Origin of the sequence: Mesorhizobium sp. J428 (assembly GCF_024699925.1) — a bacterium.
Lineage (GTDB): Bacteria > Pseudomonadota > Alphaproteobacteria > Rhizobiales > Rhizobiaceae > Mesorhizobium_A.
The window spans coordinates 2,567,161-2,623,811 of sequence record NZ_JAJOMX010000001.1; the positions used below are offsets into that span (position 1 = coordinate 2,567,161).

General features: G+C 65.6%; 47 protein-coding genes, 1 tRNA gene and 7 pseudogenes (2 of these 55 only partly in view). 21 read left to right on the plus strand and 34 right to left on the minus strand.

All coding sequences use genetic code 11. The features are described from left to right. Positions 1–636, minus strand: the 5' portion of a protein-coding gene (locus tag LRS09_RS12965) for an ABC transporter substrate-binding protein (protein ID WP_257807182.1). It extends 507 nt beyond the left edge of the window; 636 of the gene's 1,143 nt are visible here — the first part of the coding sequence; the start codon lies at positions 634–636; its stop codon lies off the left edge, out of view. A gap of 168 nt (positions 637–804) precedes the next feature. Then, on the minus strand, positions 805–1,569 hold the full coding sequence (locus LRS09_RS12970) for a class II aldolase and adducin N-terminal domain-containing protein (RefSeq protein ID WP_257807183.1): 765 nt from the start codon (positions 1,567–1,569) through the stop codon (positions 805–807). A 404-nt stretch (positions 1,570–1,973) separates the two neighbouring features. Between LRS09_RS12970 and polA the strand changes: the two are divergent. After that, positions 1,974–4,975, plus strand: a pseudogene (gene polA / locus LRS09_RS12975) (DNA polymerase I). A gap of 30 nt (positions 4,976–5,005) precedes the next feature. Here polA and LRS09_RS12980 read toward each other — a convergent pair. From LRS09_RS12980 to rpe, 3 genes are all read right to left on the minus strand, one after another. Next, positions 5,006–5,404, minus strand: a complete 399-nt coding sequence (locus tag LRS09_RS12980; protein WP_257807184.1) for a Fur family transcriptional regulator — start codon at positions 5,402–5,404, stop codon at positions 5,006–5,008. 81 nt (positions 5,405–5,485) lie between these two features. Continuing rightward, the gene (gene gph, locus LRS09_RS12985) at positions 5,486–6,166 is read right to left on the minus strand and encodes a phosphoglycolate phosphatase (RefSeq protein ID WP_257807185.1); all 681 of its coding nucleotides are present in this window, start codon (positions 6,164–6,166) and stop codon (positions 5,486–5,488) included. Between the two features lie 59 nt (positions 6,167–6,225). Next, complete coding sequence (gene rpe / locus LRS09_RS12990; RefSeq protein ID WP_257807186.1) at positions 6,226–6,909, minus strand: ribulose-phosphate 3-epimerase; 684 nt, start codon at positions 6,907–6,909, stop codon at positions 6,226–6,228. Positions 6,910–7,077: 168 nt separating this feature from the next. Here rpe and LRS09_RS12995 point away from each other — a divergent pair, with 168 nt between their 5' ends. From LRS09_RS12995 to LRS09_RS13015, 5 genes are all read left to right on the plus strand, one after another. Continuing rightward, positions 7,078–7,716: a caspase family protein gene (locus LRS09_RS12995; protein ID WP_257807187.1), complete on the plus strand. Its 639-nt coding sequence runs from the start codon at positions 7,078–7,080 to the stop codon at positions 7,714–7,716. Then, positions 7,664–9,253: a hypothetical protein gene (locus tag LRS09_RS13000; RefSeq protein WP_257807188.1), complete on the plus strand. Its 1,590-nt coding sequence runs from the start codon at positions 7,664–7,666 to the stop codon at positions 9,251–9,253. The genes LRS09_RS12995 and LRS09_RS13000 overlap by 53 nt, the downstream gene beginning before the upstream one ends. A 70-nt stretch (positions 9,254–9,323) precedes the next feature. After that, positions 9,324–9,692: a hypothetical protein gene (locus LRS09_RS13005; RefSeq protein ID WP_257807189.1), complete on the plus strand. Its 369-nt coding sequence runs from the start codon at positions 9,324–9,326 to the stop codon at positions 9,690–9,692. Continuing rightward, the gene (locus LRS09_RS13010; RefSeq protein ID WP_257807190.1) at positions 9,689–10,321 is read left to right on the plus strand and encodes a hypothetical protein; all 633 of its coding nucleotides are present in this window, start codon (positions 9,689–9,691) and stop codon (positions 10,319–10,321) included. Before LRS09_RS13005 ends, LRS09_RS13010 begins: the two co-directional genes overlap by 4 nt. After that, positions 10,318–10,539: a hypothetical protein gene (locus tag LRS09_RS13015; RefSeq protein ID WP_085463388.1), complete on the plus strand. Its 222-nt coding sequence runs from the start codon at positions 10,318–10,320 to the stop codon at positions 10,537–10,539. The genes LRS09_RS13010 and LRS09_RS13015 overlap by 4 nt, the downstream gene beginning before the upstream one ends. Positions 10,540–10,542: 3 nt before the next feature. Here LRS09_RS13015 and LRS09_RS13020 read toward each other — a convergent pair whose 3' ends face one another. The 3 genes from LRS09_RS13020 to LRS09_RS13030 form a co-directional block, all read right to left on the minus strand. Further along, positions 10,543–11,781: an NAD(P)/FAD-dependent oxidoreductase gene (locus LRS09_RS13020; RefSeq protein WP_257807193.1), complete on the minus strand. Its 1,239-nt coding sequence runs from the start codon at positions 11,779–11,781 to the stop codon at positions 10,543–10,545. Between the two features lie 180 nt (positions 11,782–11,961). Next, positions 11,962–12,807: a serine protease gene (locus LRS09_RS13025; protein WP_257807195.1), complete on the minus strand. Its 846-nt coding sequence runs from the start codon at positions 12,805–12,807 to the stop codon at positions 11,962–11,964. 909 nt (positions 12,808–13,716) lie between these two features. Beyond that, positions 13,717–14,166 carry a hypothetical protein gene (locus LRS09_RS13030; RefSeq protein ID WP_257807196.1) on the minus strand — a complete coding sequence of 150 codons (450 nt, stop codon included), beginning with the start codon at positions 14,164–14,166 and terminating at the stop codon, positions 13,717–13,719. A 764-nt stretch (positions 14,167–14,930) separates the two neighbouring features. Between LRS09_RS13030 and kdpF the strand changes: the two genes are divergently transcribed. From kdpF to LRS09_RS13060, 7 genes and pseudogenes are all read left to right on the plus strand, one after another. After that, positions 14,931–15,020, plus strand: a complete 90-nt coding sequence (gene kdpF, locus LRS09_RS30290; RefSeq protein WP_085463392.1) for a K(+)-transporting ATPase subunit F — start codon at positions 14,931–14,933, stop codon at positions 15,018–15,020. Positions 15,021–15,045: 25 nt separating this feature from the next. After that, a complete protein-coding gene (locus tag LRS09_RS13035) occupies positions 15,046–15,213 on the plus strand; it encodes a hypothetical protein (RefSeq protein ID WP_257807197.1) in 168 nt (55 codons plus the stop codon). 42 nt (positions 15,214–15,255) lie between these two features. Then, the gene (gene kdpB / locus LRS09_RS13040; protein ID WP_257807199.1) at positions 15,256–17,316 is read left to right on the plus strand and encodes a potassium-transporting ATPase subunit KdpB; all 2,061 of its coding nucleotides are present in this window, start codon (positions 15,256–15,258) and stop codon (positions 17,314–17,316) included. A 111-nt stretch (positions 17,317–17,427) separates the two neighbouring features. Beyond that, positions 17,428–19,104 carry a potassium-transporting ATPase subunit KdpA gene (kdpA, locus tag LRS09_RS13045; protein WP_257807201.1) on the plus strand — a complete coding sequence of 559 codons (1,677 nt, stop codon included), beginning with the start codon at positions 17,428–17,430 and terminating at the stop codon, positions 19,102–19,104. A 57-nt stretch (positions 19,105–19,161) separates the two neighbouring features. Continuing rightward, positions 19,162–19,682: pseudogene (locus LRS09_RS13050) on the plus strand (potassium-transporting ATPase subunit C). Positions 19,683–19,724: 42 nt separating this feature from the next. Further along, a pseudogene (locus LRS09_RS13055) lies at positions 19,725–22,429 on the plus strand (DUF4118 domain-containing protein). Continuing rightward, a complete protein-coding gene (locus LRS09_RS13060; protein WP_257807203.1) occupies positions 22,426–23,145 on the plus strand; it encodes a response regulator transcription factor in 720 nt (239 codons plus the stop codon). The pseudogene LRS09_RS13055 and the gene LRS09_RS13060 overlap by 4 nt, the downstream one beginning before the upstream one ends. Before the next feature lie 42 nt (positions 23,146–23,187). Here the strand turns inward: LRS09_RS13060 and LRS09_RS13065 are convergent, their stop codons facing one another. After that, positions 23,188–23,544, minus strand: coding sequence for a lysozyme inhibitor LprI family protein (locus LRS09_RS13065; protein ID WP_257807205.1), 357 nt, complete (start codon positions 23,542–23,544; stop codon positions 23,188–23,190). A 413-nt stretch (positions 23,545–23,957) separates the two neighbouring features. On the opposite strand from LRS09_RS13065, the gene LRS09_RS13070 reads away from it, so the two are divergent. Further along, positions 23,958–24,167, plus strand: a complete 210-nt coding sequence (locus LRS09_RS13070; protein ID WP_257807207.1) for a cold-shock protein — start codon at positions 23,958–23,960, stop codon at positions 24,165–24,167. A gap of 420 nt (positions 24,168–24,587) precedes the next feature. Then, positions 24,588–25,493 carry a S9 family peptidase gene (locus tag LRS09_RS13075; protein WP_257807209.1) on the plus strand — a complete coding sequence of 302 codons (906 nt, stop codon included), beginning with the start codon at positions 24,588–24,590 and terminating at the stop codon, positions 25,491–25,493. On the opposite strand, the gene LRS09_RS13080 is transcribed toward LRS09_RS13075, so the two are convergent. The 7 genes and pseudogenes from LRS09_RS13080 to LRS09_RS13110 form a co-directional block, all read right to left on the minus strand. Then, positions 25,472–26,572 carry an ABC transporter ATP-binding protein gene (locus LRS09_RS13080; RefSeq protein WP_257807210.1) on the minus strand — a complete coding sequence of 367 codons (1,101 nt, stop codon included), beginning with the start codon at positions 26,570–26,572 and terminating at the stop codon, positions 25,472–25,474. The two genes, LRS09_RS13075 and LRS09_RS13080, sit on opposite strands and share 22 nt — an antisense overlap. A gap of 8 nt (positions 26,573–26,580) precedes the next feature. Next, a complete protein-coding gene (locus LRS09_RS13085; RefSeq protein WP_257807211.1) occupies positions 26,581–27,633 on the minus strand; it encodes a carbohydrate ABC transporter permease in 1,053 nt (350 codons plus the stop codon). Further along, positions 27,630–28,646: a carbohydrate ABC transporter permease gene (locus LRS09_RS13090; RefSeq protein WP_257807212.1), complete on the minus strand. Its 1,017-nt coding sequence runs from the start codon at positions 28,644–28,646 to the stop codon at positions 27,630–27,632. Before LRS09_RS13090 ends, LRS09_RS13085 begins: the two co-directional genes overlap by 4 nt. A 2-nt stretch (positions 28,647–28,648) precedes the next feature. Continuing rightward, the gene (locus tag LRS09_RS13095; protein ID WP_257807213.1) at positions 28,649–29,914 is read right to left on the minus strand and encodes an ABC transporter substrate-binding protein; all 1,266 of its coding nucleotides are present in this window, start codon (positions 29,912–29,914) and stop codon (positions 28,649–28,651) included. Positions 29,915–30,008: 94 nt separating this feature from the next. Next, positions 30,009–32,511: pseudogene (locus tag LRS09_RS13100) on the minus strand (hypothetical protein). Between the two features lie 2 nt (positions 32,512–32,513). Continuing rightward, positions 32,514–33,344 carry a 5-dehydro-4-deoxy-D-glucuronate isomerase gene (kduI, locus tag LRS09_RS13105; protein WP_257807214.1) on the minus strand — a complete coding sequence of 277 codons (831 nt, stop codon included), beginning with the start codon at positions 33,342–33,344 and terminating at the stop codon, positions 32,514–32,516. After that, positions 33,344–34,444, minus strand: coding sequence for a glycoside hydrolase family 105 protein (locus LRS09_RS13110; RefSeq protein WP_257807215.1), 1,101 nt, complete (start codon positions 34,442–34,444; stop codon positions 33,344–33,346). Before LRS09_RS13110 ends, kduI begins: the two co-directional genes overlap by 1 nt. 102 nt (positions 34,445–34,546) lie before the next feature. Between LRS09_RS13110 and LRS09_RS13115 the strand changes: the two genes are divergently transcribed. Then, positions 34,547–35,635, plus strand: a complete 1,089-nt coding sequence (locus LRS09_RS13115) for a LacI family DNA-binding transcriptional regulator (protein WP_257807216.1) — start codon at positions 34,547–34,549, stop codon at positions 35,633–35,635. Between the two features lie 53 nt (positions 35,636–35,688). Here the strand turns inward: LRS09_RS13115 and LRS09_RS13120 are convergent, their stop codons facing one another. Together LRS09_RS13120 and LRS09_RS13125 are read right to left on the minus strand one after the other, a co-directional pair. Further along, positions 35,689–36,171 (minus strand): flavin reductase family protein, encoded by a 483-nt coding sequence (locus LRS09_RS13120; protein WP_257807217.1) that lies wholly within the window; start codon positions 36,169–36,171, stop codon positions 35,689–35,691. Continuing rightward, a complete protein-coding gene (locus LRS09_RS13125) occupies positions 36,171–37,328 on the minus strand; it encodes an LLM class flavin-dependent oxidoreductase (protein WP_257807218.1) in 1,158 nt (385 codons plus the stop codon). Before LRS09_RS13125 ends, LRS09_RS13120 begins: the two co-directional genes overlap by 1 nt. A 157-nt stretch (positions 37,329–37,485) precedes the next feature. On the opposite strand from LRS09_RS13125, the gene LRS09_RS13130 reads away from it, so the two are divergent. Continuing rightward, positions 37,486–38,181, plus strand: coding sequence for a GntR family transcriptional regulator (locus tag LRS09_RS13130; RefSeq protein ID WP_257807219.1), 696 nt, complete (start codon positions 37,486–37,488; stop codon positions 38,179–38,181). 16 nt (positions 38,182–38,197) lie between these two features. After that, on the plus strand, positions 38,198–39,298 hold the full coding sequence (locus LRS09_RS13135) for a Gfo/Idh/MocA family protein (protein ID WP_257807220.1): 1,101 nt from the start codon (positions 38,198–38,200) through the stop codon (positions 39,296–39,298). 890 nt (positions 39,299–40,188) lie between these two features. Here LRS09_RS13135 and LRS09_RS13140 read toward each other — a convergent pair. From LRS09_RS13140 to mepA, 8 genes are all read right to left on the minus strand, one after another. After that, a tRNA-Leu gene (locus LRS09_RS13140) sits at positions 40,189–40,273 on the minus strand. Positions 40,274–40,357: 84 nt separating this feature from the next. Beyond that, positions 40,358–40,978: a 2,3-bisphosphoglycerate-dependent phosphoglycerate mutase gene (locus LRS09_RS13145; RefSeq protein WP_085463459.1), complete on the minus strand. Its 621-nt coding sequence runs from the start codon at positions 40,976–40,978 to the stop codon at positions 40,358–40,360. Between the two features lie 3 nt (positions 40,979–40,981). Continuing rightward, positions 40,982–41,437, minus strand: coding sequence for an EVE domain-containing protein (locus LRS09_RS13150; protein ID WP_257807221.1), 456 nt, complete (start codon positions 41,435–41,437; stop codon positions 40,982–40,984). Next, positions 41,434–42,249: a 4-hydroxy-tetrahydrodipicolinate reductase gene (gene dapB, locus LRS09_RS13155; RefSeq protein ID WP_257807222.1), complete on the minus strand. Its 816-nt coding sequence runs from the start codon at positions 42,247–42,249 to the stop codon at positions 41,434–41,436. Before dapB ends, LRS09_RS13150 begins: the two co-directional genes overlap by 4 nt. Further along, positions 42,246–44,015: an ABC transporter ATP-binding protein gene (locus LRS09_RS13160; RefSeq protein ID WP_257810184.1), complete on the minus strand. Its 1,770-nt coding sequence runs from the start codon at positions 44,013–44,015 to the stop codon at positions 42,246–42,248. Before LRS09_RS13160 ends, dapB begins: the two co-directional genes overlap by 4 nt. 172 nt (positions 44,016–44,187) lie before the next feature. Further along, complete coding sequence (locus tag LRS09_RS13165; protein ID WP_257807223.1) at positions 44,188–45,213, minus strand: glucokinase; 1,026 nt, start codon at positions 45,211–45,213, stop codon at positions 44,188–44,190. A gap of 23 nt (positions 45,214–45,236) precedes the next feature. Beyond that, the gene (locus tag LRS09_RS13170; RefSeq protein ID WP_257807224.1) at positions 45,237–45,617 is read right to left on the minus strand and encodes a methylglyoxal synthase; all 381 of its coding nucleotides are present in this window, start codon (positions 45,615–45,617) and stop codon (positions 45,237–45,239) included. Between the two features lie 85 nt (positions 45,618–45,702). Then, the gene (gene mepA, locus LRS09_RS13175; RefSeq protein ID WP_257807225.1) at positions 45,703–46,755 is read right to left on the minus strand and encodes a penicillin-insensitive murein endopeptidase; all 1,053 of its coding nucleotides are present in this window, start codon (positions 46,753–46,755) and stop codon (positions 45,703–45,705) included. A gap of 179 nt (positions 46,756–46,934) precedes the next feature. On the opposite strand from mepA, the gene LRS09_RS13180 reads away from it, so the two are divergent. Then, complete coding sequence (locus tag LRS09_RS13180) at positions 46,935–47,183, plus strand: type II toxin-antitoxin system Phd/YefM family antitoxin (protein ID WP_257807226.1); 249 nt, start codon at positions 46,935–46,937, stop codon at positions 47,181–47,183. A gap of 12 nt (positions 47,184–47,195) precedes the next feature. Here LRS09_RS13180 and LRS09_RS13185 read toward each other — a convergent pair whose 3' ends face one another. The 3 genes and pseudogenes from LRS09_RS13185 to LRS09_RS13195 all read right to left on the minus strand — a co-directional run bounded on the left by LRS09_RS13185 (position 47,196) and on the right by LRS09_RS13195 (position 49,932). Beyond that, positions 47,196–48,065, minus strand: coding sequence for an SDR family oxidoreductase (locus LRS09_RS13185; RefSeq protein WP_374684912.1), 870 nt, complete (start codon positions 48,063–48,065; stop codon positions 47,196–47,198). Between the two features lie 2 nt (positions 48,066–48,067). Beyond that, entirely contained in the window at positions 48,068–49,234 is a 1,167-nt protein-coding gene (queG, locus tag LRS09_RS13190) for a tRNA epoxyqueuosine(34) reductase QueG (RefSeq protein WP_257807228.1), read from the minus strand. Between the two features lie 4 nt (positions 49,235–49,238). After that, positions 49,239–49,932 (minus strand): annotated as a pseudogene (locus LRS09_RS13195) (glutathione S-transferase family protein). Positions 49,933–50,099: 167 nt separating this feature from the next. On the opposite strand from LRS09_RS13195, the gene LRS09_RS13200 reads away from it, so the two are divergent. Next, a complete protein-coding gene (locus tag LRS09_RS13200) occupies positions 50,100–50,906 on the plus strand; it encodes an undecaprenyl-diphosphate phosphatase (protein ID WP_257807229.1) in 807 nt (268 codons plus the stop codon). A gap of 57 nt (positions 50,907–50,963) precedes the next feature. Here LRS09_RS13200 and LRS09_RS13205 read toward each other — a convergent pair whose 3' ends face one another. From LRS09_RS13205 to LRS09_RS13225, 5 genes and pseudogenes are all read right to left on the minus strand, one after another. Continuing rightward, entirely contained in the window at positions 50,964–51,311 is a 348-nt protein-coding gene (locus LRS09_RS13205) for a septal ring lytic transglycosylase RlpA family protein (protein WP_257807230.1), read from the minus strand. 151 nt (positions 51,312–51,462) lie between these two features. Next, positions 51,463–52,450 (minus strand): annotated as a pseudogene (locus LRS09_RS13210) (NAD(P)-dependent oxidoreductase). After that, entirely contained in the window at positions 52,443–53,156 is a 714-nt protein-coding gene (locus tag LRS09_RS13215) for a FadR/GntR family transcriptional regulator (RefSeq protein ID WP_257807231.1), read from the minus strand. The pseudogene LRS09_RS13210 and the gene LRS09_RS13215 overlap by 8 nt, the downstream one beginning before the upstream one ends. A 4-nt stretch (positions 53,157–53,160) precedes the next feature. Continuing rightward, entirely contained in the window at positions 53,161–54,330 is a 1,170-nt protein-coding gene (locus LRS09_RS13220) for a mandelate racemase/muconate lactonizing enzyme family protein (RefSeq protein ID WP_257807232.1), read from the minus strand. Positions 54,331–54,393: 63 nt separating this feature from the next. Then, a pseudogene (locus LRS09_RS13225) lies at positions 54,394–55,279 on the minus strand (sugar phosphate isomerase/epimerase family protein). Between the two features lie 375 nt (positions 55,280–55,654). Between LRS09_RS13225 and LRS09_RS13230 the strand changes: the two are divergent. After that, positions 55,655–56,651, plus strand: partial view of a sugar phosphate isomerase/epimerase gene (locus tag LRS09_RS13230; protein ID WP_257807233.1) — the 5' portion only. Its footprint extends 59 nt past the window's final position; 997 of the gene's 1,056 nt are visible here — the first part of the coding sequence; the start codon lies at positions 55,655–55,657; the stop codon falls past the right edge of the window.

Below are 56,651 nucleotides of genomic sequence, written 5' to 3' on the forward strand. Positions count from 1 at the left end.
GAACACGGAATCGGCGCCCGAGGCGCGGATCTGCGCGATCTCGGCGGCGTAGTCGGTCTGGCCGAGTTGCGTGTAAACCTCGCCCGCCAGTTCGCCCTTGTAGTAGCGCTTGAAGCCGTTGAGCGAATCCGTGCCCGCCGGATAGTTCGGCGCCAGGATGAACATCTTCTTGATGCCCTGCTGCTGGGCATAGTTGCCGGCGGCCTCGTGGAAGTTGTCGTTCTGGTAGGCGACGTTGAAATAGTTCTGGTTGCACTTGTCGCCGGCCAACGGCGACGGGCCGGCATTGACCGAGAGGTAGAACTTGCCCTGCGCGACCGCGTTCGGAACCACTGCCATGGCGAGGTTCGACCAGATGATACCGGTCAGAACGTCGACCTGCTCGGCCTGGATCATCTTGTCGGCGATCTGCACCGCGATCTCCGGCTTCATCGCGTCATCCTCTGTGACGACGGTAATCTCGGCGTCATTTGCCTTCTTGATTGCCAGCATGAAGCCGTCGCGCGCGTCGACGCCGAGGCCGGCGCCGCCGCCCGACAGCGTGGTGATCATGCCGATCTTCAGCGGCTCGGCCATAGCCAGGCCGGACACGCCGACCGCCAGGCCGAAGGCGATCGCTGCAAGAAGCTTACCCATCTCGATACTCCCGTTGTTTCATTGTCCCGCGGCGGGGCCCCCGCTCGGTTTTTTGGTTCCACGACAGCACTTTCCACAGTTCTGCGAAAACTTCCACCTCGACATGCGGATCGGCCAACGCGTTTCCTGAAAGGGGCTGCGATGTTCGTTGCTCGCAGACTGACCGCGTCAGTCGCGGTAGGTCGAGCCTTCCTCATCGAGGATGAGCTTGAGCTGTTCGAGGTGGCGCGCGGCGGTGGCGACCGGGTAGGCGTCCATCTGGCTGGCGACTGTCTCGGCCACCTCGTCGGACAGGAAGCGCAGCGGTCGACCCGTCCACAACGCCTTGACGTAGTTTTCGCAGGCGCGCTCGAAATAGTAGAGTCGGTCGAATGTGTCGGCGACGGTCTCGCCGATGATGAGCAGGCCGTGATTGCCCATCACCATGATCTTGACCTTCGGATCGGTGAAGAGCTTCGCGCAACGCGTACCTTCCTCTTCGAAGGCAAGGCCGCCATATCCTTCATCGATCACGACGCGATTGTGGAACATGGCGGAGTTCTGGTCGACCGCCGGCAGGCGCGAATCCGCCAGCGAGGCGAGCACTGTGGCGTACCGCGAATGGACGTGCATGGCGCATCGCGCATGTGGCACGAGCCGATGCAGCGATCCGTGCAGGCCCCAGGCGGTCGGGTCCGGCGCGTCGGGGCGCTCCATGGTGCGCGGATCGTTGGCGTCGACCAGAACGAGGTCGCTGGCGCGCACCCGGCTGAAATGCACCATGTTGGGATTGATGAGGAACTGCGTGCCGTCGTCGTTGACGGCGAGCGAGAAATGATTGGCAACCGCCTCGTGCATGTCGAGACGCGCCGTCCAGCGGAGCGCCGCGGCAAGATCGACGCGCTGGTCGACATGGGTGATGTTGGAACCGATACGGCGCGCGGCGACATTCATGGGCTGGGCTCCTGCGAGGCCGCAGCATGCACCGGCGCGGGATCCGGGACAACAGCAACGATCTTCCGGGCCGTACCCCTGAAACGAAAATGGCCGCCACGGTGGAGGGGGGTTCCGTGGCGGCCTTACTCGAAACGATGCGGCAGCCCGGAGAGGGGGGATGAGGCTGCCGCAGTGTCCGGTATAGGCGGGGGACGGGCCTTCAACCGAACTCGGCGTTAATTGCCGATGACCGTGATTTGGGTCCCTGAACGTGGCGATTCAAGGGCGTCAAGATTACATCTTTGTAACGAAGGCGTGAGGAACAAAGGCATCTGCCGCACCCTGTCAGGTCCTGACAGCTACACGCGTTTCGCGCGGCTTTCCGATAGACCCTGCGAGCCCGCCGCGCTATCCCTTCCGGCATGAAAAAAGGCGATCACCTCTTCCTCGTTGACGGCTCGGGCTACATCTTCCGCGCCTATCACGCGCTGCCGCCGCTTACCCGCAAGTCGGACGGGCTGCCGGTTGGGGCGGTCTCCGGCTTTTGCAACATGCTGTGGAAGCTGATGCAGGACGCGCGCAACACCGACGTCGGCGTCACGCCCACCCATCTCGCCGTCATCTTTGACTATTCGTCGAAGACGTTCCGCAACGAGCTCTATTCCGACTACAAGGCCAACCGCTCCGCGCCGCCGGAGGATCTGGTGCCGCAGTTCGGGCTGATCCGACAGGCGACGAAGGCCTTTGACCTGCCCTGCATCGAGATGGAGGGGTTCGAGGCCGACGACCTGATCGCGACCTACTGCCGGCTGGCGCGGGAGGCAGGCGCAGATGCCACGATCATCTCATCCGACAAGGACCTGATGCAACTCGTCGGTCCGGCGGTTTCGATGTACGACCCGATGAAGGACAAGGAGATCAATGTTCCCGAGGTGATCGAGAAGTGGGGCGTGCCGCCGGAAAAGATGATCGACCTGCAGGCGCTGACGGGCGATTCCATCGACAACGTGCCGGGCGTGCCGGGTATCGGGCCGAAGACGGCCGCACTTCTGCTCGAACAGTTCGGCGATCTCGATACGCTGCTGGCTCGTGCCGGCGAGATCAAGCAGGAGAAGCGGCGCGAGGCAATCATCGCCAATGCCGAGAAGGCGCGCATCTCGCGCCTGCTGGTAACGCTGAAGGACGACGTGCCGAATGTCGAGCCCCTGGACGATTTCGTACTGCAGCCGCCGAACGGGCCGAAGCTGATCGCCTTCCTCAAGGCGCTTGAGTTCACTACCCTCACTCGTCGTGTGGCCGAGGCGAGCGGGACGGAAGCCGCTGAGGTTGAGCCGGCCGTCGTGAAGGTGGAGTTCGGCGACGCGGCGCACGGACCGGATGTGGGGTCGGGCGGTAGATCCCCCTCTGCCCTGCCGGCCATCTCCCCCTCAGGGGGGGAGATTGGACAATCGCAAACGTCGAAGCTGCCGATCTCCCCCTTGAGGGGGAGATGCCCGGCAGGGCAGAGGGGGGGGCCAAACACCCCGTCCGCCCTCGCCGCCTCGCGCGCACAGATCGCCACCTCCACAGCGTTCGACGTCAAGTCCTATACGTGCATCCGCGACATCGCCGAGCTCTACCGCTGGATGGACGAGGCGCGCGAGGCCGGCGTCGTTGCCTTCGACACCGAGACCACTTCGCTCGATCCGATGCAGGCGGAGCTGTGCGGTTTCTCGATCGCCACCGCGCCCGGACGCGCGGCCTATGTGCCGGTCGGCCACAAGAGCGGTGTCGGCGATCTGCTCGGCGGCGGGCTGGTGGAGAACCAGATCCCGATCCGCGACGCTCTCGCCGCGCTGAAGCCGCTGCTGGAAGATCCGTCGGTCCTGAAGGTCGCGCAGAACCTGAAATACGACCTGGTGGTGATGAACCGCCACGGCATCGACGTGCGCCCCTACGACGACACGATGCTGCTGTCCTACGTGGTCGATGGCGGCGCATCGACCAGCCACGGCATGGACGCGCTGTCGGAGAAGTGGCTCGGCCACAAGCCGATTGCCTTCAAGGACGTCAGCGGCTCCGGCAAGTCTTTCGTCACCTTCGACATGGTCGACCTCGATCGGGCCACCTGCTACGCGGCCGAGGACGCGGATGTGACGCTGAGGCTCTGGTTGGTCCTGAAGCCGCGGCTGGTCGCGAAAGGCTTGGTCTCGGTCTACGAGCGGCTGGAGCGTCCGCTGGTGCCGGTGCTGTCGAACATGGAACAGCGCGGCATTTCGATCGACCGGCAGATCCTGTCGCGCCTTTCCGGCGAACTAGCGCAGAACGCCGCCCGCATCGAGGACGAGATCTACGCACTGGTCGGCGAGCGCATCAACATCGGCTCGCCCAAGCAGCTCGGCGACATCCTGTTCGGCCGGATGGGCCTGCCGGGAGGCTCGAAGACCAAGACCGGCCAGTGGTCGACCTCGGCGCAGCTTCTCGAAGACCTTGCGGCCGAGGGCCACGAACTGCCGCGCAAGATTGTCGACTGGCGCCAGCTCACCAAGCTGAAGTCGACCTATACCGACGCGCTGCCGGGCTTCGTGAACCCGGAGACCGGCCGCGTGCACACCTCCTACGCGCTCGCGTCGACGACGACAGGGCGGTTGTCATCGTCCGACCCCAACCTGCAGAACATCCCGGTCCGCACCGCCGAAGGCCGGAAGATCCGCACCGCCTTCGTCGCCGAGCCTGGCCACAGACTGATCTCGGCCGATTACAGCCAGATCGAGCTGCGCGTGCTGGCGCATGTCGCCGACATTCCGCAATTGAAGAAGGCCTTTTCCGAAGGCGCCGACATCCATGCGATCACGGCCTCGGAGATGTTCAACGTGCCTGTGGCGGGCATGCCGTCAGAAATCCGTCGCCGCGCCAAGGCGATCAATTTCGGCATCATCTACGGCATTTCGGCCTTCGGGCTGGCCAACCAGCTGTCGATCCCGCGCGAGGAGGCGTCGGACTACATCAAGCGCTACTTCGAGCGCTTCCCCGGGATCCGCGACTATATCGAGGAAACCAAGGAGTTCGCGCGCCGCGAGGGCTATGTCGAGACGATCTTCGGCCGACGCATCCACTATCCGGAGATCAGGTCGCCGAATCCGTCGGACGTGCGTTCAACGAGCGCGCCTCTACCAATGCGCGGCTGCAGGGCACGGCGGCCGACATCATACGGCGCGCCATGATCCGCATGGACGCAGCACTCGTTGCCGCCGAACTCGATGCGGTGCGTATGCTTCTGCAGGTGCACGACGAACTGATCTTCGAGGCGCGCGAGGAAGACGTCGAGCAGGCGATCCCGGTGATCCGCGAAGTGATGGAGAATGCAGCGATGCCGGCTGTGTCGATGTCGGTGCCGCTCAGCGTCGACGCACGCGCCGCGCACAACTGGGACGAGGCGCACTGACGGCGCCTCGATCGTGGCCGGCCGGTCCGCTCAGGCGGAGGCGCACTTTCCGCAGGTGCCGCGCAGTTCGATGGCGGCCTTGCTCGCTCTGAAGCCTGTCGCCTGCGCCCAGGCTTCCAGACGTTCGGACACGATCGGATCGGTGAATTCCGTCACCTGGCCGCATGTTTCGCAGATGGCGAAGCCGGTGATGCCGTGGTCGTGGTGATGGTGGCCGTGGCATGCGACGAAGGAATTGATGCTCTCCAGCCGGTGCACCAGCCCGCTCTTCATCAGCGTGTCGAGCGCGCGGTAGACCTGCAGCGGCGCACGGAAGCCGTCGTCGCGAAGCTGGTCGAGCAGGGCATAGGCACTGAGCGGGCCTTCGGACTTTTCGAGCCGGTCGAGCACGAGGGTCTGGTTTCGCGTGAGGTCTGTCCTGGTCGCCATGTTGCCTTCAACCATTCCGCGCGCGGTTTGTGAAGCGCGATGGCGCAAATATGGGGGCTCTGCCCGAGGAAGCCAAGTCGTTCAGGCTGGCCGCATGGCCGCAAGCGTCGCGGGAAGGTCGGCAAGGCGGCCGATGACGATGTCGGCGCCGATCTCGTCGACGGGCACGGAGGTGTAGCCGCCGCGCAATGCGATCACCGGAATGCCCGCCGCGCGCGCGGAGCCGACATCCGCGACGCTGTCTCCAACCAGGATGGCGTCCTCCGGCCTGAGGCCCAGCCGTTCGAGCGCGGCGAAGATCATGTCGGGCGCGGGCTTCTTCTCGACGCCCGAATCGCCGCCGATCACGGCATCGAGGTAGGGAGACAACCCGAAATGATCAAGGATCGCCTCGGTGGGCATCTGCGGCTTGTTGGTGACGACGCCCATAAGCACGCCCTGCGCATGGAGCTCCTCGACGATTTCACGCGCGCCCGGCGTCAGCACGGTGAGCACGGTTAGGTGGTCGGCGTAGATGCCGATCATCGCCTCGTATGCGAGATCGAGCTCGTCGGCGTCGAGCGGATGGCCGACCGCGATGAAGGCGCGCTCGACCAGTTTCTTCACCCCGTTGCCGATCATCGACACAACCTCGAGGAGCGACAGCGGCCCGAGCCCGCGGCGCATCAGCAGGATGTTGATCGATGCGTGCAGGTCGGGCGCCGAATCGATCAGCGTTCCGTCGAGGTCGAACAGGACCGCCCGCGGCCAGGTCTCGCTCAAATCACGTGTCTCCAAGGCTGATCGAATGGTTCGATCTTGACCCGCTTTGCGGCGATTTTCTAGGCCGCGCGCCTCATCGCACCATCCGACGCGGTGCGGATAGCCTCGATATTGGCGCGGTAGGAGGCTTCGGAGCCGCCCTTGAAGACGGCGGAGCCGGCGACCAGCACGTTCGCGCCGGCAGCAGCAACCAGAGGCGCGGTCTCGGGCGTGATGCCGCCGTCGATCTGGATATCGATCGGCCGATCGCCGATCAGCGCCTTCACGCGCTTCACCTTCTCGACCACGGACGGGATGAAGGCCTGGCCGCCGAAGCCGGGATTGACCGTCATTAGTAGAACGAGATCGAGCCGGTCGAGCACGTATTCGATGACGCTCTCGGGCGTGGAGGGATTGAGCGACACGCCGGCCTTTTTGCCAAGATTGCGGATCGCCTGCAGCGAGCGGTCGAGATGCGGCCCGGCCTCGGCATGGACCGTAATGACATCGCAGCCCGCCTCGGCGAAGGCGGCGAGGTACGGATCGGCAGGCGTGATCATCAGGTGGCAGTCGAACACCTTGTCCGTGCGGTTGCGGATCGCCTTGATGACCGGCGGGCCGAAGGTGATATTCGGCACGAAATGGCCGTCCATCACGTCGAGATGGATCCAGTCCGCGCCGGCGCGCACGATCGCCTCGACCTCGTCGCCGAGCTTCGAGAAATCCGCCGAGAGAACCGACGGCGCGATGATGGTACGGCTCATGCGTCCTGCCTCGCTATGGTCATGGTGGGAGACGTTTGCCCATGCGGCGGGCGACGGGTCAAGGCGTTTCTGTCGTCACGAGCAACCTGTACCGGTTCAAAAATCGGCCTCAATCTGCCATGAACCTTCCCTTACGGCCGGTGCGCCGCTTGGGCTTGGGAGAGACGAATGGTTTTGAGACGCGCGGGCAGCCTGCTTGCGGCCGTCGCGTTCGGCGCATTGTGCGTTGGATCGCTGGAGGCCGGAGCGCGGACCAACAGGGCGCTGCTCGTCGGCGTTTCGGAATATCCGAACCTGCCGAAGGGCGACTGGCTGGAAGGACCGAAGAACGATGCCGGGCTGGTGCGCGACTATCTCGTCGGCAATCCGACAGCGCCCTTCGCGGCGGCTGACGTGATCGTACTCGCCAGCAACACCGAGGGCGCGGAAGTGCCGACGCGCGTTGCGATCCTGAAAGGCCTCGCGGACCTGGCGGCGAAGGCTGAGGCCGGCGACTTCGTCTACATCCAGTTCTCCGGGCACGGCTCACAGCAACCGGCGGTCGACCCGTCGACGGAGATCGACGGCAAGGACGAGATCTTCCTCGCGGCGGATGTCGCCAAGATCGATCCGGCGACGAAGCAGGTACCCGAACGCAATCCTCGACGACGAGATCGGTGCAGCGCTCGACGCCATCCGCGACAAGGGCGCCTTCGTCTGGGTCGTATTCGATGCGTGCCACTCCGGCACGGCAACGCGCGCGGCGGGGCTCGGCGTGGAGGAAAAGGAGCGCAAGATCTCGCCGGAATCGCTCGGCTTCACGCCTGAGATGATGGCCGAGGCGCGCGGCGAGGCGACGCGTGGGATGGGAGGCGACGCGGAGCGCGAAAATGCGCTTGGGCTTTCGGGTGAAGACCAGGGCGCGGGCGGCACCGAACGCGGCGGTATGGTCGCCTTCTTCGCCGCACAGACGGTGGAGACAACGCCGGAGTTTCCGCAGCCGGTCACCGATCCGTCAGGCAAGATCTTCGGCCTGTTCACCTATACGCTGATGTCGAAGCTGGCCGAGAATCCGCAGGTCACCTACCGCCAGCTCAGCCAGAGCATCCTGCAGGCCTATTCCGGGCTAAACCGAACCAAGCCGACGCCGCTGTTCGAGGGTGATCTCGACGCGCCGGTGTTCGGTATGGAGCCTGGCGACGCCGTGCTGCAATGGAAGGTGGCGATGAAGGACGGCGTTGTCGCCCTGGCGGCCGGCATGCTGCATCGGGTCGAGCCCGGCACGAAGCTCGCCGTGTTGAAATCGCCGCTCGACTCGATAGACGACGCGATCGGCTACCTGGAGGTGCGCTCGGCGACCAACCTGACGAGCCAGGCCCTGCCGGCGGCCTTTGCCGGCCATTCCGCGCTGCGTATGGAAGAGATCCCTGACGGGGCCTATGCGCGGATCGCCGAGATGGCGGTCAACTTCGAGCTCGCGGTCGCGAAGGCGCCGGATGCGGACGGACTGTCCGAGGATGTCGCGCGCGCCAACGCGGCGCTGGAGGCGATCGCGGCGGACGGCAAGACGCCGCTGAAGCTGCGCGTGGTCGAACCGGGGGCTCCGGCCGACATACGCTTCGCGGTGATGCGCGAGAGCGACTTGCCCGGCGCCGCTGCCGGGGCGTCGACGGAGGCGGCACTCTGGCTGCTGCCGCCCTCGGGAGAGATCAGCCTGGAGACGGGCCGCCGTCCGCCGTCGATGTTCACGTCGGACGCGGAGAAGCTGGGCGCGAAACTTTCCGACGATCTTGTCGTAATCTCGCGGGCAATGAACCTGTCGCGTCTTGCGGGCGCGTCCGACTTCCGCCGCGGCGATGTCAGCGTCACCTTCTCCATCCAGCGTGCGAACGAGGAAGAGCTTACACCGATCGAGGCCGGCAACGTGCCGGTGCTGCATCCGGGCGATTCGATCTTTGTCTCGGCGAAGAACGAGTCCCGCAAGCCGGTCGATCTCAACGTGCTCTATGTCGGCAGCGACTACACGATCAGCTCGGCGGAAGCGCCGATCCGCCTGCATGAGCGGGATGAACTGCCGGACACCGGCCTCTTCACCGTGTCGGAGGGAAGCTTCGGCAACGAGCGGCTGATCGCGGTGCTGAGCGAGGCGGAGCAGCAGTCGTCCACGCTCGACCTCGGCTATCTTGCGCAGAAGGGCGTGCGGCAGGCGACGCGCTCCGCCGCTGCGCCCGAAGGCTTCGCAGGCCTGCTGGACGACATCGCGAAGGCGCCGGCGACGCGCGACGTCAAGCGGTTCCTGGACAAGCGCGGCTCCAAGGGCGCGGTGCTCGTCTTCCCGATGGAGACCAGCCCGGCCGCAAACTAGCCGGCTTCCTCTTGAAGCAAACCGCGTCTATGGGATCATGACCGGGCAACGGCCCGAGGCGAGGCACGACATGACAGGCATCAGGCATCTCGCATTGGCGACAGCGGCCGCGACGGTCGCCTTCGTTCCGGCGGCTCGGGCGGATTGCGTGATCTGCGCCAACTCGATCGTCATGAATGAGGACCTCGCGGACTGCTTCCTGCAGAAATACGCCGATCCGGCGTCGATCAGCGGCGACACGGTGGCGGTCGACCTCAGCCGCTGCGAGAAGAGCCGCAGCGTTGTGCTCGCTTTGCCGGAGCCGAAGGCGGCCATCGAGGAACCGGACATCAAGTTCCTCCTGTCGCGCGGCCAGGTCGAGTGCCTGAAGGACAAGCTGCAGTCGGACGAAATCGACCTCGATCCGTCGGCGCGCATCGATCTGGACACGTGCCGATGAAGAAGCCGGCGAAGCTGCCGGATACCGGCACCGGCATACCGATGCCGAACACGCAGGAGCCCAAGGACGAGCCGAATCCGTTCAAGGCGACAGACTGGCGTCTGTTCCTGTTCGCTTGGAGCGGGTTTGCGCTCCGGGTGCTCTTGTGCGTCGGCGCCGTCTTTTCGGCCGTTCAGTTCCTGCAATCGCGCCAGGACAAGCGGGTCGAGCGAACGCTGGCGCTGGTCGAGCTGTGGGAGAAGCCCGAATACCAGGAAGCACAGAGCGCCCTGAAACGGCGGCTCGGCGAGCTGAACCGGCAATCCGCCAGCCTCGTGACGCCCCAGACCTCGCCGGACCAGATGGACATCATCATGGCGAGCATCGGCACAAAGGCGATGACCGACGAGGGCGGAACAATGCCGCTCGCCGAGTTTCAGGACCGTTTCGACCGGATCGTCTACTTCCTGAGCCGGCTCGCCTCCTGCGTGAACACCAAGCTCTGCGATCGCGCGGTGGCGGACGAGTTCTTCCTCGATTATGCGCGGTCGTTCTGGCGCTTCTTCTCGACCCATATCGAGCGCGAGCGAAAGGCAGGCATCGCCAACCTCGCCGTCGGGATCGAGGCCTATCTCAAGGCGCCGCGATGAGGCTGCTCGACACCGACCACCCGTTTTTCCGGCCGCTGTGGATCCGCATCGCGACCTTCGGCTTCACCGCCGGCTGGGCGCTCTTCGAACTGTGGAGCGGCGCGTTCCTTTGGGCCTGCGTGGTGGGTGCGCTGGCGCTGATGTCGTTCCACGGCTTCTTCATCGACTTCAATCCGGACCGGCACCAGCTCAGCCGGAAGGACGACGAAGCCTCCTGAGGCTTACCCGCGCCCCGCGCCGGCTTTCATCAGGGCGGCGAGGTCGAAGCCGGAGGCCTGCACGGTTTCCAGGGTCAGCGGCGACGGCTGGCTGAGCAGCCGGCGCGCCGCCATGTGGTCGCCGGGCACGTTGACCGTTTCCACGCCGATCAGTTCGCCGCGGCGGAAGCACTGGACGGAAAGCTTGCCGTCGGCGACACCGCCGCGGATTTCGTGATGATCGGCGCCTGCCGTCAGTCCGGCGATCTGGAGCTTGTGCGGTCCCTGGTCGCTCCAGAACCAGGGCAGTTTGTCGTAGCGCTCGGGGTGGCCGACGAGGCGCCGCGACAAGCACTTCGCCTGGTCGATGGCGTTCTGGACGGATTCGAGACGGATCTGCAGGCCCTCTTGGCCGAAGGGGAAGGAGGCGCAGTCGCCGATCGCGGAGATGGCGGGGTCTTCGGTGGCGAGCAGGTCGTCGACGCGGACACCGTCATGCACGTAGAGGCCGGCGGCTTCGGCGATTTCCGCATTCGGGATGACACCGGCTGAGACGAGGACGAGGTCCGCCGGGATCCGCTCGCCCTCGGCGGTTTCGACGCCCCCCGCCTTGCCTGTTCCGTCGTCAACAATCGCGCGGGCGAGCGAGTTGAGCCGCACGTCGACGCCGCTTGCTGCATGGACGGCATGGAAATACTCCGAGACCGGCGGCGAGACGACGCGCGACATCAGCCGCGCTGTCGCTTCGAGAACGGTGACATGCAGCCCGGCCGCGCGCGCGGTCGCCGCGACCTCGAGGCCAATGAAGCCGCCGCCGACCACGACCAGGCGTGAGGCCCCGGCGAGCCGTTCGCGCAGGTTCTCGGCATCGGCCAGCGTGCGCAGGCCGACGACATTGTCGAGGTCGATCCCCGGCAGCGGCAGACGGCGATTGCGCGTGCCGGTGGCGAGGACGAGATGGCCATAGGCGACGGTGCGACCGTCCGAGATCGTGACGGTCCGGTCGGCGCGATCGATCGAGGTGACGGTGCGGCCGTCCTCGAGGCCGATCCTGTTCTTCTCGAAGAAATCGGCGTTGCGGAAGAGCAGCCGGTCCGGATTCGGGTCCTTGATGTATCCCTTGGAGAGCGGTGGTCGCTGGTAGGGCAGGCCCGGTTCTTCGCCGATGATGAGGATTTCGCCTTCGAACCCGTCCTGGCGCAGGCTCGCAGCAGTCTGGAAGCCGGCCTGGCCGCTGCCGGCGATGAGAATTCTGTCGATCATGGTTCAGTCCGAGAAAGCGGGACCGGGCGTCCCTGGGCAGACGCGAGATGAACCATAATCGGAAGAGAAAGCCAATCTCTCCGGTGAGATCGGCAGTCCGAAGGTCCGGACTCTCATGTTCCGCAAAACAGACGGCCCCCGGACGAACCGGGGGCCGCAACGATTGACGTGCCGATCAGGTCAGCAATAAGCCGGCGCGCCGGTGCAGGTGTAGTTGACCATGAAGCCGATATTGCCGGCGCCGTAGCTGCCATATGCCGCATTTGGAAACTCAGCGTTTTGGCCGAACCAGGATGCACCCTGGACGTTGATGCCGACCGAGGTATAGCCCCAACTCGTCACGCCGACGACCACGTTGCGAACCGCTGCGTTGCCGAGCGAGGCGCTGCCGGTCACGACAGGAGCCGTGCCGAAGTTCACCAGCCACGGGCCACCCGAGGAACCGCCGGTCATGGCGGAGCCGAGCTGGGTGTTCTTCAGGAGCTTGCCGTTGGAGCCAGTCAGGGCGATGTATTTGCCATAGGAGTCGCCGCGCAACATCTGGTAGCCGTTGTCGATCGCGACCGGATAGCCGATCTGGGTGATCTGGGCGACCGTCGCGTTGCCGAAGACCGGCGTCGCAAGATAGCTGTAGCCGTTCCAGCCGTAGCCATACCAGCCACCCATCGTCGTGCCCGCATAAACGCCACCCTTGGGTGCGAGTCTAACGGTGGCGATGTCATTGTTGCACACGACGCCGGTGGCGCCGGACTGACAAGTATCCGTGCCATTGTAGTAGACGGTTGGGATGTTCCAGTTAACGCCGCTATAATAGCCCCAAGGGCCGCCTGTGGAGGTATAGTTTGCCGGATACCATCGGACTTCGTTAGCCCAGCCTGCGGCGCCTCGCCCATAGTTATGCACGCAATGCGCGGCGGTGATCAGCACACCTTTCTTAATAAGTGAAGCGGTGCAGACATACCAGCTTGAGCCGAATCGCATCCAGAGCTTGCCGGAGAAGCGGTAGGGACGACTTGCGACAGGCACCAGTGCGCCGTTTCCGGTGCTGAACGGAGCGCCCGTCACTGCTACGCGGGCTATGGTATAGGGCCATTTGTATGACGAATTCAGGCCGTATGCGTTGCTGCCGACGCCGGTATCTCCGGTGGCGCTAGCTTTTTCATCGAGCGCGGGTGTGCCGCCCGTCGAAAGATAAGTGCGACGTTGGGCGTGGTTGTTGGCAGGCGGCTCAGACCAGGGCCGACCGGTCCCGATGCCGATGCAGGGCCTGATGGCCCACCGGTGACCGCTGCTGCTCCACGACCAAGCTGGGCGCTGCCCATCTCCACAAGCGCCAGCGTGATGCCAAGTGTGATCGATGTGAGCTTGGCTGCTTTCAGCAAGCTAGACATGATGTCCTCCAAAGGGTTCGACTTGATTCCGGCGCGGAGAATACTCCCGCCAATGGCTTACGCAAGGGAAATTTATGGTAAGAAATCGTCGAAAACTGTGTTTTTTCTCACATAGGAGGAAATAAATAGTCGTCGAACTGTGACATGTTTCACAAAGCGTTTGTATGAAAACTTTCCAGTACCGGGTTAGTTTAAGAGTTGTTTAGGTTTCTAAAAAGGATCAGCATACACGGCTATGCCTTCCCCAGCGTAAAGCAAGCATAAACCAGATCGGTCCGGGTCCGGAGCTTTCTCCACTACGATTCCGAATGATCCGATTCTGAATGATGTATTGGTGGAAATTCGCGTCCTGTTATCCCCTGAAGCCCGAGATACTTAAGACAAAAGGCCGGTCAACACGATCTTGGCTCGAGGCGTCGATATTATTCGCACGAGAACTGATTTACTGCCCACGAGGACGGACAAGCGCGCTTGTCCTCCCCGTTCAAGGGAAGGCCAGGCTTACATCTGATGACACTGCGACAAGGGGAAGAGCAGGCGGTTTTCAGGAGGTGTCACGCAGCTCCACCGGCGCGACGCGCGCGTTAGCCGAGTGCTGAAGGCCGGCGCGGTACAGCCCACCCTCATTGCCAGCCTCGTCGGAGGCCTGCCCTTGGTGCAGGAACGACAGACGGCGCAGGTGCGCGGCCATGGCCTGCATATAGAGCCCGAATGCCCTGAGTGAATCGGCAATATCCTCGGCATCGAAGGGATTGCTGCCGAAACCGGCCGGCATCGGAACGGACGTCCAGGTGCCGCGTGCGGAGCTCCGGAGCGAGCCTTCGACGTAGCCCCTGAGCAGTTCATTGGCCTGCCAGGCGGCCCACAGCACGCACCAGCGGACCCAGAACGAGCGGCCGGCGGCCTGTTCGGCCATGTCGGCGAGCGAGAACAGGCGCATGACGATCCTCGCCTTTAACGCCTGTTCCCTCCCTGCCTTCGCCCTCCAGCCCATCGCCGGCTCCTTTCATCGCAGCCAGTGTCGGGCATGTCTGGAAGGGCGGGGATGAAAAAAGTTGGCAGTTATGAGAATCTCGAAGCTGGGCAAGAGGTTGGAGAGGGAGGGAGTGAAAATCGATCCATCGGATGGACCTCTCAGGACTGACCGATCGGGCTCCCCTAAAGACACCGCACACCGTCCGCGATCGTCATCCCGGCGACCGGAGGTCAGCCGGGATCGATTGACCTTGGCGGGTTGGCGCTGCCCTTTTCTTGCGACCGTGGGATGTTTTCAGCGCGTAACCGGAGAGAGGAATGGATCCCGGGTCGCCTCCGGCGCCCGGGATGACGGTCGCGCAGGAGGAATCGCGCGGAGCGGGCGAGACGGATGGCTCGTCCCTGCAAGGGACCCACACGAAACGTGGCGGAAGGGGTGCGTATTGCAATCGCCCTTTGGGCGACCGCGCTTCACCGTTCGAGCCCTTTCATCGTGCCACCGGCACGATGAATTCGGCTGCGCCGCCCTGGAATGCGAGATTCATATGAGAATCCTATTTCTTTGGCCTGCGGGCGCTCTCGAACGTTTATGGGGTTCGGGGGCATATCCTCGCCAGCTTCAGCGCCTCGCGGCCAGGTTGGTCCGGTAAAGCCGGTCGCCGAGCGGACGCAGGTCGCTCGGCAGGCACCTTGCGACGGCAGCTGAGTAACAAAAGGCCGTATGTCGCCCGCTATCGACGATGGCTCGCGCGCAAAGGGCCAAAATGAGCCGGTAGGTGTCCGATGATACTGGAATATGTCCTGAGCGGAGCCGTGACGATATTTGTCGCGGCATATCTCGCCTATGCCTTGCTGAGGCCGGAGCGGTTCTGACCGCGAACCTGGGGCAGTGCCGAGCATGGCCAGCCGCTTCCGCCGCTCGACCGGCGAGATCAATCCCCGGCGTCCCGTCCGCGAGGACAAAAAGGGTGTTCGCGCATCGGACATCATCTTCGGGATCACGCTGGCAATGCTGATCTCGGCACTGCTGGTCCGGGCTGTGGTGAGCCTGTTCACGCCGGCCTGACCGCGGGCGCGCGTTTCCAAGAATATCCAACTGGAGTCTCCCATGAGCCAGTCGAAGTCCGCCAGCGTCATGGACGCCGGCATCCTCGTCCCCGCGATCGGCGGGGCGTTCCGTAAGCTCGATCCCCGAACGCTTGCCAGGAACCCGGTCATGTTCGTCGTGGCCGTGGTCTCGCTGCTGACGACGGTGCTTTTCCTCAAGGACCTGACGACCGGGGCCGAGGGCCTCGGCTTCTCGTTCCAGATCATCCTCTGGCTGTGGTTCACGGTCCTGTTCGCCAATTTCGCGGAAGCCGTGGCGGAGGGACGGGGCAAGGCCCAGGCGGATTCGCTCAGGCGATCGCGCACCGAGACCCAGGCCAAGCTGCTCACCAATGGCGGTCGGCAGGAATTCACGACGGTGCCAGGCACCAGCCTCAAGGTCGGCGACCTGGTGCTGGTGGAGGCGGGCGACATCATCCCGTCCGACGGCGAGGTGGTGGAGGGCATCGCCTCGGTGAACGAGGCGGCGATCACCGGCGAATCCGCGCCCGTCATCCGCGAGTCCGGCGGCGACCGTTCGGCGGTCACGGGCGGCACGCAGGTTCTTTCCGACTGGATCAAGGTCAGGATCACGGCAGCCGCCGGTTCGACCTTCATTGACCGGATGATCGCGCTGGTGGAGGGCGCCGAGCGCCAGAAGACGCCGAACGAGATCGCCCTCAACATCCTGCTCGCCGCGATGACGCTGATCTTCGTGATGGCGGTGGCGACCATTCCCGCCTTTGCCTCCTATGCCGGCGGCGCCATTCCGATCGTCGTGCTGGTTGCCCTGTTCGTGACGCTGATACCGACCACGATTGGTGCGCTGCTGTCGGCCATCGGCATCGCCGGGATGGACCGGCTGGTGCGCTTCAACGTGCTCGCCATGTCCGGTCGCGCCGTCGAGGCGGCGGGCGACGTCGACACGCTGCTGCTCGACAAGACCGGCACGATCACGCTCGGCAACCGCCAGGCGACCGAGTTCAAGCCGGTGAAGGGCGTGGCCGAGCAGGAACTGGCGGACGCGGCGCAACTGGCGTCGCTGGCGGACGAGACGCCCGAGGGACGCTCGATCGTCGTGCTGGCCAAGGACAAATACGGCATTCGCGCCCGCGACATGCAGAGCCTGCATGCGACCTTCGTGCCGTTCACGGCGCAAAGCCGCATGAGCGGCGTCGACTTTGAGGGCTCGACCATCCGCAAGGGCGCCGTCGACGCTGTGCTGAAATATGTCGGCGAGACCATGGCCGGGCGCCCGGAGGGCGGGGCCGTTCGCGAGATCCAGGCCATCGCCGACGAGATCGCCAAGGCGGGCGGCACGCCGCTCGCCGTCGTTCGCGACGGCCGGCTGCTCGGCGTCGTCCACCTCAAGGACATCGTCAAGGGCGGCATCCGCGAGCGTTTCGCCGAGCTGCGCCGCATGGGCATCCGCACCATCATGATCACCGGCGACAATCCGATGACGGCAGCGGCGATCGCGGCCGAGGCCGGCGTCGACGATTTCCTCGCCCAGGCGACGCCCGAGAACAAGCTGACGCTGATCAGGGAAGAGCAGGCCACGGGCAAGCTCGTCGCCATGTGCGGCGACGGCACCAACGACGCACCGGCCCTGGCGCAGGCCGACGTGGGCGTGGCCATGAACACCGGCACGGTCGCGGCCCGCGAAGCCGGCAACATGGTCGACCTCGACAGCGATCCGACAAAGCTGATCGAGATCGTCGAGATCGGCAAGCAGCTGCTCATGACGCGCGGCTCGCTGACGACGTTCTCGATCGCCAACGACGTCGCGAAATATTTCGCCATCATCCCGGCGATGTTCATGACGCTCTACCCGCAGCTCGCGGCACTCAACATCATGGGGCTCGCCACGCCGCGGAGCGCCATCCTGTCGGCGATCATCTTCAACGCGCTGATCATCATCGCGCTGATCCCGCTCGCCTTGAGGGGCGTCGCCTACAAGGCGATCGGCGCGGGGCCGCTGCTGCGGCGCAACCTGCTGATCTACGGCCTGGGTGGGCTGATCGTGCCGTTCGCCGGCATCAAGCTCATCGACGTCGTCGTCACCGCCCTCAACCTCGCCTGACCGGGGAACGCTTCCATGACCATTCTCTACCTCGTTCTCGGCCTGATCATCTTCGCCCTGCTGTTCGCAATGGCCTCGGCGCTCGATCGCGCCTGATGCGGAGTCATTCCAATGCTGCAAGCCATACTTTTCGTCGTTCTCGTCCTCGGCGCCATCGTGCTGATCTCCTGGCCGCTCGGGCGCTACATGCGCTGGGCGATGGATCCCTCGGAAGCCGCGGGTGAGGCACGGCGTTTCACCTCGCTCTTCCAGTCGATCGGCGGCGCGCTCACGCGGGACGGCCAGGATTGGAAGCGCTATGTCCTGTCCCTGCTGACGTTCAACGTGGTCCTGTTCGTCGTCACCTTCGCGATCCTGGCCCTGCAGCAGTATCTGCCGCTCAATCCGGACGCCAAGGGCGCGCTCGACCCCAGCCTCATCTTCAACACGGCGTCGTCGTTCACGACCAACACCAACCTGCAGCACTATTCCGGCGAGGTCTCGATGAGCTATCTCGCCCAACTCGCCGCGCTGATGTGGCTGCAGTTCGTGTCGGCGGCCGTCGGCATCGCCGCGCTCGCAGCGCTTGCCCGCGGGCTGGCCGGACGCAAGCTCGGCAACTTCTTCGTCGACGTGCAGCGGGCAACGTTCCTCGTCCTCCTGCCGATTGCCTTCGTGGTTGCCCTGCTGCTGGTCGCCACGGGCGTGCCGATGACGTTCAACGGCTCGGTCGTCGCGACCACGCTCGAGGGCGCGCAGCAGACGATCGCCCGCGGGCCGGTCGCGGCCTTCGTGGCGATCAAGCAGATCGGGACCAATGGCGGCGGCTTCTTCGGCCCCAACAGCACGCACCCGCTCGAGAACCCGACCTTCTTGTCGAACGTGATCGAGACCATCGCGATCATCCTCATCCCGATGGCCTGCGTCTGGATGTTCGGCCGGATCATCGGGCGCATGACGCATGCGGGCGTGCTGTTCGCCGTGATGCTTCTGCTCATGGGCGCGCGCATCGTCGGTGCGGTGGGCTTCGAATCCGTGCCGACCCAGGCCTTCGCCTCGCTGCCGATCACGCAGGACGTTGGAAACCTCGAAGGCAAGGAACTGCGCTTCGGAGCCTCTGCCGGCCCGCTTTGGGCGGTGCTGACGACTTCTACCAGCAATGGCTCGGTCAACGCGATGCACGACAGTCTCAATCCGCTCACAGGCCTGATGCCGATGATCGGCATGTGGCTGAACGAGGATTTCGGCGGCGTCGGCGTGGGTATGGTGAACATGTTCCTCTACATCATCGTCGGCGTCTTCATCGCCGGCATGATGATCGGGCGTACGCCGGAATATCTCGGCTGGCGGGTCGAGGCGCGCGAGGTGAAGTTCGCCATGCTGGGCCTCCTGGCGCACGGCTTCTTCATCCTCGTGGGCACCGCGATCTTCGCCGCGACGCCATGGGGTGCGGCGACGCTGAACAATATCGGGCCGCACGGCTTCAGCGAGATTTTCTACGAGTTCTCGTCGGCGACTGCGAACAACGGCTCCGGCTTCGAGGGGCTCGGCGACGCCACGCCGGTGTGGAACATCGCCACCGGCACCGTCATGCTGCTCGCCCGGTTCATCCCGATCATCCTGCCCTTGGCGATCGTCGGGTCGCTCTCCACCAAGCGACGTGCGACGGAATCGAGCGGCACGCTCTCCGTCGAGGACGGCACCTTCGCCGGCATGCTGACCGCGACCGTCGTGATCGTCGGCGCACTGACCTTCTTCCCCGCGGCGACGCTCGGCCCGATCGCCGAACACGTCATCTCCATGAACTGACAGGAGACAGCGATTATGGACTCCTTTCTCGCAAGCATCCGCATCGGCGTGGCGACCATGGCGATCTGCGCCGGCGTCTACACGGTCGCCGTCTGGGGCGTGGCGCAGGCGCTCACGCCGGCCACCGCCGAAGGCTCGCTCGTCACCAAGCCGGACGGCACGGTGATCGGCAGCAGCCAGATCGCCCAGGCGTTCACGCAGCCGGGCTATTTCTGGCCGCGTCCGTCGGCGGTGTCGTCAACGCGGCCGGCGCCGGCGGCTCGAACAAGTCGCCGACCAGCCCCGACCTCGCCGCGCGCGCGGCGGAGACGGTGGCGGCCTATGGCGCGACGCCGGACAATCCGCTGCCGGCCGAGCTCGCAGCCGCGTCGGGCGCCGGGCTCGACCCGCACATCACCGAGCGGGGCGCGCGCTACCAGGTGCCGCGCGTCGCCCAGGCACGCGGCGTTCCGGCGGCACAGATCGAAGCCATGGTGCGCGACCGCGCCTTCGCGCCGGGCGGCTTCGTCACGCCGGACCGGATCGTCAACGTGCTGGAGCTCAACCTGGCCCTCGACGGAATGTCAGGGAAGCAATAGGCGCAATTCCGCAATCGCCCACGAGCGGATAGAAAGCAGGACATGAGCCGCGACGACCTGCGAGACGACGACAAGCGGCCTTCTCCGGACGCGCTTCTGGAGAAGGCGGAGCAGGAGATGCGCGGCCGGCTGAAGATCTTCCTCGGCGCAGCGCCCGGCGTTGGCAAGACCTACGAGATGCTGATGTCCGGCCGGGCCCGCAAGTCGGACGGCGTCGACGTGGTGATCGGGGTCGTGGAGACGCACGGTCGCAAGGAGACGCAGGCCCTGGTCGAAGGTTTCGAGGTGATCCCGCGGGCCGGGATCACCTATAAAGGACAGCAGCTCGAGGAGATGGACCTTGACGCAATTCTGGAGCGGCGGCCGCAGCTCGTGCTCGTCGACGAGCTGGCACATAGCAATGCGCCGGGCAGCCGCCATCCAAAGCGCTATCTCGACGTGCTGGAACTGCTCGACCGGGGCATCGACGTCTACACCACCCTCAACGTGCAGCATGTCGAGAGCCTGAATGACGTCATCGCGCAGATCACGCGGATCAAGGTGCGCGAGACCGTGCCGGATTCGGTGATCGATCGGGCCGACGACGTCGAGATCATCGACCTCACGCCGGACGACCTGATCAAGCGGCTGCACGAGGGCAAGGTCTATCTGCCCAAGACTGCGAAGCGGGCGATCGAAAACTATTTCTCGCCGGGCAACCTGACCGCGCTGCGCGAGCTCGCGCTGCGGCGCACCGCCCAGCGGGTCGACGAGCAACTGCTGTCCCACATGCAGGCCCACGCCATCCATGGTCCGTGGGCAGCCGGGGAGCGGGTGCTCGTCTGCGTGGACGAGAGCGCGCGCGGCGCGGCGTTGGTGCGCTATGCGCGGCGGCAGGCCGATCGGCTGCGCGCGCCCTGGGCGGCACTCTATATCGAATCGCCGCACGCAGCCGCCCTGTCGGAAGCCGACAAGGACCGGGTGGCGGCGAACCTGCGGCTGGCGGAGCAGCTTGGCGGCGACGCGATCACGCTGCCCGGCCAGGACATCGCCGGCGAGATCCTGCGCTACGCAGCGGCCAACAACTACAGCCATGTGATCATCGGCAGGTCGGACAAGTCGCGCTGGCGCGAGATCTTCGAAGGCTCGGTGTCGCATGACCTTATCCGCCATTCAGGCGACATCAGCGTGCACGTCATCTCGGGCAAGGAGCGCGAGGCGCTGCCGGCGCGCGGGGTGGCACCGGTCGAGACGCGGCGGCGGCCGAGTCTCAGGCCCTATGTCTTCAGCCTGGTCTACGTCGGAATCGCGGCGGCCTTCGGCATGCTGCTGTCGAGAACGCTGGACGTGCGCAACATCGCGCTCGTCTTCCTGATGGCGGCATACTGACCTCGGCGGCGACGGCGGGCCTGTGGCCGGCGCTGTTCGCCTCGGTGGCTGGCGCGCTGGCCTTCAATTTCTTCTTCCTCGACCCGCGCTACACATTCACGATCAGCGATCCCGAAAGCGTCATCGCCTTCGGCTTCTTCCTCGGCGCCGCGGTGATCGCGAGCAACCTGACCGCGCGCGTGCACCGGCAGGCGGCCGCGGCGCGGCAACGGGCGCGGACGACGGAGGACCTCTATCTCTTTTCGAAGAAGCTGGCCGGCACCGGCACGCTGGACGATGTGCTGTGGGCCACGGCGCACCAGATCGCGGCGATGCTGAAGGTGCGCGTCGTCATCCTGCTTCCCGAGGGCGACACGATCACGGTCAAGGCAGGCTACCCGCCCGACGACACGCTGGTCGACGCGGACATCGCGGCCGCGCGCTGGGCATGGGAGCACAACCGCCCGGCCGGGCGCGGGGCCGACACGCTGCCGGGCGCCGGGCGTCTCTATCTCCCGCTTCGGACCGGGCGCACCGCCGTCGGCGTGATCGGCCTCGACAACGACCGGCAGGGGCCGCTGCTGACGCCGGAGCAGCAGCGGCTGTTCGACGCGCTCGCCGACCAGGCGGCGGTGGCGATCGAGCGCATTCAGCTCGTCGCCGATGTCGACAAGGCAAGGCTCGCCGCGGAGGCCGACAAGCTGCGCTCGGCGCTGCTCACCTCGATCTCGCACGACCTGAAGACGCCGCTGGCGGCGATCATGGGGGCGGCCGGCACGATGAGGGACTATTCGGCGATCTCGGAAGCCGACCGCGCTGACCTGCTGGGGACAATCGTGGACGAGTCCGAGCGGCTGAACCGCTTCATCGCCAACCTGCTGGACATGACGCGCCTGGAGAGCGGGGCGATGGAGCCGAACACGTCGCTCCACTACGTCGGCGACATCGTCGGCAGTGCGCTGCGGCGGGCGGAGAAGATCATGGCCGGTCACTGGACCGACATCGACATCCCGCGCGACCTGCCGATGCTGCGGCTCGACCCGGTTCTGTTCGAGCAGGTGCTGTTCAACCTGCTCGACAACGCGGCGAAATACGCGCCCTCCGGCTCCACGGTGCTCATCCGGGCGCGGGCGGACGACGGATCGGTCGTCCTCGACGTGCTCGACGAAGGACCGGGCATCCCGCCGCAGGACCTGGAGCGCGTCTTCGACACCTTCTACCGGGTGCGCAAGACGGACCATGTGCGCGCCGGAACCGGGCTCGGCCTGCCCATCTGCCGCGGTTTCATCGAGGCGATGGGCGGCACGATCTCGGCCGCCAGCCGGCGCGACAGGTCGGGCGCAGTGTTCACCATCAGGCTGCCGCTGCCGACCACGACCAGCCCGGAGGAGACGAGATGAGCAATTCCGCCGTGACGATCCTGGTCGTCGACGACGAACCGCCGATCCGCAAGCTCTTGCGTGTCGGCCTGACGAACGAGGGCTACGCGGTCGTCGAGGCGCCGAACGCGCGAACGGCGATCGAGAGCGTCGCGCAGGAGCGGCCGGACCTGATCCTGCTCGATCTCGGCCTGCCCGACATGTCGGGCCACGACCTTCTGGCCAGATGGCGCGACGAGGGGATCGGACTGCCTGTCGTCATCCTGTCCAGCCGAACCGACGAGGCCGGCATCGTGCGGGCGCTGGAGCAGGGCGCGGACGACTACGTGACCAAGCCGTTCGGCATGAAGGAACTGGCGGCGCGCATCCGCGTCGCGCTGCGCCACCGGCTCCAGCAGCAGGGCGAGCGGCCGGTGTTCCACACCGGCGAGCTCTCGGTCGACCTCGTCAAGCGCATCGTCAAGGTGGCGGGCAAGGAGGTTAAGCTGTCGCCGAAGGAATACGACATTCTGCGCATCCTCGTGCAGCATGCGGGCAAGGTGATTACCCACCAGCACCTCATGAACCAGGTGTGGGGGGCTTCCGCCGACGTGCAGTACCTGCGCGTCTATGTGCGCCAGCTCCGGCAGAAGATCGAGCGCAGCCCGGACGATCCGTACTACATCACGACCGAGACCGGGGTCGGCTACAGGTTGCGTGAAGCCGATCCCGACCAGCCGGCGGCACCGGCCGGCTGACGCACCCGCCTTCCCGGAACGCGGGAGCGCCGATGGGCGAGTTCAGTTGGCCGGAACCGGGCAGGCCATGTCGCCTTCCTGGCAGTTCAGATAGCCGTTGAAACTGCCGATGCGGACCTTGGTCAGGTCGCTGAGGCAGGCTTCGAGCACCTCGCGATAGACGCTGCCGCCTTCGACGCCGGAGGCCGAGAAGGCGCATTCCGCGTCGCGGAAGGCAATCCAGGCGCGCTGGGCCTTGATCAGCTGCTGCTTCGTCGCGTGGTCGTTGATCAGCCGGGATTCGATCTTCTGGTACAGCCTGTTCAGCTCCGCATCCGCGGCCGCGTAGGTGTCCTGTGCGGCTGCCGGCCAGGCGGCCGCCAGGAAGGGAATGGATGCAAGAGCCAGGCGCCGAAGCATGGAAGAACTCCCTCTATGTCTGATTCGCCGGGCTACCTTATCCCGGATCGGCGACGGTGCCAGAACATCCGCGCGCGCAGAAGATCGCGCACGGTTCGAACTGAAAGCGATGGGTCTGTGCGCCCGTGATGCGCATAATTGATCGGGTGACGACAGCGTCATCCCGGTGAAGCGGCCTATCAGCCTTTCAACTAGCCAGCAGGCTGAAAGCGGCAAATCGGTTCCAAGATAATTTCGAGCCGGACCTTGTTTTGGTTAAGTTATGCGGATATGTTCGCTAGATCGAGCTTGTTTACGAACTTTGTTCCTGCGCCTCGCGCTCTGACGATATTCCAATTCAACTTCGAAGAATACGACGTCGGACATGCGGTCAGACGCCGGAAAACTATGCCGATTTGAAAGGAAAAATCGCCATGAGCACTGGAACCGTAAAGTTCTTCAATTCCACCAAAGGCTTCGGCTTCATCGAGCAGGGCGGCGGTCAGCCGGACGTATTCGTCCACGTCTCCGCCGTCGAGCGTGCCGGGATGACCGGGCTCGTAGAAGGCCAGAAGCTCAGCTTCGACCTCGTGCAGGATCGCCGCAACGGCAAGAGCGCGGCCGAGAACCTTCAGGCTGCGTAATAGAACTGCACTTCCGGTCTTTGACCACGGATGTACTGGCAGTGATCATTGAAGTGCATAGGAGAGGCCGGGTTCGCCCGGCCTTTTGCTATCTGGAGGCATAAGGAGATTGTCATAATGACGTCTCCGTCTCACCGTCATCTTCGACCCAGCGACGGCCTAATTTCTGCAGTCGATGCGCTCACGACTGATAGACGGAATGGGGCCGATCCCGGAACGACGGCTTCTGGGCGTCGAAGATCGAATAGCTGCCGTAAGGCGCCGACTGATCCCATCGGCGCGTTCCGACCCCGTGAACCGCTTCCGCTTGATCTGTCCGTCGTTCAGCCGAGGCCGGACTCTAATTCCAGCTGGAAGAGAAACTCGGTGGGCAGGTCAGCGGTGCTTGACGAGGACGGGTGATCGTTCTCGACTGCGGCCATGAATTCGATGTCACCAAGCGACCGGTTGCGGGCAGCCTTCGAGCTCGGGAATCATCCGCTCGGCCTCGTCTCCCGACAGGTCAGTGAAGCGGACGGCTATGCCATCGAGCGCCTTGCCTTTGTCACCGCCGACGGTGAGGCGGTGCGGGGCGTGCTGACGCGGCCGGTGTCTGCAGACCGATCGCCGGCGCTTCTTTATATCCACGCTCACGGCGCGCGCTACGACATAGGCGCGGACGAACTGCTCGACGGCCGGCCGGCGCTGCTGGGACCACTGGGACCAGAGTTCGCCCGTCTCGGCTTTGTCACGCTCATGATCGAGATGCCTGCCTTCGGCGCGCGGGCCGAGCCAAACGAGAGCGCCCGCACGAAGGCCTGTCTCTGGCGTGGCCGGTCACTGGCAGGGCAGATGGTGGCTGAGCAGCAGTCTGCGTTCCGTTGGCTCGCCGCGCGCGACGATGTAATTGCAGAGCGCATCGGCGTGTTCGGACTGTCGATGGGGGCGACGCTCGGCTATTGGCTGGCAGCGGTCGAGCCCCGCGTCGCGTGCGTCGCGCATCTGTGCTGCTACGCCGATTTCGAGACGCTGATCGATAGCGGCGCGCATGACCTGCATGGCATCTACCTGACGATCCCGGGCCTGCTCGGCATCGCCTCCAACGGGGTCATCGCGGGCATGATCGCGCCGCGGCCCCAATTGATCGCGGTCGGCGATCGCGACCCACTGACGCCGCCTGCCGCCGTCGACCGCGCGCTCGCCGAAACGCGCGATGCCTATGCGCGGGCGGGCGCGGCCGACCGTCTGACAGTTCTGCGCGAAGCCGAAGCGGGCCACGTCGAGACGCCAGCGATGCGCGCAGCCGTATTCGGCTTCCTCGAGCGCTACCTCGCCACGGAGACCTGAGCGTCGGGCACGCGCAGGCCCGATGCGTCAAACAGATGCGTCCGCCCGGCGTCGAAGCCGAGCCGGACGCTTCCCCCGGCAGGGGAGACATCCTGGCCCTGGAGGACCGCGACGAGCTTCTTGCCGTCCGCAAGCGAGGCATGGATCACCGTCTCCGGACCCAGGGCCTCGATGAGCGTTACCTTCGCCTCCACGCCGCCGCGATCGACCGTTGCAATATCGTGCGGTCGCACGCCCAGCGTCGCCTTGTCTCCGGGGCGTAGCGCCGACCCGTCGCCCGCATGCGTTGCGGTGAAGCCGCCGGGTCCCTCGACAGTGACCGAAGCGGGTCCGGCCGCCGTTACCGTCACATCCATCAGGTTCATTCGCGGCGCGCCGATGAAGCCGGCAACGAACAGGTTTGCCGGGGAATTGTAGAGATCGAGCGGGCGCCCGACCTGCTCGATGCGGCCGGCGCGCATGACCACGATCCGGTCGGCGAGCGTCATCGCCTCGATTTGGTCGTGCGTCACATAGATCATCGTCGTGCCGAGACGTTCGTGCAGCGCCGCGAGTTCGGCACGCGTCGAGATGCGCAATTCGGCGTCGAGGTTCGACAGCGGCTCGTCCAGCAGGAAGGCGGTCGGATTGCGCACGACGGCGCGGCCGATGGCGACGCGCTGCTTCTGACCGCCCGAGAGTTGTCCCGGCCGCCGGTCGAGATAGGCTTCGATCTCGAGCATGCGCGCGGCCTCCGCGATGCGCTTGTCGATCTCGTCCTTTGCCATGCGCTGGTTTTCAAGACCGAAGGCAAGATTCTGGCGCACCGACATATGCGGGTAAAGCGCGTAGGACTGGAACACCATGGCCAGGCCGCGCTGGGCGGCCGAGACCTTGGTCACGTCCTTGCCGTCGATCTCGATCGTGCCGCCCGTCGGCTGGTCGAGGCCGGCGATCAGCCGCAGCAGCGTGGACTTGCCGCATCCCGACGGGCCGACCAGCACGACGAACTCGCCGTCCTCGATGGCCAGGCTGATCCCGTGCAGGATCTTCAGCTTGCCGTAGGCGCGGTCTATGTCGGTGAGTTTTATCTGTCCCATTATCGAGCCTATTTCAATCCGCTGCCGGCGATGCCGGAGGTGATGAAGCGCTGCAGGAAGACGAAGACCAGCACGACGGGGATCATGGTCACGACGGTCATTGCCAGGATGTAGTGCCACTGAACGTTCAGTTCGCCGGCATAGGTGTTGAGGCCGACTTGCAGCGTGTAGAGCTCCTTGCGCGACAGCACGACGAGCGGCCAGAGAAAATCGTTCCAACGCCATACGACGGAGAAGATGGCGAGCACTGCCAGCGCGGGCGCCGCCAACGGCAGGACGATGCGCCAGTAGATCTGCCATTCGGACGCATTGTCCATGCGTGCCGCATCGAGCAGTTCGTCGGGAATGGTTAGCATGTACTGGCGCAGCAGGAAGACGCCGGTCGGCGTGGCCACCGTCGGCAGGATGATGCCCCACAGCGAATCGTAGAGGCCGACCGCGCTGACGACCGAGTAGAGTGGCACCAGCACCACCGACAGCGGCACCATCAGCGTGCCGACGATGAGCAGCATGACGGCGTCGCGTCCGGGGAAGCGGTATTTCGACAGCGCGAAGGCCGCCATCGAATTGGTCAAAAGCGTGATGATCGTCGCCATGAAGGTGACGAAGACCGAGTTGCGCAGGTAGAGCAGGAAATTGTTCTGCTCCAACGGGACGACGTAGTTCTCGGTCGCAAGGCCGACCTCTCGCACCGGCGTGCGGTCGGCGATGTTGACCTTGATAACCTCGCCGGGTGCGGCTGGGTCCACCATCTGCGAGACGATGCCGACGCGCCGCACTTCGGCGAGCACCCGGCTCGTCCCGTCCGGCATCTTCACTGTGTAGAGCGTCAGCGGCGTGTCGTAGCCCTCGACCGTCGCCTGCTGGCCGACATAGGGCAGGATGGTCGGCGGAAACTCTGCAAGCTGTGCCGGCGTCTTGAAGGAGGAGGCGATCAGCCAGATCGCCGGGCCGAACATGACGATCAGACCGCCGACGAGCCACACCCAGGTGACGACGTCGGTCCAGTGCCAGCCCTTGCCGCCGCGACGGCGGGTGAGAAACGAGACGACGGCGCTCATTCGCGCGCTCCCTTCTTCTCGCCGCGCCGGCCGAGCTGAAGCTGGAGTAACGTCAGCACCACCAGCACGGCACCCATCAGGATCGAGGCCGCGGCGGCGAGGCCGGGATTGCGCAGCAGTGAGGCGAAGCCGACCTCGTAGATGTATTGCGTCAGGTAGAGGGTCGAGGTTCCGGGACCGCCGCCGGTCAACACATAAACCTCGTCGAAGATCTGCACCGCGCGGATGAGCGTGAGGATGACGACCACCAGCAGGCTCGGCATCAAGAGCGGCAGGGTGATGCGCCAGAACACGCGCGCGGGCCGGGTGCCGTCCATCTCCGCCGCCTCGTAGAGATCGCGCGGAATGGCCTGCAGGCCGGCGAGCAGGATCAGCGTATAGAAACCCATATGCGCCCAGACCGAGACGGTGACGGCCGCTGTGAAAGCCGAGCCGCGCTCGATCAGCCAGTCGTGCGGCTCGAGCCCGACGGAATAGAGCATGTAGTTGAGCAGGCCCTGTCGCTGTAGGATCCAGCGCCAGATCAGGCCGACGACAACCGGCGACAAGAGCACGGGGAAGAAGAAGACGGCGCGCCAGAAACTGCGCGCGGCAATCTCGCGGTTGAGGATCAGCGCGGTGATGACCGACACCAGCGTCATCAGCGCGACCTGCACGACGACGAACAGCCCGGTGTTCTGCACCGCCTTCCAGAACAAGTCCTCGCGGCAGGTCGAGGGGTCGAGATAGCTGCCGCAGTCGAACAGGCGCTCGTATTGCGCCGCGCCGACATAGGCGCGATCGGCAAGGAAGAAGGCGGTGCCGGACGTTGCCGAATAAAAGAAGTTGATGACGAACGGAGTCAGCACGAACACCGCGAAGATCGCCATGTTCGGGGCGAGGAAGAATGCGGCCATGCCGTTAGTGCCGGTCGCCCTCTGCCACGCCTTGAGCGGCAGATTGACGGCCGACGCCAGCCAGATGACCGGCGCCGCCACTACGGCGCCGAGTGCCTTTCCGATCGGGGCGGACATTGTCACTTCGCCTGGGCGACCTTGTCGGCGATGTCCTGGTCGATCTTGCCCCACGCCTCGTCGAGGCTCATCTCGCCGGCCATGACCTGGCTGATGCGTGTCACGAGCGCGCCGTAATAGGCAGTGCCCCACTTCCATGCCGGCAGCGCGTCGGCGGCGGGCAGGGTCTCATTGGACGCCTTGACGAAGGTATCGAGGGCCGGACCGACATTCTTGTCCTTGGTCACCCAGTTCAGGCCGCCCTTCTCGACGACGGCCTTGTGGGCCGGCAGGAACAGGGTGCGCTCGGAGAACTCTTTAACCACAGCCTCGCTTGCGAGGTAGTCCATCACCTTGGCCACGTCGGCCGGGTTCTTGGTGTATTTGACTGCGACGAGCGCTGCGCCACCCTTGAGACCCGAGCATCCGGCGCTGCCGCAGGGCGATCCGATAGCAACCCAGTCGAAGCTGTCGCCGATCTTGGTCGACAGGTTTGCGACCTGCCAGCTGCCCGAATAGTAGAACGGAATCTGTGCATTGATGAAGTCGTCGGCGGCGGCCCGGTAGGTCGATCCCGCGGCGGAGACCCATGTCTCCTTTAGCATCAGCCCTTCCGCGGTCCAGTCGACCAGCCTTTTGCCAAAGGCCTTGGTGCCGTCGTCGACCTTGGCCGGCTTTCCGTCAGCACCGATGTAGTTGGCGCCATAGGACACGTTAGGTCCCGAGATGCGATGGCCAGAGCGGTCGATGGCGAAGGCTGCAGCCGTTTTCTGGCTCTTCATCACCTCGGCCGAGGCCTTGATCCAGTCGTCCCAGGTGGCCTTTTCGCCGGGCATGGCAACGCCGGCCTGCTCGAACAGCGTCTTGTTGGCGAAGCCGCCGGTCAGGGTCAGCTGTGTCATGAAGCCCGAGATGGCGTCGGAGCCGTCGGGGCGCATCCAGTCGGCCTGTGCGCCGAAATTGTCGTCCCAGTATTTCGCGTCGGCGACGATGGGGCGCAGGTCGAGCCAGTGCTGCGCCAGTTCCTTGAGGTTGGTGACGCGGGCGATGTCCGGACCCTGTCCGGATTCGAGCTGGATCGGCAGCTGTTCCTGGATGACCTTGTAGGCGACGTTGTCGAGCGTGACCTTGATATCCGGGTTGTCCTTCATGAAGCGGTTGAGCAGGTCCTGGATGACCTCGCCTTCCACCCCGTCGGAATACCACATGATCCTGACTTCGCCCGCGAGCGCGCTTGAGGCGAGAAGGCTGGCGGCTGCGGCCGCCAATGCGGTTCGTGTCTTTTTCATTTCAGTCTCCTCCCAAAACGCGGGTCGTTCCCGCTGACCAGTTGTGTCGTCTCGCCCGGCCCGCATTCCTCCCGCGGGCCGGCCTCAAGAACTCCTATCCGAGGCGCGTCGCCCGACCTTGCACCGTCCATTGTGACGGGTCGACGACCCTGTCCTGCGCGCGTGCGCCGCCGTCGGCGCTGAAGCGCACGAGGCCATATTCCGGATCTTCCACCAGAAGCTCCCCGTCCTCGCCGGCGACGACGTCGAGCGTCGAGAATGTGCCGGCAAATCCATCGAGCGAGCCGGCCGCGGCGCGGCTGCCCAGCCTGACGATCCAGGTCGCCTGCCGTCCCGGGACGCGCAGTTCGTTGCCGGCCGTGGGCCCGCTGGTAACCTGCGCGAGGGGGGGCCGACGTCTTCAGCATGACGAAGGCGTTGCCCGCTTGCGCCAGCGCCGCATTGCCGGCGACGCTCGTCGCGTCGAAGGCGCTCTGCGGGAACCAGGCATGAGTGAAATCGGGCTGCTCGTCGGAGCAGTCGAAGCGGATGACCGCGAGGTCGCGATACTGGTGCACCCGGGGCAGGGTGCCGCTTCCCCCCAGTAGGACGGGCGCCCGTAGCCCGACTGCAGCACCTCACCGGGATGGTTGATCCAGATCTGCGCGTCTGGGTTCTCACCCAGTCGGATATGGATCACCGTTTCCTGATAGCCCCACTGGTTCCAGCGGTAGCCGGCGGCGCTGCCCATGGCGTGGTCGCGGGTCTTGTGGTGGTAGAGCCGCGCGAACCTGTCCTGGCCCTGTGCGAAGCACCATTCCCAGGCGCTGTCGTCTTCGACCGAGGCGATCGCCGCGAGGTCGTCGGGGCATAACGAGCCGGTGGTCGCGCACGCACAGCGCCAGCTGCGGCAATGCGTGGAAGCGCATGCCGTAGTTCCCCTTGCCCCAGACCATGCGGCTGATGCCCGACAGTTCGAGCGTGCGCGAGGCCCTGAGCGTATGTTCGTAGGAGCGGCCCTGCGCGCCGGTCATGATGCCGTGATGGGCGGAGCGGGCGATCACCTCCATCAGCCGGAGGATGCCGGCGCCGGCGCGGCTGGAAATGTCCGCGTCGGGAGCGAGCGCGTAGAGCGCGCAGAGCCCCTTGAGGTCTATCGGGAAATAGGGCGCCGAGTTGAACTCGGCCATTTCCCATGCCTCGAAATGGTCGAGCCAGGCGCGCACGCGGGCGGCGCCCACCGCCGACTGCTCTCGTCCCAAGCGCCCGGATCGGACAAAGCGGGCATCGGGGAGGATATGGCCGGCGAGATAGGCTGCGGTGTGAAACAGGAGCGCGTGGTTTTCCGAGAAATACCACTGCACGTCGTTGCCGGGCTCGTCCATCCAGTAGCGATAACCGAGAATGGCGCCGTCGATTCGCTGACGCAGGGCGGGGTCCAGAGCTTCGGCATAGGCCTGCCGCGACCACAGCAGCGGCACGAGGATGAAGTCGGCGCAGTCGTGGCAGTCCTCGATCATCGGCAGCGCGCCGGCGATCATCGCCTCGGTCTCGGCACCGGCGCGGCCGATGGCGAGCCGCGCCAGCGCCCGCACCGTGTCCGCTTCTGCGTGATCGGCGACCTCGGTCAGCGCCTCGTCGATGCGCGCCGTCAGCGTCGCCGGCGCCTCGCCCTGCCTGCGCGCATGAGAGATTTCGACGCCGTAGGTGCGCGCGGCGGCGAAATCGCCGACCGACAACGAAACCTTGAAATGGCGGAAATCGGCCGGCAGCGCCTCGGTGTCGGCGACCGCGATCCGCGTGGCCCCGGCCGGTAGCTCGATGTCGAAGCGCACCGGCGCCTCGATCGACATGAAGTCGCCTTCGATCTGGACGGCGACTCCGACGTCCGCCGGCAGCGGCCGGTCGATGACCAGCGCCACCTCTCCGTCGGAGTAGGCGGGCCTCTCGAAATGCATGCTCTCGAGCGCTGCCTCGATCGCGCCGGCGAGTTCCGTCTCGACGGGGATCGGCAAGGCATGTTCGACGGCAGGGCCGGAAAGGTAGTCGAGCTGGAAGTAGTAGCGGGCGTCGCGCTCGGCGAGATCATCGAACCAGATGCGGATCCGATTGGCGCCGGCCCGTAGCGCGACCTCGAATTCCTCGGCCGATTCGAGGTTGCGGCCGTAGGGCGCCATCCACCCGGCTTCCTCGCCATCGACGAAAAGAATCGCCCCGCCGCAGGTGCGCAGACGCAGGCGTGCGGTTCCCGCGGCCTGCGCTTCGATCGTGGTCTCGGCCCAGGTGCCGATGACGGTCGGGCGGAACCAGAAACCGGACAGGTCGACGCGCGGCGAGGCGAAGGGCAGCCAGACGCGATGCGCGGAAGCGTCGACGGTTGGCGTCGGGCGCTTGCCGCGACGCTCGGCCGCGAACTGCGTGCGACAGGGATATTCGTGCGGGATGAAGTTCTTGTGCTTGGTCAGGAAGAAGAAGGGGTCCATCTCTCCCTTCATCGGCTGGTCGGCGACGTCGTAGCGCGCCTCCTGCGTGGTGCCGAGCCGCCAGTAGACAACGGGCTGGCCCGCGCCGAACGGGCGACGGAGGGCGGCCTTCGGAGAGAGGGTGTGGGCGGCCATGTTCATCGAAGGTCCTTCACGGCCACCGGATCGACGTCGGTATAGGCCTGGTTCTCGCCGGTCATGCCCCAGACAAAGGCATAGGGCCCGGTGCCCGATCCCATATGAATCGACCAGGCCGGCGAAATGAGTGCATTGCCGTCGGCGACGATCAGGTGGCGGGTGTTGTCGGGTCGGCCCATGAGATGGATCACACGGTCCTCCTCGGCGAGGTCGAAATAGCAGTAGGCCTCCATCCGCCGCTCGTGGAGATGCGGCGGCATGGTGTTCCAGACGCTGCCGGGCGCGAGATCGGTGATGCCCATCAGGAGCAGGCAAGACGGCGCGACTTCGGGATGGATGTACATGACGAGCCTGCGCCTGTTGGCCCGGGCGGCATCGCCGAGGTCGAGCGCCTTGCCCTGCGCTCTGGTGATAAGCCGGTGCGGAATGTCGGCGCCAGCAGGCACCGAGTTCATATAGAACCGCGCGGGACTGGCCGCGTCGTCGCTCTCCAGCGCGATGGAACGTGCGCGGCGGCCGACATAAACGATGTCGCGGTTGGCCACCGCATAGCGGGCGCCGTCGATCGTGACGCTGCCCGCCCCGCCGAGATTGGCGATACCCATTTCGCGCGCGGTGAAGAACAAGTCGGTGCCGACGTCCTTGCCGTCGCCGAACACGAGCGGCTTGTCGAGCGGCACTGCGCCGCCCAGGATCATGCGGTCGACATGGGTGTATACGAAGACGAGTTCGCCGGGGGCGAACATATCCTCGATCAGGAACTCGGCCCGCAGCCGGTCGGTGTCCATGGCGGCGATTTCCGCCGGCGAGGCGCCGTAGAGCACACGCATCAGGCGGCCTCCGTCATTTCGTTTGGGTTTTCCAGGCCCTCGGCGAGGCACAGGATAGCCAGCGCCTGGCCGTAGCCCGTCGGCTGGAGTGGGATGTCGCGGTAGAACTGCAGGTCGTGGCCCATGCGCGTGCCGTAGGACACGTTGGCTACCACGCCGTCGTCGCCGACATTGGCCAGTACCGCCGCCAGCGCCTTCAGGCCGGCCTCGCGCCATTCGGTCGGTCCGAGGCCGATGCGGGCGGCCTTCATCAGCCCATACCCGAACCCTGCCGTGGCCGAGATTTCCTCGTAGGACGTCGGATCGTCGAGCAAAGTGCGCCACGCGCCGGACGGCGCCTGCAGCTTCAACAGCGCTGCGATCTGCGTTTCCAGCACGCCGAGCAGGTGCGTCCGCACCGAAGACGAAATCTCGGCCATGTCGACCAAGTCGAGGATGCCGACGGTGATCCATGAATTGCCGCGGCCCCACAGCGCCCTGGCGAAATTGTGCCGGCCGCGGAAGGTCCAGCCGTGGAACCACAGCCCCGACCGCGTGTCGCCGAGATACCGTGCATGGACGAGGAACTGGTGTTCCGCCTCGTCGACAAACCGGCGCTCTCCGCTCGCCTGGCCGAAGGAGGCGAGAAACAGCGCGACCATGAACAGCGTGTCGTCCCACAGTTCGTCGTCGTTGATCCGGTCGGAAACGTTGTGCTGGAAACCACCCTCCGGAGTGCGCGGCATGGTCTCGACGACACGGTTCGCCCAGTCGCGCAGCACCGGCTCGAAACGCGGTTGGCGCCGCCGCCGCCACAACTCGCTCAGCGCCAGCATCGGCGCGGTCGTGTTGACATTCATCGGCGGCAGGCCGGCGGCGATGCGCCGGTCGTACCAGTCTTCGATGGTCGCAAGCAGGTTCTCATCGCCTGTCCGGGCCCATAGCTTGACAAGGCCGTAGAGGCCTACGCCTTGCGGCCATTCCCAGCTGTCGAAGCTGACATAGTCGCCGGGCGTGCCGTCAAGATTGGGTTCGTCGAAGCGTCCGTCGGCGCGCAGGCCCGTCATGCCGGCGACCACCCTGTCGAGGGCCGTGCGAACGTGCGCGGCTGATACAGCCATAACTCCTCCCAGTGACGCCCTTTGTCGGCCGCCTTGCCGAGAAACTTCCCACATCAATTTTTCTTGCGCAATCTGAAAATTTTTTGCAGCATTATGACGAACATGAGGGAGGTAGTCATCGCGCAGGCCAAGAGAGGGCGGCCCAACCGTCGCATCCGACTTGAGGAAGTTGCCAGGCGCTGCGGCGTCTCGGTCAGCACGGCGTCGCGCGCTCTGGCAGGCGCCGTCGGCGTGCGCGATCAGCTTCGCGCGGAGATCATCGAGGCGGCGCGTGCGCTGCACTATGCGATCCCGGCCTCGATCGCCGACCGCAAGGTGATCCTGGCGGCGAGCAGCGTCGCGATGATCGACCATTCCCGCAACCAGTTCACCTTCCATGTGCTGGACGGACTCAAGGAGCGCGCACAGGCGCTTGGCGTCGAACTGGTCACGCGGCCCGTTGCGACCCCGGACGACGAGGTCGCTTTGCTGCGCGAGGCGAGCGACGACCCGGCGGTTGCCGGCTGCCTGTTCCTGACGCTCGACGATGACGACGTCCTGACGCTGACCGAGGGCTTCGGCAAGCCGATCGTGCTGGTCAACGGCGACGATCCGGCGATGCGCCATTCCAGCGTCACGCCCTGCAACCGCTCCGCTGCGCAGTTTGCCGCGCAGCATCTGCTGTCCCTTGGCCACCGGCGCATCCTCTTCCTGATGCGGCGCGGCCGGCGCACCATCGAGCGTCGCTTCGAAGGCTGGCGCGACGCGCTCGTCGCGAAGGGCGTTGCTGGGATCGAGGATCTCGTCGTCGACGTGCCGGACTGGCTGCCGGAGCTTGCAGAGGAGGCGATCGCGGCGCGCATCCGCGAGCGCGGGCTCGACTTCAGCGCCGTCCTGACGGCCGGCGACAGCCTGGCCTATGGTGCGATCCGCGGGGTCGAGCGCGCCGGTTACAGCGTGCCGGCGGATGTGTCGGTAGTCGGCATGGACGATCTGCCGCTGTCCGCCTTCTGCAGTCCGCCCCTGACTACGATGCATATCCCGATGCGCGAGATCGGCGCGGCGGCGCTGAGCCTGCTTCTGGACGATCTTGCGCTGGCAACACTTCCGTCCCGCCGCGTCGAACTCGCCTGCCGCCTGGTTGAACGGCAGACGACCGGTCCGGCGCGGGCGGGCGCCGGTCATGTCACGAAGGCTGCCAGAGTGCCGTAACGCCCGGCGGAAAAGACCAGCGGTTCGCCGTCCCCTGTTTCCATCGCGCGCACCTAGCCGATCAGAACGAGATGGTCGCCGCAATCCACACGCCGGACGATCTCGCATTCCAGCCGCGCCAGCGCGCCGTCGATGAGCGGGACGTCGCCGATGCCGGCGCTCGTATCGAGGCCGGAAAAGTCGCGGCCATCATGGAAGAAGCGGCGGCCGAGGTCCACCTGGTCCGAGCCGAGGATGTGGATCGTCTGGAATCGCGCATCGGCGAAGGCCCTGAAGCGCCTCGAGCAGCGGGCGATAGACCAAAGCACCAGCGGCGGATCGAGCGAGACGGGGTAAAAGCTGTTGGCGGTGATGCCAACCGGTCCGTCGTCGGACGCGGCGGTGACCACGGTCAGCCCGGTCGCGAACTTGCCAAACGCGCTGCGCAGGGCCTTCGGATCAAGGCGGGGCAATGCATCGCTGGGATAGGTGCCGGCATCAGCGAACATCGGGTTGCGCGACATGCGCAGGTCGGGCGTGAGGGCCACCCGTTCCATCAGCGGCGCTCCCCGATGCCAAGCGGGGTAGCGGGTATCGACGCCGGCACGCGTCCGTAAGCGTGGGGCAGCGAGCATGTCCTGAGTTCCGGCAGCACCTTGGTGCCGAAATGGCGGCACTCGTCGAGATGCGGGTAGCCCGAGAAGATGAAGGCACGGATGCCCATTTTCTGATAGGCTTCGATCTCTGACAGCACCTGGTCCGCCGAACCGACGAGGGCGGCGCCGCAGCCCGAGCGCGCCCGGCCGACACCGGTCCACAGATGCGGCTCGACATAGCCCTCGTCGTCGGCGATCTCGCGGTTCTTCGCCTGGTGCGAGACGCCGAGCGAGCGGGCGTCGTGGGCGCGTTCGCGGATCGCCTTGCCCTGGTCGTCATCGAGCTTCGAAACGAGCTCACGGGCGTATTCGCGCGCCTCGGCCTCTGTGTCGCGCACGATCATGTGGACCCTCAGCCCATAGTCGAGCGTGCGCCCATGCGCGGCGGCGCGCTCGTGGACCGCCCTCATGCGACCGGCAAGCTCCTCCCTCGTTTCGGGCCACATCAGATAGACGTCGCACTGCGCGCCGCAGAGTTCGAGCGCGTCGGGCGAATAGCCGCCGAAGTAGAGCAGCGGCCCGCCGTTCTGCTGGTAGGGCCTGGCGGGATCGGTCGTGAGACCCTTGAAGTGGTAGATCTCGCCCTCGAAATCGATCCGGTCGCGCGTCCAGGCCTGACGCAGGATTTCGACGACCTCGTGCGAGCGGCGGTAGCGATAGGCGCTGTCCTCACTCTGGCCGGGAAAGTCGGACGAGATCACGTTGAGCGTCAGCCGACCCTCCAGCATGTGGTCGAGTGTCGCCACCGTGCGGGCCAGCATAATCGGATGCAGCTCGCCGCAGCGTATCGCGGCCAGCAGGTTGATCTTCGAGGTGATCGGCGCGCAGCCGGCGACGAAGCTCAGGGTGTCCTGGCCCACCTGGTAGGAGGAAGGGCAGAGGATGTTCCTGAAGCCGAGCTCCTCCGCCTGCCTCACGATGTCGGAGCAATGCGCCCAGCTCGACCGCAGCGCGCCGTCGGGCAGGCCGAGATACCGATAATCGTCCGAGCACAGCGCCGCGAACCACGACACTTCCGCTGCATCGAGGTCAGGCGAGGTGATGGGAACGATCGTCATGGCGTCCTTCCTGCAATCCGCGGCCGTCTCGCATTTGGCTGCGCATTTTTGTCTTGCGTAGCATCCGAATTGATGTAGATCAATGATGTATCAATTTTGGGGCCGTAGCAGCGTGGTTCAGGTGAGGCGGGTGGAGCCCGGGCGCAGGTCGACGCAGATGCGCGGGCCGCTGCCAGTGCACATGCAGATCAGCGAGATGCTGATCCGCGAAATCGCGGCCGGGCGGCTGGCCGATGGTGCGCGCCTGCCGCCGGAACGCGATATGGCGGCCGAACTCGGTATCGCCGTCGGCACGCTCAGGCGGGCACTCGCCGATCTCACGAAGCGGGGCTTGCTCGAACGCATCCACGGCTCGGGCAACTATATCCGCTCACGGGGCGACCTGCAGGGCGTCTACGCCTTCTTCCGCCTGGAGCGGATCGGCGGCGGCGGCTTGCCGACGGCCGACCTGATTTCCGTCGAAGCGATGGACAAACCCGCAGACCTGCCCACCTTCGGATCTTCCGATCTGGCGCACCGGATCAGGCGCTTGCGTCGTCTGGACGGCGTGCCTGCGGCGGTCGAGGAGATCTGGCTCGACGGGTCGCGGGTGCGGTCGTTGTCACCGGACGATCTCTCGGAATCGCTCTATCTCCACTACCGCGCGGCGCTCGGCTTCTCGATCGCCCGCATCGAAGACAGGGTTTCCGTCGCGCCGGCGCCCGACTGGGCACCCGATGCTTTCGGCGCGCAACCGCCGACGTCGTGCGGCTGCATCGAGCGCATCGCCTGGGCCGGCGATGGAGACAGCGTCGAATTCTCGCGCAGCTGGTTCGATCCCGGCGTCGCCCGCTACGTGTCACGGTTCAGATAATCCGGGGAAGACCAGCTTGGCTAGGAAATCGATCGGTTACGGCATCGTCGGCTGCGGCATGATGGGGCAAGAGCACATCCGCAACATCGCCCTGCTGGGCGACGCGCATGTGGCTGCGATCTTCGAGCCGGATGCCGGTATGCTGGCGAGATCGCTGGCGCTGGCGCCCAGCGCCCGGGCCGTGGACTCGCTGGCGGACCTCCTCGCCGATCCAGACGTCGACTGCATCCTGATCGCCAGCCCAAATCATCACCATGTCGAGCAGCTTGAGGAGATCGCCCGCATCAGGCCGCTGCCGGTGCTGGTGGAAAAGCCGCTCTTCACCACGGCGCAAGACGAGGCGCGCGTGGCCGCCGCCGGAAGACTTCTCCCCGTGCTCTGGGTGGCGATGGAGTATCGCTACATGCCGCCGGTCGCTCGCTTCATCGCGGAGGCCGATCAGGCGACCGGCGGCATCCGCATGCTGACCATCCGCGAGCACCGCTACCCCTTTCTCGACAAGGTCGGCGCATGGAACCGGTTCGAGCGTACCAGCGGCGGCACGCTCGTGGAAAAGTGCTGCCATTTCTTCGATCTCATGCGTTTGATCCTGCACGCCGATCCGGTGCGCGTCATGGCGAGCGCCGGCTCCGCGGTGAACCATCGCGACGAGCGCTACGGCGGCGAGATGCCCGACATCTGGGACCACGGCTATGTGCTGGTCGATTTCGACAACGGCGCGCGCGCCATGCTCGAACTGTGTATGTTCGCCGAAGGCAGCCGCTATCAGGAGGAGATCTCGGCGGTAGGGGCGACCGGCAAGATCGAGTGCCTCGTGCCCGGGCCGACCCGTTTCTGGCCGCAGCATCTGGGCGCACCGCCGGTGGCGCAGGTCATCGTCAGCCCGCGCCATCCCGCTGGACCGCATGTCCTCGACATCCCGGTCGATCCGGCGCTGCTCGCGGCAGGCGACCACAATGGCTCGACCTATTACCAACATCGCCGGTTCGTCGATGCGGTGCGTGGAACAGGTCCTGTGGACGTGTCGCTGGACGATGGCCGCTGGGCTGTCCTGATGGGTCTCGCCGCCCAGCGCTCGGCGCGCGAGGGTCGGGCCATCGAAGCCCGCAGAGCTTGAGCAGACTTGTTGATCGCTAGGTCTGCTGTGATGGCTATTGCCATGATGATGCGCGTGGTCGGCCCGAGACAGCCAATCGCAGATAAGGTCGACTATCGGGCCGAGCGCAGCGACTGACCACCACGTATTCGTTCGGGGGGAAGGGTGTCCGCCGCCCTGTCAGACGAGTCAGCGGGCGGCCGCGCGGCGATGGGCGGCCGGGACTGCGCTGCCACTGCCGATTGGTAGCCGCCATCTTGGAGCCGCTGCAACCGAAGGCGCGTGTCCTGCAGGGTAACACCCACCGCGCGGGCGGTCTTATGCAAGCTAATTCGTCATCATCAAAGCCGTGATCGACGAGAAGCTGTCGCGCCTCGTCGGCGCACATCTTTCGCATCGACCTTCAGAAGATGTTCTCGACCGGTATCGATCCTGGCCTATGCTCGCCCGTGAGTGGATCAAATTCACCGGCTTCACTTTCGGGAAGCGAGACTTGTGACCACATTCCGTCGTAGATTTATGGATGCCGCAGCCGCTGCCGGCTGGCGTCATCCTCGAAGGTTGAAGAGAATCGATCGCCGACCTTCTTGGCCAGCTGATGCGCTTCACGATCCGAGATCGGACGCGGGCCAGACCTCAATCGGTCCCAGTGCGCCTCCAGGTCAGCCAGCGCTTCAGCGTGTCTGCGTTTCGCTTGCTCTGGATCACGCGGTATCCAAGCTTTTCGTGACGATTGCCCGGCCGACCTGCTAGTGAATGTCGGCCGTAACCCGCTTTCGCAGCCAGTAGATTCCGGTCTGCGGATGTTTGGTCGGACGGCTCACGCGAAGCACCCTTGTGCATCACTCGGGCGATCGTAAGTGCCTATTTTTTGCTGAATATTCAGCGCCGTCAACACCTTAAAGGGTTGATGGTGCCCAGAAGAGGACTCGAACCTCCACGCCTTGCGGCACACGGACCTGAACCGTGCGCGTCTACCAATTCCGCCATCTGGGCAACGGTGCGGCCCGCCATGTAGGCGGGCGATCCGCTTGTGTCAACGCGAAAATGCGTCCTACGGCACTATCTCGTGCCGCCGTCTCACGCTTCGAGCAATTCCTTCGAGGCGACCGTGGAATCGGCGTTCAGGCGATAGAGGACCGGCACGCCCGTCGCGAGTTCCATCTTGACGACTTCCTCGCCAGTGAGCCCGTCCAGCGCCATGATTAGCGCCCGCAGTGAGTTGCCGTGCGCGGCCACCAGTACCGTTCCGCCGGACAGCACGTGCGGCTGGATGGTGTGGATGTAATAGGGCCAGACGCGCGCGCCCGTATCCTTCAGGCTCTCGCCGCCGGGTGGCGGCACGTCGTAGGAGCGGCGCCAGACATGCACCTGCTCCTCGCCCCACTTGGCTCGGGCGTCGTCCTTGTTGAGGCCGGAGAGGTCGCCGTAGTCGCGCTCGTTGAGCGCCTGGTCGCGCACCGTCTTCAGGCCGGTCTGGCCGAGTTCGGCGAGGATGTGGGCGCAGGTCTTCTCGGCCCGCATCAGCACCGAGGTGAAGGCGATGTCGAACTTCAGCCCCTTGGCCTTCAGCCGCTGGCCGGCCGCCTTGGCTTCCGCCGTGCCCTGTTCGGTGAGATCGACGTCGCGCCAGCCCGTGAACAGGTTCTTCAGGTTCCATTCGCTCTGTCCGTGGCGGACGAGCACCAGCGTGCGCGACATCGTCTAGTCCTCTTGCGTTCCTGCTCTTCCGAAGGCGTCGGCGACGCCCATCGCGTCAGCGATCAGGGCGAAGTCGCCGGGTTCGACCGGGAAGAGCGATTTCCTGAAATACATGCCCCAATGGCCTCTGTCCCGTACGAAGGAGAAGCGGTCAAGCAGGGGATAGATGTCAGCATTGCGCGCCGGCAGCCATTCGGCATTTCGCTGCCAGCCCATGTCGCCGGCGGCGGTCATCAGCTGTTCGTGCGGCTCGCCGGGAAGGATGCGGCCGATCGCGGTGAAGGCGCGCACCTCCGCGCCCTCGTTCATGCCCTCCCGCGGGCTGTAATAGGCGACCCAGTCACCCGGCCTGGTGCGTAGCGCGGCGGAGTGCCTGCCATGGGCGAACATGGCGAAGCCGTTCTCGACGGCGATCCGGACGTGGCGTGCGGCCGCGACCCCGATCCAGTATCGGGTCATTCCGACAGGCCGAGCACGTCGAGCATGGAGTAGAAGCCGGACTTGCGGCCATGCGCCCACAGGGCCGCCTTGACGGCGCCGCGGGCGAAGATGGCGCGGTCCTCGGCGTGGTGCGAGAGCACGATACGTTCACCCGCGCCGGCGAGGATGACGGAATGGTCGCCGACGACCGAGCCGCCGCGCAGCGTCGCGAAGCCGATCGCGCCTTCGGGGCGCGGACCGGTGTGGCCGTCGCGCACGCGCACGCTGTTCTGCGCCAGGTCGACGCCGCGGCCCTGTGCGGCCGCCTCGCCCAGCAGCAGCGCCGTGCCAGACGGCGCATCGACCTTGTGCTTGTGGTGCATCTCCAGGATCTCGATGTCGAAATCCGCTGCGTCGAGCGCCTTGGCGGCCTGGCGGACCAGCACGCCGAGCAGGTTGACCCCGAGGCTCATATTGCCGGACTTGACGATCGGCGTGTGGCGCGCGGCTGCCTTGATCCTGGCCTCGTCTTCAGCCGAGCAGCCGGTGGTGCCGATCACATGCACGACATGCGCCTGCGCCGCATAGGCGGCGAAGCCGACGGTCGCGGCCGGCGAGGTGAAGTCCAGCACGCCGTCCGCCTTGGCGAAGACCGGCAGCGTGTCGGACGATATGGCGATGCCGTTGGGCCCCGTTCCCGCCAGCTCTCCGGCGTCCCTGCCGAGATGCGGCGAATCCTCGCGTTCAATCGCGCCGGCGAGGACCGCGCCTTGCGTCTCGGCGATGATGCGGATCAGCGTGCGGCCCATGCGTCCGGCAGCGCCCACCACCACGAGCTTCATGTCGCTCATCGCGTTCCTCCCGTCTTGCGCCGCGAGGACTTGGGCGCGGCGGCTTCGACCACCTCTCCCGTGCGGTCCTGCATGAAGTGGAAGCGCGCATATGCACCGCCCGGCTTCGCCAGCAGGCTGCGATGCGTGCCTTCCTCGATCAGCCGTCCCTTCTCCAGCACCACGATATGGTCGGCATTGACCACGGTCGACAGGCGGTGTGCGATGACGAGCGTGGTGCGCCCCTTCATCACGGTGTCGAGCGCCTGCTGGACCTTGGCTTCCGATTCGTTGTCGAGCGCGGACGTCGCCTCGTCCAGGAGCAGGATCGGCGCGTCGCGCAGGATCGCGCGCGCGATCGACAGGCGCTGGCGCTGGCCGCCGGACAGCGTCACTCCGTTCTCGCCGACCAGCGTGTCCCAGCCTTGTGGCTGCAGCGCGATGAATTCGGTCGCCTGCGCGAGCCGCGCGGCCTTCTCCACCTCCGCATCCATCGCATCGGGCCGGCCGTAGCGGATGTTGTCGCGGATCGAGCCCTCGAACAGGTAAGGCTGCTGCGAGACATAGGCGATGGCACCGCGGAGCGATCGCTTGGTCACGGTGCCGATGTTCTGGCCGTCGATCTCGATCGCGCCGCCGGTCGGGTCGTAGAAGCGCTGCAGCAGGGCGATCAGCGTCGACTTGCCCGCTCCGGATGAGCCGACGATCGCCGTCGTCTTGCCGGCTTCTGCCCGGAAGCTCACGCCGCGCAGCACCGGCGGGCCTTCGGCATAAGCGAATTCGACGTCGCGGAAGACGACGTCTCCCTTGCCGACGCGGATCTCGCCGGCGCCGGGACGGTCGCCTTGCTGCGGCTCGATGTCGAGGATCTCGTAGATCATCCGCGCATTGACCAGCGCGCGCTCGAGATTGGCCTGGACGCGGGCAAGCCGCTTGGCCGGCTCGTAGGCGAGAAGCAATGCCGTGATGAAGGAGATGACGGCGCCCGGCGGCACCTGGGCGACCGCGGCCCGGTAGCCGGCATAGCCGATGACGCCTGCGACCGCGAGGCCGGCGAGGAATTCCGTGATCGGCGTCATCCGCTCGGAGATGCGGGCGATGCGGTTCGCGCGCGCCTCGGCGCTGTCGATCAGCGTGGAAATCTTGTCCGACAGCAACTGCTCCATCGTGAAGGCCTTGACGATGGTGATGCCCTGCGTCGCCTCCTGCATCGCGCCGATGAGGCGCGAATTCACCTCCACCGCCTCGCGCGTCGCACGCCTCAGCCGCCGCATCAGGTAGTTGACCGAGACGAGGATCGGCGGGCCGATGACGAGCGCTATGACCGACAGCACCGGGTCCTGGTAGACCATGACGCCCACCAGCGCGATCAACGACACCGCGTCGCGCGCGATCGCCGTCAGCGTCATCGACAGGATGTCGCGGATGCCGGTGACGTTCTCGTTGATCCGCGCGGCGAGCTGGCCCGAGCGGGTCGACGTGTAGAAGCCGACGCCGAGGCGCATCAACTGGTCGAAGATGCGCCGCTGGTAGCGCGCGACCAGGTTGTTGCCGATCTTGGCCAGCAGCACCGCCTGGCCGTAGCTCGCCAGACCGCGCACTCCGAAGGCCACCACAACCGCGCTGCAGATCAGCAGGATCAGATCCTGGCGCCGTTCGGCGAACAATTGGTCGACGATGTCGCGCATGATGTAGGCCGTGAAGGCGGTCGTCACCGCGAAGGCGACGAGGCAGAGCACGGCGAGCGCATAGTAGCCGAGATAGTCGCGGCCGTTTTCGGCAAGCATGCGCCGCAGCACGGAGACGACTTCGCCCGTGTCAACCCGTCTGCTGCTGCCGTCTGCCGCCAAGTCGATCCTGTCCCGCTGCCCTGAGCCTGCACCCACGGCATCGCGCCGTGGCACGCTCATAGCGGCATGTGCCGCCCTTGCCTATGGCAGCGATGCCACAAAGTTCCCGCTACAGCCGCCAGCGGCGGCCGGAGGTCTCGACGCCAAAGCGTCCCGGCGTGCGCGAATAGGCGGCCAGGCCGAGAAGGGCCGCCATCGGATGAGTGATGACGTAGACCGGCATGTCGCGCATCAGTGCCGAATGCGGCGCCTTGTCCTCGAAGGCAGCCCGGAAGTCGCTCTTCACCAGGAGCGACACGATCTTCTGCGCGATTCCGCCGGTGAGATAGACGCCGCCCTTGCTCATGAAGACGAGGGCCAGATCGCCGGCGATCCGCCCGAGGCAGGTGCAGAACATCGACACGGCCTCGACCGCGGTCCTGTCCGACCTGTCGAGCGCGGCGCTGGTGATCTCCGCCGGCGTGGTGAACGGCGTGGGCGTTCCGTCAGCCTTGCCGATCGCGTGGTAGATGTTTACCAGCCCGCGCCCGCACAAGAGCTGCTCGCCCGAGATGCGGCCTTCGATCCGTTCGATATGCGGAAAGACCTCAAAATCGCGAGGGCTGCGCGGGCCCATGTCCATGTGCCCGCCTTCGCCGGGCACGGGAATCCAGGTGCGGCGTGCGTAGACGAGTCCCGCCACGCCGAGTCCGGTGCCGGGACCGAGCACGACGCGGCTGGCGGCCGGCTCCGGCGTGCCGGCGCCGATGCGGATCATGTGCTCGTCGCCCAGCGCCACGACCGCCAGTGCCTGCGCCTCGAAATCGTTCAGCACGACGATGTCCTGCAGGCCGAGCTCTGCCTGCATCACCTTGGGGCGCACGACCCAGGGACAGTTCGTCAGATGGATCTCGTCACCGTCGACCGGCCCCGCGACGGCGAGTACCGCCGAGCGCGGCTGGATCGAGGTGCGATCGAGGATCATCGTCTGGATCGCCTGGTCGATCGTCGCGAAGTCGGCGGTCTGGACGACCGGAAACTCCTTCGGCTCGGCATAGGAATCGATCAGGATCGCGAAGCGCGCATTGGTGCCGCCGATGTCCCCGATCAGGATGGGAAAGTTGAGCACCATGTCCGTGTCTGTGATTCGGGCCATTCTCTCCCCCGGTTGCGATCGTCTCAGGCCCGCGCCGTTGTCTCGTTGCCGGACAGGATGATCTCGGCGGTGGCGCGATTCAAGGCCATCGGGATGTCGTAGACGATGGCGAGGCGCATCAAGGCCTTGACGTCGACATCGTGCGGCATCGGCGTGAGCGGGTCGACGAAGAAGATCAGCGCGTCGACCTTTCCCTCGGCGATCAGCGCGCCGATCTGCTGGTCGCCGCCGAGCGGCCCACTCTTCAGCCGCCTTATCGTCAGTTCCGGCCAGGCCTCCGCGACGCGCCCGCCGGTCGTCCCGGTGGCGACCAGGTCGCAGGCCTTCAGGAAATCCCGATGGGCGCCGGCGAAAGCGACGAGGTCGTCCTTCTTTTCGTCATGCGCGATGAGGGCGATACGCACGCGCCAGCCATCCGGTTAAATCGGTTGAAGTGTCCGGGAAGGCTTAGCCCAATCGCCCGCTGGAGTGAAGCGGCAAGTTGCCGCCTCACTGCGCCGGATCGGGCCGGAACATCGGAATGGGGATCCGGTCGAGCGGAATCTCCGAGAAAGCGTTCGCCGTCACGGGCGTCGAACTGCTCGACGTCGCCGCGATTGTCGGCTGCGGGCTGCCGAGGCCTCGCACCGTCACCGCCACTTCCGAAACCGGGGAAGGCGCGTTCAGCACCGCGACGCAGGCTGCCGGCAGGCTCTTCATCGTCATGATGTCGCGGGCCTTGGGCGCGTCCGGGTTCTTGTTGGGCCGCCAGGGCTCCTCAGTGAACCACCAGGCGAGCGACTTGTCGCAGCCGTCGCCGGCGGCGACCTTTTCCTGTCCGCGGCATTCGGTCGAGCCAGGCTGACAGCCGATGCGGATGTGGAAATGGTAGTCGTGACCCCAGAAGGGGCGCACCTTGCCCAGCCACGAGCGGTCGCCGCTCACCGTGTCGCATAGCTTCTTCTTGATTCCCGGATTGACCAGGATGCGTTCGACCTCGGGATAGCTCGCGGCGCGCTTCAACAGATTAGTATGCGCCTTGGTCCAGAGCTTGTCCTTCACGAGGTGGGTCTTCTCGTCCACCATCAGCGTCGCGCTCATGTTTTCGCGCTCGCTCGCGCTCAGCCGCTTGTCGGGCATCGGCGTCAGCCAGATGTCGGCGTCGAGGCCGATCTGGTGCGAGGCATGGCCAGTCAGCATCGGTCCGCCGCGCGGCTGCGAGATGTCGCCGAGCAGCAGTCCCGGCCAGCCGTCCTGCGCCGAATCGCGCGCCAGCTTCTCGATCAGGTTGATCATCGCCGGGTGGCCCCAGCGCCGGTTGCGCGACAGCCGCATCGCCTGCCAGTTGGGCCCATCGGTGGCGATCGCCACGCCGCCCGAGAAGCAGCCCTTGGAATAGAAGCCGTAGGATTTGGGCGCCGTCGCGGCCGGCAGGGTCTTGGCGCCGAACAGGTTCTTGGCCAGCTGCTCCGCCTGCGCGTCCATCGCGACCCCGGTCAGGGCCAGCCCAGCGATAACGCCCGCGATCAGGCCCCTGCGGGCGCTTCGCACAGTCTTGCTCATAGTCCAGTCCCCGAATGTCCGAGGCCTCGATGCCCGACAACTTTGGCGAAGCGTGGGCGGCGAACGGTTAACGGATGGTGAATGTCCGGAAAACAGTATCTCTTCGCGATCTCCACTTCAGTTCGGACAAAGAATAGACAAAATGTCTGTTTTGTCTCATATTCCGAGTGGAGGCTCCGATGCGCGAATATCCGTCGACCGATTTGAAGCAGCGGCTGGGCGACGTCCTGGACGCGGCAAGTCGCGAGCCTGTCTCGATCACCCGGCACGGCAAGGCCCGCTTCGTTCTTATGAATGTCGAAGCCTATGAAGCGAGATTCCCTGAGGACTCCCGCAAATCCTATGCGACGGAAGAAATGCCGGCGGAACACCTGGTAAGGCTTGAAGAAGCGCTGAAGAAGACGACCTTTGGCAAGCGCGGTGACTGAATAGTCTCGCGCCTATCGCCGCCAGTTGCTCTTCTCCCACATCGCGGTGAGCGCTGCGCGGTAGTTCGGGTGGACGAAGCAATAGCCGGTGGCTTTCAGTTTCGCGTTCGAGACGCGCTTGTTCTCGCCGTAGAAGGAGCGCGCCATGGGCGTCAGGTCCGCCGTGTCGAAGTCGATCTCCGGCGGCGGCGCGACGCCCATCAGCCCGGCCGCGAAGGCGACGACGTCCTGCGGCGGCGAGGGCTCGTCGTCGGTGACGTTGAAGACGCCGCCGGTCTTGTACCGCGCGAGATGGAGCAGGCTGCCGGCGATGTCGTCGACATGGATGCGATTGAATATCTGGCCCGGCTTGACGATGCGGCGCGCGGTCCCGTTCTCGAGGTTGACCAATGCGTTGCGGCCGGGGCCGTAGATGCCCGAGAGCCGCAGCATCGCCAGCGGGACGCCACGCTCGCGGGCGAGGTCGCTCCACTCCTTCTCCGCTTCCAGCCGGTTGTCGGAGCGGCCGGGGCGGGGGCGGCACTCGGCCGTCTCGTCGATCCATGCGCCGTCATGGTTGCCGTAGACACCGACTGTGGAGAGATAAGCGATCCAGCGCAGCGCGGGTGTCGCGCCGACCAGCAGGTCGTGCGCGGTCGCGATCACCGGGTCGCCCGTCTCGGTTGGCGCGGCTGAAATGACCAGATGCGTGGCTTGTGCGAGTTCTGCCGCGATCTGTGGCGACACTGCGCCGTCGAACAGGAAGGGCTGGATGCCAGCGGCGCGTAGCGCGTCCGCCTTGCTCTCCGTGCGGGTCGTGCCCGCGATCGCGTCCGCTTCCCCTGCCGCAAGCCTCGCAAAGGCGCGGGCGGAATAGCCGGCGCCGAACAGGAAGATCCGCATGGTCATGCTGTCAGCCTTTCGCGCCGCTCGCTGAGTGCGGCCGTCCATTCGTCGCGAACCGAGGCGTCGCTCTCCCCGGCCTCCATGTCGCCCGAAAGCGCCTGGAATGCCTGATCCTCCATCAGCCGCGACAACGCCCACACAGCCGCCCCGCGCACCAGGGTCGAGGGATCGCCGAGCAGGTCCCGGCAGAGCGGGATCAGCGAGGCGTCTCCCGAATTACCGGCTGCGACGAGCACGTTGCGCACGAAGCGGTCGCGGCCGATTCGTTTCACCGGCGACCCGGTGAAGAATGTCCGGAACGCGCCGTCGTCCAGCGCCAGCAGGTCCGCGATGCGCGGCGCCTTCAGATCGTCGCGGGCGACCAGCTTCGCCTCGGATGCCGCCGCGGCGAACTTGTTCCACGGACAGGCTGCCAGGCAGTCGTCGCAGCCATAGATGCGGTTGCCGATCGCGACGCGGAACTCGCGCGGGATCGGCCCCTTGTTCTCGATGGTCAGGTAGGAGATGCAGCGCCGCGCGTCGAGCCGGTACGGGGAGGGGAACGCATTGGTCGGGCAGATGTCCAGGCAGGCGCGGCACGAGCCGCAATGGTCGACCTCCGGCGCATCGGGAGGCAGCTCCGCCGTGGTGAAGATCGAGCCGAGAAAGAGCCAGGAGCCGAATTCGCGGCTGACGAGATTGGTGTGTTTGCCCTGCCAGCCGAGCCCTGCGGCCTCGGCCAGCGGCTTCTCCATCACCGGCGCGGTATCGACGAAGACCTTCACGTCACCGCCGGCGCGTGAGGCGATCTTGCCCGCCAGCTCTTTGAGCCTGCCCTTGATGACGTCGTGATAGTCGCGGTTGCGGGCGTAGACCGAGATCGCGGCGCGGTCCTTGCGGTCGAGCAGCCCGAGCGGGTTCTCATCGGGACCGTAGTTCATCGCAAGCATGATGACGCTGCGCACTTCCGGCCACAGCACGGCGGGCGCGGCGCGCCGCTCGAAGGTTTCCGCAAGCCAGTCCATGTCGCCGTGATGGCCGGCCGACAGCGCCGCCGCCAGCCGCTCGCGGGCGAGCGGGATCGAATCGGGCGTGGTGACGGCGACGGTCGAGAAGCCGAGCCGCCTCGCCTCGCGATCGATGAACGGCCGCAGCGTCTCCGGTCTCGATGCCGGTGCCGCGCGCATCGTCCTAGAAGTCGAGATTGGCGTAGTGCGCAGCGGGGGAAAGGCCGCGCACGCGGTCGTTGAGCAGCGGCCGGAAGGCCGGACGGGATTTGATTCGGCTGTGCCCAGTCGCGCGCCGCGACGTTCTCCGCCCAGTCGATCTCGCCGAGATAGTCGAGGATCGACAGCGTGCCGGCGGCGGCGAGGTCCGCATAGCTCATGCGTGTTCCGGCCAGCCAGTCGCGCGTTCCTGCCAGCCAGTTGGTGTATTTCAGGTGCTGCTTGATGTTGGCCCGCGCTGCGCGGATCGCGGCCGAATCGGGCGAGCCGCCGCCCTGCGAGGATGGCATGTGCGGCTTGAATACCCGCTCGCGCACCAGGTGGCGCGTCACTTCGCTCTCGGTCTTCACCAGATACCAGTCGCACAGCCGGCGGATCTCGGCGCGGCCGATCGAATCCTCGGCGAAGAGGCGCTTGTCGCGCTTGAGGACGCCGCGTGTCTCGTCGACATATTCGGCGATGACGTTGGCGCCGACGATCGGCACGTCGCCTTCCGCCAGAAGCACGGGCAGGGTGCCGGCCGGGTTGAGCGCTAGGAACTCCTTGCGCCGCGCCCACGGCTTTTCCTCGATCAGTTCCAGCTCCTCGCCATACTCGCCAAAGGCGAGCCGGACAAAACGGCTGGCGGCGTTCATGGGATGGTGGAAGAGAGTCAGCATCGATCCGTTCTGGACGCACCGGCGAGGTTGCGGAAGGCCCCGTCGCGGTACTGGCGTTTTACCGTCGGGGCGGCTAATCCTGCGCCACCCGTCGAGGTCGGGATTCGTGCCGACCTATACGGGCTCGACCCGTCGATGACAAGCAAGCCGCCCTCCCGGAGCTCCCCATGCAGGACCAGTCCATCGTTTCGGCGCTCTTGCTCGGCCTGCTGGAGGGTCTGACCGAGTTCATTCCGGTCTCGTCCACCGGGCACATCTTGCTTGCCGGCCATTTCCTCGGCTTCGAATCGACCGGCAAGGCCTTCGAGGTGCTGATCCAGCTCGGCGCGATCCTCGCCATCCTGTCGGTCTATTTCGGCCGGCTGTGGAAGCTCCTCGTCGACCTGCCGCGCGACGGCAGGACGCAGCGTTTCGTGCTCGGCATTCTCGTCGCTTTCCTGCCGGCAGCCTTCATTGGCGCGCTGGCGCACGATTTCATCAAGACGGTGCTGTTCGAGACGCCGATGCTGATCTGCATCATGCTGTTGATCGGCGGCGTTGTGCTGCTGTGGGTCGACCGCTGGGCGTTGCAGCCGCGCTATCACGATGTGATGGACTATCCGCTGTCGCTCTGCCTGAAGATCGGCCTGTTCCAGTGCCTGGCCATGATCCCCGGCACCTCGCGTTCAGGCGCGACCATTGTCGGCGCGCTGCTGATGGGCGCCGACAAGCGCTCGGCTGCCGAGTTCTCGTTCTTCCTTGCGATGCCGACGATGGCCGGCGCCTTCGCCTACGACCTCTACAAGAACCGCGACATCCTCTCCGCGGCGGACTTGCCGATCATCGCGGCCGGCTTCGTCATGGCCTTCATCTCGGCCGTGATCGTGGTGCGCTTCCTGCTCGACTACGTCTCGCGCCACGGCTACGCACTGTTCGGCTGGTGGCGCATCATCGTCGGCGGCGCGGGAATGATCGCGCTGCTGATGCTCGGCTGAGCACGAAAAAGGCGCGGCAGGCGCTACGCCTTCACCAGCCTTCGCTGCTTTCCGTCGTCAGATCCTGTCCATGCAGATCGAGGCATGGCCGCGCGAGATCATGCCGATCTGCTTCGCAGCGCCCCTGGAGAGGTCGATCACCCGGCCCTTGATGAACGGGCCGCGGTCGTTGATGCGCACCACCACGCTCTTGCCGTTGTGCTTGTTGGTGACGCGCACTTTCGTGCCGAAGGGAAGCGAGCGGTGCGCCGCCGTCATGGCCGAGGGGTTCATCCGTTCGCCCGATGCCGTCTTGGAGTGAAGCGCATACCACGATGCGCGTCCGCACTGGGCGAAGGCTGAATTCGTTGAAAACGTCGCCCCCGCGATGGCCACTGCCACGACAACACCGAAACCGTTCCGCATTCCTTAGGCACCCTTTGCCGTTGATCCTGTTCGGCGCCTAGGGGCGAAACGGGGGCGGAATGTGGAGCGAATGCGGCGCCGAGGTGGCGGGGATCTAACGAATGGAGTCGTCTTGTCACATCGCGTCAGGCGCGACAGCGGCGGCTTCTGCTCAACCGAAGCGGGCGCGGTAGGCCGGGAGAACCTCGGGATTGCGCAGGTTGACGGGCAGTTCGCCGTGCAGGATGCGCACGACTTCGGCCGCCGCACCCGTTCCCATACGCATCATGCTCTCCTCGGTGATGCCAGCCATGTGGGGCGTCACGATCACGTTGTCGAAGGAGAAATAGGGATGGTCCGGCGGCAGCGGCTGGGTCGCAAAGACGTCGAGTGCGGCCCCGCCGATGCGTCCCTCGCGCAACGCTGCCACCAGCGCCTCATCGACGATCACCGGCCCGCGCGCGACATTGACGATCAGCGCGCCCGGCTTCATCAGGCCGATCCGGCGGGCGTCGATCAGGCCGCGCGTTTCCGGCGTCAGCGGACAGCACAGCACGATCACGTCGCTCTGCGCGACGAGGGCGTCGACATCCAGGAACGCAGCCTCACCGAGATTGTCCGGCCGGCTCCGGCTGTTGACCGCGACCTCAAGGCCGAAGCCCTGCGCGGCGATCGCCTGCACCTGCCGCCCGACTGCGCCGTGCCCCGACGATGCCGATCCGACGGCCGGACAGTTCGTTGGTGCGCTCCGCATGTGCCCGGCCTGAGAGCCAGCCGGCGGTCCGCAGGTCGCGGTCCATCATCCGGAAGCGCCTGAGCAGCGCCATGGTCACGAAGAACACGTGCTCCGCGACCGAGCGGGCGTTCACGGCCGGCACGTTGGCGACCAGCACGCCGGCCGCCGTGGCCGCCTCCATCGGGATCATGTCCAGGCCCGCGCCATGCCGAACCGCCGCGCGCAGCGACGGAGCCCCCTGGAAGATCGTCTCGGGCAGGTTGGCGCGAACGATGATGGCGGCGGCATCGCGCGACTCCGCGACCAGTGTAGCGGCATCAAGCGCGGTTGCGACCCTGAGCCTGCCAACGCCGTCGAGCGCCGCGGCGGCGGCGGGATGCAGCGCGTGCGTCGAGAAGATGACCGGGGCGGCCGCGTCAGGCATTTTCCAGACGCACGCCTTCCTTGATGTCCATCTCGCTGATCAGGCCCTTCCAATAGCTCTCCGCACCCTGGAGATGCGCGTTCATAAGAGCCTGGGCGAGGTTGCCGTCGCGCCGGACCAGCGCCTCGAAGATCTGCAGATGCTCGGCATGCGATTTGCGGCCGCGCTCCGGGTCGTTGAAATAGATCGGCAGCCGGCCCTCTCCCATGACGTAGTAGAGGGTGCAGATCCGGTAGAAGACGCTGTTCTTGGTCGCGCGCACGATCTCGAGGTGGAAATCTCGATCCTCCTTATGGATCGGCTCGCCGGCCGCGACCTTGGCTTCCGAGGCGCGCAGGATTTCGCGCAGCGCCTCGTAGTTCTCCTCCGTCGCTCGTGTGCAGGCAAGCTCCGCGGCCTTGATCTCGTGGATCTTGCGCAGCTCGACGGTCTCGTAGATCTGCACCGGGTCGAGCGGCAGGCCGGCGCGGGCGAAGAGCGCCATCGCCTCGACGCTCGCCTCGCGCTTGGTGAGATAGATGCCCGACTTCGCCCGGCGCTCGACAAGCCGCATCGCCTCAAGGATCGCCAGCGCTTCGCGGATTTGACCCCGAGAAACCTGGAAATGCTCGGCAAGCTCCCGCTCGGACGGAGTGCGGTGGCTTTCCGCATCCGATTCCGCGATCAGGAACGCCGCGAGATGCGGCAGCAAATCTTTCTCGGCCATGGCTTCAGCCACCCATTGCGTGGGCTTTCAGGAAATCCTCGTCGACAGTGATGCCTAGCCCCGGGGCGTCCGGAATGGCAATGGTTCCTTCGGCCACATCGAGTTTCTCCACCACCAGATCGTGCAGCATCGGGTTGGCGCCCAGCGAGTATTCGAGAATGAAGCTCGACGGTGACGCTGCACAGACATGCAGGCCGGCATAAAAAGCCGGCGCGCCGGCCCACAGATGCGGGGCGAGCCGGATGTTGAAGGCCGACGCGATCGCACCGATCTTCATCGCCTCAGAGATGCCGCCGCAGAAGCCGAGGTCCGGCTGGAACACATCGGCCGCGCGAGCGACTGCGAGATCGCGGAAGTCGAAGCGGGTCGCCTCGCTCTCGCCGACGGCGATCGGGATGCCGCAGGCCGCGCGAACCTCCGCGATGCCCTGCTTGTCGTCCGCCGCCACCGGCTCCTCGAACCAGGCCAGGTCACAGTCGCGCACCATGTGCGCGAAGCGCTTGGCGTCGGCGACGGTGTAGGTGCCGTGCGCGTCGACCATGATCGAGACCCCCGGCCCGAGCGCTTCGCGCGCTGCATGCACGCGTTCGGACGAAACGTGCGGCGCCCCGTCCATAGAGCCGACCCGCATCTTCACTGCCTTGAAGCCGCCCTTGTCGATATAGGACTGCAGCTGTTCGCCGATCTTGTCGGCACTCGCCCAGCCGCCGGAGGCATAGGCCGGCATGCGCTCGCTCTTGCGGCCGCCGAGCAGTTGCCACACCGGGACGCCGAGCGACTTGCCGAGGATGTCCCACAGCGCGATGTCGATCGCGCTGATCGCGGCAACCGTCAGTCCCCGGCGCGCCAGAACCGGCATAACGTGGCCGGACGCGGCAGCCTTTTGGTGGCGCACGCCGTTGTAGAGCATCTCCCAGATGCCGTTGATATCGCGCGCGTCGCGGCCGCGCAGCGCGGGAGCGATCTCGTTGTTGATGAGCGACACCAGCGCGCCGTAGGTGCCGGCGCTGCCGGCGGCGTTCTTGCCCTCGCCCCAGCCGACGATGCCGGTGTCGGTCTCGACCCTGACGATGGCGGCGTCGAAGGTCGTGATCTGGCCGAAGTCGCTCTTGTGCTGGCGCGCGGCCTCGATCGGTATCCTCACCCACCATGCCTGGATTCGTGCGATGCGCATGTCGCTACCCCGTCGCCGCCCCGCTATTGCGGGACGGCTTTCTCTCGACTGTGTTCGAACCCATCACTTGATCAGCGGCAGCAGGGTTTCCGCGGTGATCCGCATCTGGTCGGTGTAGAATTTCTCGGTCAGCACCGAGGAGCCGTGGTCCTGGATGAACTTGAGCTGCTCGGGCGAGATGTCGACCGGGTTGCGTTCGACCATGTCCGGGTAGCGGTTGGCGGGCGTGCGGTCGACCGGCGCGACGAACTCGTTGGTGAGCGCGCCGTCGTAACCCGCTTCGCGCAGCCAGCCGACGAGCTGCTTCCAGTTGATCGTGCCGAGACCGGCGGCAAAACGGTTGTTGTCGGCAACGTGGAAGTCGAACAGGCGCTTGCCCGCCTTTTGAATGGCTTCCTTGACGTCGAACTCCTCCATGTGGATGTGGTAGGCATCGAGGCAGACGCCGCACTCCGGCGATACCGCGTCGGCCAGCGCCAGCGCCTGCTCGCCGCGGTTGAAGAGATAGGTTTCAAAGCGGTTCAGCGGCTCGACCGCGACCCGCACGCCGACCTTCTTGGCGTGGGTGAAGCACTCGCGGGTCGCGTCCACCACCCACTTCCACTCCTCTTCCTCGGTCGCGTCGGGCACGACCTTGCCGACGGTCGCGGGCACCAGCGTGATGATCTCGCCGTCCAGTTCGCTCACCATCGTCAGCACGTCCTTGACGTACTGCACGGAGCGCTCGCGCTGGCCCTGGTCCTTGGCCGCGAGGTTGCGCTCGCCGAGCATCAGCGTCACGGCACCCCAGCAGCGGATGCCGTGCTCCTTCAGCAGCGCGCGCGTCTCGTTGGTCTTACTGCTCCGGCTCGCCCGAGATCTCGATCGACTCGTAGCCGAATTTCTTGATGCGCTTCAGCGTCGTTTCCAACGGCTCGGCGCGCATCCAGTTGTGTGTCGAAAGATGCATGATGTCTCCTCTCCAGATGCTCCTGCGCGGACGAGGTGCGCGAAAACGCGCGTCACGATCCCTCGCCCGATTTTCCTCCCGGTCCCACCACTTTGAAAACTGGTTAGACCAAAATCAAGCAATTGGACGAGTAACGCATTTTTCCACCCCCCGCAAGCAAACTGCATCTTCGCAGCGGTGATACGTGACAAGACCCTGTAAAGAGGTGATTTGCAGTGGATTCACAGCGTTTGAACAATGTTCTTGGGCGTTTCCGGCCCTTGACCGATCGTCCGTCATTGGTCATACCAGAACGAACGAATGCTTGTGGCAGCGGCGTGCCATTGCGCTTTGGCACCACAGCCTTTTAAAAAGTTCGTCTGGGAGGACAATCAGATGCCAAAGACCATGAAGGGGCCGGGAATCTTCCTGGCACAGTTCGGCGGCGACGCCGCGCCGTTCAATTCTCTGCCTGCGATCACCAAGTGGGCGGCCGGGCTCGGCTACAAGGGCGTTCAGATCCCGACCTGGGACGGACGCCTGTTCGATCTGAAGAAGGCAGCCTCGTCGAAGACCTATTGCGACGAGGTGAAAGGTATCTGCGCCGATGCGGGCGTCGAGATCACCGAACTCTCGACCCATCTCCAGGGGCAGCTGGTCGCCGTGCACCCGGCTTACGATTCGATGTTCGACGGCTTCGCGCCGCCCGAAGTGCACAACAACCCGAAGGCTCGTCAGAAATGGGCCGTGGAGCAGATGAAATATGCCGCGAAAGCGTCGAAGAACCTCGGGCTGACGGCCTCGGTCTCCTTCACCGGCGCGCTCGCCTTCCCCTATCTCTATCCCTGGCCGCAGCGGCCGGCCGGCCTGATCGAGGAGGCCTTCGCCGAACTCGGCAAGCGCTGGAAGCCGATCCTCGACGCCTATGACGAGGCCGGCGTCGACCTCTGCTACGAGATCCATCCGGGCGAGGATGTGTTCGACGGTGCTACCTTCGAGATGTTTGTCGACGCAGTCGGCGGCCACACGCGGGCCAACATCAACTATGACCCGTCGCACTTCCTGCTGCAGCAGCTCGACTACCTCGCCTTCATCGACATCTACCACGAGCGCATCAAGGCCTTCCATGTGAAGGATGCCGAGTTCAATCCGGACGGACGCCAGGGCGTCTATTCGGGCTATCAGGGCTGGGTTCAGCGCGCCGGCCGCTTCCGCTCGCTGGGCGACGGCCAAGTCGATTTCTCCGGCATCTTCTCCAAGCTAGCGCAATACGACTACGACTCGTGGGCGGTGCTGGAGTGGGAATGCTGCCTGAAGCATCCGGAAGACGGCGCCGCCGAAGGCGCGCCCTTCATCGAAAGCCACATCATCCGCGTGACCGAAAAAGCCTTTG

Excerpts from the sequence above, each read along its gene's own strand:
- LRS09_RS12970 (WP_257807183.1), bottom strand. The coding sequence starts at position 1,569 with ATGAATGTCGCCGCGCGCCGTATCGGTTCCAACATCACCCATGTCGAC.
- LRS09_RS12980 (WP_257807184.1), bottom strand. The coding sequence starts at position 5,404 with ATGGCGACCAGGACAGACCTCACGCGAAACCAGACCCTCGTGCTCGAC.
- rpe (WP_257807186.1), bottom strand. The coding sequence starts at position 6,909 with ATGAGCCGTACCATCATCGCGCCGTCGGTTCTCTCGGCGGATTTCTCG.
- LRS09_RS12995 (WP_257807187.1), top strand. The coding sequence starts at position 7,078 with ATGGTTTTGAGACGCGCGGGCAGCCTGCTTGCGGCCGTCGCGTTCGGC.
- LRS09_RS13005 (WP_257807189.1), top strand. The coding sequence starts at position 9,324 with ATGACAGGCATCAGGCATCTCGCATTGGCGACAGCGGCCGCGACGGTC.
- LRS09_RS13010 (WP_257807190.1), top strand. The coding sequence starts at position 9,689 with ATGAAGAAGCCGGCGAAGCTGCCGGATACCGGCACCGGCATACCGATG.
- LRS09_RS13015 (WP_085463388.1), top strand. The coding sequence starts at position 10,318 with ATGAGGCTGCTCGACACCGACCACCCGTTTTTCCGGCCGCTGTGGATC.
- LRS09_RS13020 (WP_257807193.1), bottom strand. The coding sequence starts at position 11,781 with ATGATCGACAGAATTCTCATCGCCGGCAGCGGCCAGGCCGGCTTCCAG.
- LRS09_RS13030 (WP_257807196.1), bottom strand. The coding sequence starts at position 14,166 with ATGGGCTGGAGGGCGAAGGCAGGGAGGGAACAGGCGTTAAAGGCGAGG.
- kdpF (WP_085463392.1), top strand. The coding sequence starts at position 14,931 with ATGATACTGGAATATGTCCTGAGCGGAGCCGTGACGATATTTGTCGCG.
- LRS09_RS13035 (WP_257807197.1), top strand. The coding sequence starts at position 15,046 with ATGGCCAGCCGCTTCCGCCGCTCGACCGGCGAGATCAATCCCCGGCGT.
- kdpB (WP_257807199.1), top strand. The coding sequence starts at position 15,256 with ATGAGCCAGTCGAAGTCCGCCAGCGTCATGGACGCCGGCATCCTCGTC.
- kdpA (WP_257807201.1), top strand. The coding sequence starts at position 17,428 with ATGCTGCAAGCCATACTTTTCGTCGTTCTCGTCCTCGGCGCCATCGTG.
- LRS09_RS13060 (WP_257807203.1), top strand. The coding sequence starts at position 22,426 with ATGAGCAATTCCGCCGTGACGATCCTGGTCGTCGACGACGAACCGCCG.
- LRS09_RS13065 (WP_257807205.1), bottom strand. The coding sequence starts at position 23,544 with ATGCTTCGGCGCCTGGCTCTTGCATCCATTCCCTTCCTGGCGGCCGCC.
- LRS09_RS13070 (WP_257807207.1), top strand. The coding sequence starts at position 23,958 with ATGAGCACTGGAACCGTAAAGTTCTTCAATTCCACCAAAGGCTTCGGC.
- LRS09_RS13075 (WP_257807209.1), top strand. The coding sequence starts at position 24,588 with ATGAATTCGATGTCACCAAGCGACCGGTTGCGGGCAGCCTTCGAGCTC.
- LRS09_RS13080 (WP_257807210.1), bottom strand. The coding sequence starts at position 26,572 with ATGGGACAGATAAAACTCACCGACATAGACCGCGCCTACGGCAAGCTG.
- LRS09_RS13085 (WP_257807211.1), bottom strand. The coding sequence starts at position 27,633 with ATGAGCGCCGTCGTCTCGTTTCTCACCCGCCGTCGCGGCGGCAAGGGC.
- LRS09_RS13090 (WP_257807212.1), bottom strand. The coding sequence starts at position 28,646 with ATGTCCGCCCCGATCGGAAAGGCACTCGGCGCCGTAGTGGCGGCGCCG.
- LRS09_RS13095 (WP_257807213.1), bottom strand. The coding sequence starts at position 29,914 with ATGAAAAAGACACGAACCGCATTGGCGGCCGCAGCCGCCAGCCTTCTC.
- kduI (WP_257807214.1), bottom strand. The coding sequence starts at position 33,344 with ATGCGTGTGCTCTACGGCGCCTCGCCGGCGGAAATCGCCGCCATGGAC.
- LRS09_RS13110 (WP_257807215.1), bottom strand. The coding sequence starts at position 34,444 with ATGGCTGTATCAGCCGCGCACGTTCGCACGGCCCTCGACAGGGTGGTC.
- LRS09_RS13115 (WP_257807216.1), top strand. The coding sequence starts at position 34,547 with ATGAGGGAGGTAGTCATCGCGCAGGCCAAGAGAGGGCGGCCCAACCGT.
- LRS09_RS13120 (WP_257807217.1), bottom strand. The coding sequence starts at position 36,171 with ATGGAACGGGTGGCCCTCACGCCCGACCTGCGCATGTCGCGCAACCCG.
- LRS09_RS13125 (WP_257807218.1), bottom strand. The coding sequence starts at position 37,328 with ATGACGATCGTTCCCATCACCTCGCCTGACCTCGATGCAGCGGAAGTG.
- LRS09_RS13130 (WP_257807219.1), top strand. The coding sequence starts at position 37,486 with ATGCGCGGGCCGCTGCCAGTGCACATGCAGATCAGCGAGATGCTGATC.
- LRS09_RS13145 (WP_085463459.1), bottom strand. The coding sequence starts at position 40,978 with ATGTCGCGCACGCTGGTGCTCGTCCGCCACGGACAGAGCGAATGGAAC.
- LRS09_RS13150 (WP_257807221.1), bottom strand. The coding sequence starts at position 41,437 with ATGACCCGATACTGGATCGGGGTCGCGGCCGCACGCCACGTCCGGATC.
- dapB (WP_257807222.1), bottom strand. The coding sequence starts at position 42,249 with ATGAGCGACATGAAGCTCGTGGTGGTGGGCGCTGCCGGACGCATGGGC.
- LRS09_RS13160 (WP_257810184.1), bottom strand. The coding sequence starts at position 44,015 with ATGCTTGCCGAAAACGGCCGCGACTATCTCGGCTACTATGCGCTCGCC.
- LRS09_RS13165 (WP_257807223.1), bottom strand. The coding sequence starts at position 45,213 with ATGGCCCGAATCACAGACACGGACATGGTGCTCAACTTTCCCATCCTG.
- mepA (WP_257807225.1), bottom strand. The coding sequence starts at position 46,755 with ATGAGCAAGACTGTGCGAAGCGCCCGCAGGGGCCTGATCGCGGGCGTT.
- LRS09_RS13180 (WP_257807226.1), top strand. The coding sequence starts at position 46,935 with ATGCGCGAATATCCGTCGACCGATTTGAAGCAGCGGCTGGGCGACGTC.
- LRS09_RS13185 (WP_374684912.1), bottom strand. The coding sequence starts at position 48,065 with ATGCGGATCTTCCTGTTCGGCGCCGGCTATTCCGCCCGCGCCTTTGCG.
- queG (WP_257807228.1), bottom strand. The coding sequence starts at position 49,234 with ATGCGCGCGGCACCGGCATCGAGACCGGAGACGCTGCGGCCGTTCATC.
- LRS09_RS13200 (WP_257807229.1), top strand. The coding sequence starts at position 50,100 with ATGCAGGACCAGTCCATCGTTTCGGCGCTCTTGCTCGGCCTGCTGGAG.
- LRS09_RS13205 (WP_257807230.1), bottom strand. The coding sequence starts at position 51,311 with ATGCGGAACGGTTTCGGTGTTGTCGTGGCAGTGGCCATCGCGGGGGCG.
- LRS09_RS13215 (WP_257807231.1), bottom strand. The coding sequence starts at position 53,156 with ATGGCCGAGAAAGATTTGCTGCCGCATCTCGCGGCGTTCCTGATCGCG.
- LRS09_RS13220 (WP_257807232.1), bottom strand. The coding sequence starts at position 54,330 with ATGCGCATCGCACGAATCCAGGCATGGTGGGTGAGGATACCGATCGAG.